The organism is Gilliamella sp. W8123 (assembly GCF_016101085.1).
GTDB lineage: Bacteria > Pseudomonadota > Gammaproteobacteria > Enterobacterales > Orbaceae > Gilliamella > Gilliamella apis.
Genome location: NZ_JACFRE010000002.1, coordinates 1 through 57,671, shown reverse-complemented (window position 1 = coordinate 57,671; position 57,671 = coordinate 1). Strand labels below are relative to the sequence as shown.

The 57,671-nt window shown below is 35.4% G+C and carries 49 protein-coding genes and 1 other annotated feature (1 of these 50 running past the window's edge); of the genes, 20 read left to right on the top strand and 29 right to left on the bottom strand.

The genetic code is table 11. The features are described 5' to 3' along the window. The 5 genes from mfd to mmuM form a co-directional block, all read left to right on the top strand. Nucleotides 1-2,670, top strand: partial view of a transcription-repair coupling factor gene (mfd, locus tag H3T56_RS03125; protein ID WP_198191998.1) — the 3' portion only. It extends 792 nt beyond the left edge of the window; the window shows 2,670 of its 3,462 coding nt (coding positions 793-3,462); its start codon lies off the left edge, out of view; its stop codon occupies nt 2,668-2,670. A gap of 31 nt (nt 2,671-2,701) precedes the next feature. Then, nucleotides 2,702-4,219 (top strand): DUF945 family protein, encoded by a 1,518-nt coding sequence (locus H3T56_RS03120; protein WP_198191996.1) that lies wholly within the window; start codon nt 2,702-2,704, stop codon nt 4,217-4,219. Between the two features lie 97 nt (nt 4,220-4,316). Continuing rightward, nucleotides 4,317-5,702, top strand: a complete 1,386-nt coding sequence (locus tag H3T56_RS03115) for a YdgA family protein (protein ID WP_198191994.1) — start codon at nt 4,317-4,319, stop codon at nt 5,700-5,702. 67 nt (nt 5,703-5,769) lie between these two features. Then, on the top strand, nt 5,770-7,161 hold the full coding sequence (mmuP, locus tag H3T56_RS03110; protein WP_198191993.1) for an S-methylmethionine permease: 1,392 nt from the start codon (nt 5,770-5,772) through the stop codon (nt 7,159-7,161). Beyond that, on the top strand, nt 7,161-8,105 hold the full coding sequence (gene mmuM / locus H3T56_RS03105; protein WP_198191992.1) for a homocysteine S-methyltransferase: 945 nt from the start codon (nt 7,161-7,163) through the stop codon (nt 8,103-8,105). The genes mmuP and mmuM overlap by 1 nt, the downstream gene beginning before the upstream one ends. 270 nt (nt 8,106-8,375) lie before the next feature. Here mmuM and hxlB read toward each other — a convergent pair whose 3' ends face one another. The 9 genes from hxlB to H3T56_RS03060 form a co-directional block, all read right to left on the bottom strand. Further along, complete coding sequence (hxlB, locus tag H3T56_RS03100) at nt 8,376-8,912, bottom strand: 6-phospho-3-hexuloisomerase (RefSeq protein ID WP_198191991.1); 537 nt, start codon at nt 8,910-8,912, stop codon at nt 8,376-8,378. A 10-nt stretch (nt 8,913-8,922) separates the two neighbouring features. Further along, nucleotides 8,923-9,573: a ribulose-phosphate 3-epimerase gene (locus tag H3T56_RS03095; protein ID WP_198191990.1), complete on the bottom strand. Its 651-nt coding sequence runs from the start codon at nt 9,571-9,573 to the stop codon at nt 8,923-8,925. A gap of 15 nt (nt 9,574-9,588) precedes the next feature. Beyond that, nucleotides 9,589-10,104, bottom strand: a complete 516-nt coding sequence (locus tag H3T56_RS03090; RefSeq protein ID WP_034901959.1) for a YjbQ family protein — start codon at nt 10,102-10,104, stop codon at nt 9,589-9,591. A gap of 91 nt (nt 10,105-10,195) precedes the next feature. After that, on the bottom strand, nt 10,196-10,480 hold the full coding sequence (locus H3T56_RS03085) for a PTS sugar transporter subunit IIB (RefSeq protein ID WP_034901958.1): 285 nt from the start codon (nt 10,478-10,480) through the stop codon (nt 10,196-10,198). A gap of 14 nt (nt 10,481-10,494) precedes the next feature. Further along, a complete protein-coding gene (locus H3T56_RS03080; protein ID WP_198191989.1) occupies nt 10,495-11,832 on the bottom strand; it encodes a PTS galactitol transporter subunit IIC in 1,338 nt (445 codons plus the stop codon). 29 nt (nt 11,833-11,861) lie between these two features. Next, nucleotides 11,862-12,317 (bottom strand): PTS sugar transporter subunit IIA, encoded by a 456-nt coding sequence (locus H3T56_RS03075; RefSeq protein ID WP_034901957.1) that lies wholly within the window; start codon nt 12,315-12,317, stop codon nt 11,862-11,864. Beyond that, nucleotides 12,307-14,283, bottom strand: coding sequence for a transcription antiterminator (locus tag H3T56_RS03070; protein ID WP_198191988.1), 1,977 nt, complete (start codon nt 14,281-14,283; stop codon nt 12,307-12,309). Before H3T56_RS03070 ends, H3T56_RS03075 begins: the two co-directional genes overlap by 11 nt. Before the next feature lie 331 nt (nt 14,284-14,614). Beyond that, nucleotides 14,615-14,812, bottom strand: coding sequence for a hypothetical protein (locus tag H3T56_RS03065; RefSeq protein ID WP_198191987.1), 198 nt, complete (start codon nt 14,810-14,812; stop codon nt 14,615-14,617). Nucleotides 14,813-14,964: 152 nt separating this feature from the next. Further along, a complete protein-coding gene (locus H3T56_RS03060; protein ID WP_198191986.1) occupies nt 14,965-15,573 on the bottom strand; it encodes a riboflavin synthase subunit alpha in 609 nt (202 codons plus the stop codon). A 194-nt stretch (nt 15,574-15,767) separates the two neighbouring features. On the opposite strand from H3T56_RS03060, the gene crcB reads away from it, so the two are divergent. Continuing rightward, nucleotides 15,768-16,145 (top strand): fluoride efflux transporter CrcB, encoded by a 378-nt coding sequence (gene crcB, locus H3T56_RS03055; RefSeq protein ID WP_198191985.1) that lies wholly within the window; start codon nt 15,768-15,770, stop codon nt 16,143-16,145. 106 nt (nt 16,146-16,251) lie between these two features. Beyond that, nucleotides 16,252-16,650, top strand: a complete 399-nt coding sequence (locus H3T56_RS03050; RefSeq protein ID WP_198191984.1) for a cell division inhibitor SulA — start codon at nt 16,252-16,254, stop codon at nt 16,648-16,650. Between the two features lie 275 nt (nt 16,651-16,925). Here the strand turns inward: H3T56_RS03050 and H3T56_RS03045 are convergent, their stop codons facing one another. Then, nucleotides 16,926-17,552 (bottom strand): TetR/AcrR family transcriptional regulator, encoded by a 627-nt coding sequence (locus H3T56_RS03045; RefSeq protein ID WP_198191983.1) that lies wholly within the window; start codon nt 17,550-17,552, stop codon nt 16,926-16,928. A 219-nt stretch (nt 17,553-17,771) separates the two neighbouring features. On the opposite strand from H3T56_RS03045, the gene H3T56_RS03040 reads away from it, so the two are divergent. The 3 genes from H3T56_RS03040 (at nt 17,772) to H3T56_RS03030 (ending at nt 20,504) form a co-directional block, all read left to right on the top strand. After that, nucleotides 17,772-18,983: a Tm-1-like ATP-binding domain-containing protein gene (locus H3T56_RS03040; RefSeq protein WP_110453368.1), complete on the top strand. Its 1,212-nt coding sequence runs from the start codon at nt 17,772-17,774 to the stop codon at nt 18,981-18,983. A 16-nt stretch (nt 18,984-18,999) separates the two neighbouring features. After that, the gene (locus H3T56_RS03035; protein WP_086364579.1) at nt 19,000-19,833 is read left to right on the top strand and encodes a phosphoenolpyruvate hydrolase family protein; all 834 of its coding nucleotides are present in this window, start codon (nt 19,000-19,002) and stop codon (nt 19,831-19,833) included. Between the two features lie 254 nt (nt 19,834-20,087). After that, nucleotides 20,088-20,504 (top strand): DoxX family protein, encoded by a 417-nt coding sequence (locus H3T56_RS03030; RefSeq protein ID WP_065613030.1) that lies wholly within the window; start codon nt 20,088-20,090, stop codon nt 20,502-20,504. Between the two features lie 68 nt (nt 20,505-20,572). Here H3T56_RS03030 and H3T56_RS03025 read toward each other — a convergent pair whose 3' ends face one another. After that, complete coding sequence (locus tag H3T56_RS03025; protein WP_086360718.1) at nt 20,573-21,448, bottom strand: DUF4261 domain-containing protein; 876 nt, start codon at nt 21,446-21,448, stop codon at nt 20,573-20,575. Nucleotides 21,449-21,831: 383 nt separating this feature from the next. Next, nucleotides 21,832-22,989 carry a hypothetical protein gene (locus tag H3T56_RS03020; protein WP_198191982.1) on the bottom strand — a complete coding sequence of 386 codons (1,158 nt, stop codon included), beginning with the start codon at nt 22,987-22,989 and terminating at the stop codon, nt 21,832-21,834. A 420-nt stretch (nt 22,990-23,409) separates the two neighbouring features. Then, nucleotides 23,410-23,535: a sequence feature (His leader region), on the top strand. A 39-nt stretch (nt 23,536-23,574) separates the two neighbouring features. Here H3T56_RS03020 and hisG point away from each other — a divergent pair. The 8 genes from hisG to hisIE are packed head-to-tail and all read left to right on the top strand — an operon-like array spanning nt 23,575 to nt 30,645. Beyond that, nucleotides 23,575-24,474: an ATP phosphoribosyltransferase gene (gene hisG / locus H3T56_RS03015; protein ID WP_086357262.1), complete on the top strand. Its 900-nt coding sequence runs from the start codon at nt 23,575-23,577 to the stop codon at nt 24,472-24,474. Nucleotides 24,475-24,478: 4 nt separating this feature from the next. Then, the gene (hisD, locus tag H3T56_RS03010) at nt 24,479-25,780 is read left to right on the top strand and encodes a histidinol dehydrogenase (RefSeq protein ID WP_198191981.1); all 1,302 of its coding nucleotides are present in this window, start codon (nt 24,479-24,481) and stop codon (nt 25,778-25,780) included. A 9-nt stretch (nt 25,781-25,789) separates the two neighbouring features. Beyond that, a complete protein-coding gene (gene hisC / locus H3T56_RS03005) occupies nt 25,790-26,848 on the top strand; it encodes a histidinol-phosphate transaminase (RefSeq protein ID WP_199283277.1) in 1,059 nt (352 codons plus the stop codon). Nucleotides 26,849-26,856: 8 nt separating this feature from the next. Next, complete coding sequence (gene hisB, locus H3T56_RS03000; protein WP_198191979.1) at nt 26,857-27,924, top strand: bifunctional histidinol-phosphatase/imidazoleglycerol-phosphate dehydratase HisB; 1,068 nt, start codon at nt 26,857-26,859, stop codon at nt 27,922-27,924. Beyond that, entirely contained in the window at nt 27,925-28,512 is a 588-nt protein-coding gene (hisH, locus tag H3T56_RS02995) for an imidazole glycerol phosphate synthase subunit HisH (RefSeq protein WP_065651052.1), read from the top strand. It abuts the gene before it with no gap. 17 nt (nt 28,513-28,529) lie between these two features. Then, nucleotides 28,530-29,267, top strand: a complete 738-nt coding sequence (gene hisA, locus H3T56_RS02990) for a 1-(5-phosphoribosyl)-5-[(5-phosphoribosylamino)methylideneamino]imidazole-4-carboxamide isomerase (RefSeq protein ID WP_198192114.1) — start codon at nt 28,530-28,532, stop codon at nt 29,265-29,267. Beyond that, nucleotides 29,249-30,025, top strand: a complete 777-nt coding sequence (gene hisF, locus H3T56_RS02985) for an imidazole glycerol phosphate synthase subunit HisF (protein WP_198191978.1) — start codon at nt 29,249-29,251, stop codon at nt 30,023-30,025. Before hisA ends, hisF begins: the two co-directional genes overlap by 19 nt. After that, nucleotides 30,019-30,645, top strand: coding sequence for a bifunctional phosphoribosyl-AMP cyclohydrolase/phosphoribosyl-ATP diphosphatase HisIE (hisIE, locus tag H3T56_RS02980; RefSeq protein WP_198191977.1), 627 nt, complete (start codon nt 30,019-30,021; stop codon nt 30,643-30,645). The genes hisF and hisIE overlap by 7 nt, the downstream gene beginning before the upstream one ends. A 65-nt stretch (nt 30,646-30,710) precedes the next feature. Here hisIE and cysB read toward each other — a convergent pair whose 3' ends face one another. From cysB to matP, 3 genes are all read right to left on the bottom strand, one after another. After that, the gene (gene cysB, locus H3T56_RS02975; protein WP_110453359.1) at nt 30,711-31,682 is read right to left on the bottom strand and encodes an HTH-type transcriptional regulator CysB; all 972 of its coding nucleotides are present in this window, start codon (nt 31,680-31,682) and stop codon (nt 30,711-30,713) included. Between the two features lie 178 nt (nt 31,683-31,860). Then, nucleotides 31,861-34,461: a type I DNA topoisomerase gene (gene topA, locus H3T56_RS02970; RefSeq protein ID WP_198191976.1), complete on the bottom strand. Its 2,601-nt coding sequence runs from the start codon at nt 34,459-34,461 to the stop codon at nt 31,861-31,863. A gap of 29 nt (nt 34,462-34,490) precedes the next feature. After that, nucleotides 34,491-34,955, bottom strand: coding sequence for a macrodomain Ter protein MatP (gene matP, locus H3T56_RS02965; RefSeq protein WP_198192113.1), 465 nt, complete (start codon nt 34,953-34,955; stop codon nt 34,491-34,493). A 148-nt stretch (nt 34,956-35,103) separates the two neighbouring features. Here matP and H3T56_RS02960 point away from each other — a divergent pair, with 148 nt between their 5' ends. Further along, nucleotides 35,104-36,786 (top strand): amidohydrolase, encoded by a 1,683-nt coding sequence (locus tag H3T56_RS02960; RefSeq protein ID WP_198191975.1) that lies wholly within the window; start codon nt 35,104-35,106, stop codon nt 36,784-36,786. Between the two features lie 54 nt (nt 36,787-36,840). On the opposite strand, the gene H3T56_RS02955 is transcribed toward H3T56_RS02960, so the two are convergent. Both H3T56_RS02955 and H3T56_RS02950 read right to left on the bottom strand, forming a co-directional pair. Beyond that, a complete protein-coding gene (locus tag H3T56_RS02955) occupies nt 36,841-38,247 on the bottom strand; it encodes a PTS fructose transporter subunit IIC (protein WP_086357270.1) in 1,407 nt (468 codons plus the stop codon). Next, nucleotides 38,240-38,674, bottom strand: a complete 435-nt coding sequence (locus H3T56_RS02950; protein WP_086362084.1) for a PTS sugar transporter subunit IIA — start codon at nt 38,672-38,674, stop codon at nt 38,240-38,242. Before H3T56_RS02950 ends, H3T56_RS02955 begins: the two co-directional genes overlap by 8 nt. A gap of 331 nt (nt 38,675-39,005) precedes the next feature. Between H3T56_RS02950 and H3T56_RS02945 the strand changes: the two genes are divergently transcribed. After that, the gene (locus H3T56_RS02945) at nt 39,006-40,385 is read left to right on the top strand and encodes an APC family permease (protein ID WP_198191974.1); all 1,380 of its coding nucleotides are present in this window, start codon (nt 39,006-39,008) and stop codon (nt 40,383-40,385) included. A gap of 123 nt (nt 40,386-40,508) precedes the next feature. Here the strand turns inward: H3T56_RS02945 and H3T56_RS02940 are convergent, their stop codons facing one another. The 12 genes from H3T56_RS02940 to H3T56_RS02885 form a co-directional block, all read right to left on the bottom strand. Continuing rightward, nucleotides 40,509-40,772, bottom strand: a complete 264-nt coding sequence (locus tag H3T56_RS02940; protein ID WP_065578657.1) for an HPr family phosphocarrier protein — start codon at nt 40,770-40,772, stop codon at nt 40,509-40,511. A gap of 144 nt (nt 40,773-40,916) precedes the next feature. After that, nucleotides 40,917-41,858, bottom strand: a complete 942-nt coding sequence (locus H3T56_RS02935; protein ID WP_198191973.1) for a phosphatidate cytidylyltransferase — start codon at nt 41,856-41,858, stop codon at nt 40,917-40,919. Between the two features lie 35 nt (nt 41,859-41,893). Further along, nucleotides 41,894-42,358, bottom strand: coding sequence for a hypothetical protein (locus H3T56_RS02930; RefSeq protein ID WP_198191972.1), 465 nt, complete (start codon nt 42,356-42,358; stop codon nt 41,894-41,896). Then, entirely contained in the window at nt 42,352-43,674 is a 1,323-nt protein-coding gene (locus H3T56_RS02925; protein WP_198191971.1) for a phosphatase PAP2/dual specificity phosphatase family protein, read from the bottom strand. The genes H3T56_RS02930 and H3T56_RS02925 overlap by 7 nt, the downstream gene beginning before the upstream one ends. A 2-nt stretch (nt 43,675-43,676) precedes the next feature. Further along, nucleotides 43,677-45,434: a bifunctional alpha/beta hydrolase/class I SAM-dependent methyltransferase gene (locus H3T56_RS02920; protein ID WP_198191970.1), complete on the bottom strand. Its 1,758-nt coding sequence runs from the start codon at nt 45,432-45,434 to the stop codon at nt 43,677-43,679. Between the two features lie 3 nt (nt 45,435-45,437). Continuing rightward, entirely contained in the window at nt 45,438-46,055 is a 618-nt protein-coding gene (locus H3T56_RS02915; protein WP_065578652.1) for a CDP-alcohol phosphatidyltransferase family protein, read from the bottom strand. Between the two features lie 21 nt (nt 46,056-46,076). Next, nucleotides 46,077-50,351, bottom strand: coding sequence for an acyl-CoA dehydratase activase-related protein (locus tag H3T56_RS02910; protein WP_198191969.1), 4,275 nt, complete (start codon nt 50,349-50,351; stop codon nt 46,077-46,079). Between the two features lie 196 nt (nt 50,352-50,547). After that, nucleotides 50,548-51,264, bottom strand: a complete 717-nt coding sequence (locus H3T56_RS02905; protein WP_065651038.1) for an epoxyqueuosine reductase QueH — start codon at nt 51,262-51,264, stop codon at nt 50,548-50,550. A gap of 468 nt (nt 51,265-51,732) precedes the next feature. Further along, nucleotides 51,733-52,278 (bottom strand): hypothetical protein, encoded by a 546-nt coding sequence (locus tag H3T56_RS02900; RefSeq protein ID WP_198191968.1) that lies wholly within the window; start codon nt 52,276-52,278, stop codon nt 51,733-51,735. 71 nt (nt 52,279-52,349) lie between these two features. Continuing rightward, entirely contained in the window at nt 52,350-52,625 is a 276-nt protein-coding gene (locus H3T56_RS02895; RefSeq protein ID WP_198191967.1) for a hypothetical protein, read from the bottom strand. Between the two features lie 878 nt (nt 52,626-53,503). After that, nucleotides 53,504-54,793: a hypothetical protein gene (locus tag H3T56_RS02890; RefSeq protein WP_198191966.1), complete on the bottom strand. Its 1,290-nt coding sequence runs from the start codon at nt 54,791-54,793 to the stop codon at nt 53,504-53,506. 753 nt (nt 54,794-55,546) lie between these two features. Next, entirely contained in the window at nt 55,547-57,037 is a 1,491-nt protein-coding gene (locus H3T56_RS02885) for a hypothetical protein (RefSeq protein ID WP_198191965.1), read from the bottom strand. Nucleotides 57,038-57,671: the final 634 nt, after the last annotated feature.

The window sequence follows — 57,671 nt, the reverse complement described above, 5'->3', positions numbered from 1 at the left end:
CTATTTTTTAACGAACCACTCACGCCACTATTTTCTTACTTTTTACCGAATACGTTGATCATTAACACAGCCAATATTGAACAATTTGCTAATAAATATTGGCAAGATATCACGCAACGTTATGAAAGTCGCAAAGTCGATCCGATGCGACCATTGTTAACACCAGCGGTAATTTGGACAAAAACCGATGAGATCTTTGCCCATTTTAAACAATACCCTCGAATCACAATATCACATACTGAAATTAGTGATTCGAACAAAAGTGTTAATTTACCATTTAGTTTATTACCAGAGATTGCGATACAAATTCAGCAAAAACAACCTTATTTACATTTTCAGCAATTTACTCAAGATTTCCATGGTAAAATCATTTTTTCAGTTGAATCGGAAGGCCGTAAAGATGCCTTACAAGAAATCTTAGGCAGAATACGAATACACCCGACAACTATCTCTCAACTTGATGAATTAGCCAATACCGAAAATCGCTATTTTTTAATGATCGGTGCCAGTGAACAAGGTTTTATCAATCAACAACAAAATTTGGCTTTTATTACTGAAAATGAATTATTAGGTCGTCGAGTTATTCGGCGAAAAAAAGAGAGCAAACAGGCGATCAATACCGATAGTTTAATTCGTAGCTTAGCCGAATTAACCCCTGGTAAACCAGTGGTACATTTAGAACATGGTGTAGGTCGTTATGCTGGTTTAACAACATTAGAGACCGGTGGTATAACAGCCGAGTATCTTATCTTGCTCTATGCGAATGAAACTAAACTCTATGTACCGGTTTCATCACTAAATTTAATTAGCCGTTATTCAGGTGGCGATGAAGATAATGCCCCACTAAATAAATTAGGAACGGATACATGGAGTAAGGCAAGACAAAAGGCAGCCGAAAAAGTACGAGATGTTGCCGCTGAATTACTTGATATTTATGCTGAACGAGAAAGCAAACCTGGCTTTGAATTTAAACAAGATCGTGAACAATATGAGCTGTTTTGCCAAGCTTTTCCATATCAAGAAACTGACGACCAACAAAATGCCATTGGTGCAGTTATTGGTGATATGTGTTCACCTTACGCAATGGATCGATTAGTCTGTGGTGATGTTGGTTTTGGTAAAACCGAAGTGGCTATTCGTGCCGCATTTTTAGCAGTGATAAACCATAAACAGACCGCCGTATTAGTTCCGACCACATTACTGGCCCAGCAACATTATGAGAGTTTTTGTGATAGATTTGCCAATTGGCCAATCCGTATCGAAAGTTTGTCTCGCTTTAAAACCGCTAAACAGCAGCAAGCCATTATTCAAGAACTTGCTGAAGGTAAAATCGATATTGTCATCGGTACCCATAAATTATTACAAGAAGATGTAAAATGGCAAGATTTAGGCTTATTGATTGTTGATGAAGAACATCGCTTTGGTGTTCGTCAAAAAGAACGAATCAAAGCAATGCGCGCCAATATCGATATACTCACTTTGACCGCCACCCCTATTCCACGTACCCTAAATATGGCAATGAGTGGTATGCGTGATCTATCAATTATTGCCACACCACCTGCGCGTCGATTAGCTGTAAAAACCTTTGTTCGAGAATCTGATGATTTAGTCATTCGTGAAGCCATTCTACGGGAAATTCTCCGTGGTGGTCAGATTTATTATCTACACAATGATGTCTCGGATATTGAAAAAGTGGCAGAAAAACTAACGGAATTGGTACCTGAAGCTCGTGTTGCTATAGGCCATGGTCAGATGCATGAACGTGATCTTGAGCGAGTTATGAATGATTTTCATCACCAACGATTCAATTTATTAGTATGTACAACTATTGTCGAAACAGGAATCGATATTCCTAATGCCAATACGATTATTATCGATCGTGCTGATAAATTTGGTCTTGCACAATTACATCAATTGCGAGGTCGAGTTGGGCGTTCGTATCATCAAGCCTATGCTTATTTATTGACACCACATCCAAAATTATTAACTAAAGATGCTAAAAAACGCCTTGACGCTATTGCTACTTTAGAAGATTTAGGTGCTGGATTTGCCTTAGCCACCCATGATCTTGAAATACGAGGTGCCGGTGAATTACTTGGTAGTGATCAAAGTGGTCAAATTGAAACAATAGGTTTTAATTTATACATTGAATTACTTGATGATGCGGTTAAATCACTTAAAGAAGGCAAAGAGCCTACCCTCGAATCACTACTTAATAATCAACAAACTGAAGTTGAATTACGGTTACCAACGCTGATTCCAGATGATTTTATTCCTGATGTTAATACCCGATTATCACTTTATAAACGAATTGCGAGTATTGAAAGTCTAGATGAACTCACCGATATACAAGTTGAAATGCGTGATCGTTTTGGTCAATTACCCGATCCAGTGCTATTTTTATTAGAAACGACTAAAATCCGCTATCAAGCAAGTAAATTGGGCATTACAAAAATCGAATATGGTGAAAAAGGCGGCTTTATAGAATTTGGCTCTAACAACAAAATTGCGATAGATTATTTAATCGAAACGATTCAAAAATCGCCAAAAAATTATCGCCTAGAAGGAACAAATCGATTAAAATTGCTTAAATCTGATTTACAGCGAGTTGATCGCATTGATTATATTAAAAATTTATTAGCTGATTTTGCCGAGCATCAAGAAAAATAGCTAAAAATATAACAGAATATAAAGAGTAAAAATGAAAAAGACGACACTGGCTGTTGGCGTTATCGCTATATTAGGTTTAAGTTATGTCGGTATTGCCTGGCATACAGGAAACCTAATTGAAAGCAATATTGATAAATCATTAATGCAAGTTGCTGAGCAATTTAACAATAGTCAAAATGTGTTTAAAATCAACATCAGCCATTCTAATGATGAAAAACATCTATTTTCAACCAAAACTCATATTAATATGACCCTATCTTCCAAAGATGGCAGTTTTGCTGATGTTTTAACGCTAGCTGATAAAGATTTCACAATCCATCATGGTCCATTACCAATCGCAGCCTTAAAACAAGGCATATTTTCACCGCAAATGGCTTGGGTGGAATATGAAACTAGCGAAGAATCTAATCCATTATTATGGAAGACTAATGGTAATCGCCCCTTTATTACTGGTTATATTAGTTTAGATTATAGTAATAATATAATTATAAAACTTTTCAGCAGGAAAATAATTCATCATAGAGAAACAGATAATCATATTAAATTCGAATCCGAATTAGGCAATGGTAATTTCACATTTATTAGTAATATTGATTCGGCTATCCCTTCGATAACACTAAATTTAGATAGATTTCACACTAAAAAATCAGTTCAATATATTACATTAGATAAGCTTCACATTGATCTTGATGGCGAAAAACAGTCAAATATGATTGGTTATAATTTGCATTTAGATTCTTTAAAGACTAATTTAAAAGATATTTACTTCAATTATGAATATGACTATGACAAACCTGATAACAATACCTTTTTAATTGAAAATTTAAAAGCAAATGGGATTATTGATTACGTTAATCAAAATATAACTTTAAATACTAATCTTGATAAATTCAGCTTAATGGCTGAATCAGATGAACAACTACCCTCTACTAAATTAGACAAACTATCTATCAAGCAAAAAATCGATTTAAGTGATACTCGCGTTCTTAATGGCTCGTTCACTTGCAGTGTTGACTCAATCTTATATGGACAACAGAACTTAGGTAATGCAAATATAGATATAGATTATCAAGGTATAGATAAAGCACTGTTTGGTGATGGATTCATAAATGGAGATGCTACAGATAATCAACCTATTCACAGTAAAATTGAACTTAAACAACTAAATTGGCACAATCTTGATGGTGATATCAATATTAGTGGCATAACGACTATCAACAATTTTGATAATACCATGTTAGACGATGACAATTTAAATAGAATCAATAGTTTTAAATTAAATATTGATGCACCACTTAAAGTCTTAGCTCGTAGCTATGCTCAATTTCATCATCCTGAAAATAATGAACTAACTGAACAACAACTTAACGAATCGAAACAAATCGTTAAAAATCTATACCAACAGATATTAAATAATTCACCACTATTCAAATATAATAAAGGTGACGAGCAAGGAATATTTACTAATATTGATATCCCTAACAACAGTGGCCAAGCTAACGTTAATGGTGATATTTTTAACAAAGATGATATGCTTAGTCTATTTTAAACTAGCTTAGTCATAATTTAACTAAATAACTAAATCATATTTTAATGAAATATATTTTATAAATAATTTAAAGAAAATAGAAGGTAAGAGAGTAAACATGAAGAAAAGTACACTGGCAATTGGCGTTATTGCAATATTAGGCCTTGGTTATGTTGGTATAGCTTGGCATACAGGCAATGTAATTGAAGCTGAGTTAGATAACACATTAAAAAACATAACAAAACAAGTTAATAATTTACAGAATGATGTTGAAGTACAAATCACCCATTCTAATGATGAAAAAGGTATTTTTTCAACTAAAACACATATAAAAATTATAGCTCAGCCAGATGATGCATTCGATCCTATTACACTATACGACGATGATATCATTATTCATCATGGCCCATTCCCACTAGCAGCCTTAAAACAAGGTACTTTTTCGCCACAAATGGCGTGGCTTGAATATCAAGGTACAGAAAAATCTAACCCAATTTTATGGAAACTTGCTGGTAACCAACCATTTGCAAAAGGGCATATCAATTTGTCTTATTCTAATAATCTAACCTTTAATATGACCACCCAACCGCTTGTTTTGAGTGATGAAGATCTTATTTTCCAATTTCTTGAAGGTAAGCTTGAACTAGGCCAAATAAATTATGAGGTGTCTAGCAACCTAGACAATGAAAAACCTTCTTTTTCAATATTTATTGATAATTTAAATTATAAAAGACACGATGGTGATGAAATTAAACTAAAAAATTTAAAAGTTATTAATAAAATTGATTATCAAAATTATTTCTTCGAAGCACAAAATAGAGTTGATGATTTATTTATTAATTTAAAGACTAATACCAACAAACCAACAATTGTGCTTAAAAATTTTGTAATGGACTATAAACTTGCCAATAAAACAACTGGCCTTGAAGGTAATATGGATATTGCAATTGATGCCTTTAATTACGGCAAGCAACAAATGGGAAATGGTACTCTTGAACTTAATGTTCAAGGGTTAGATAAATCATTTTTAGACGATTATACGCAAATATCTTGGTTATTAGATTCAGCTAATAACTCAAACATCACCAATACTAAAATAGACATTAAAAAATTTCATTGGCACAATGCTTCTGGTGATTTCAATTTTAGTGCATTAATTGATATTGCTAACCTTAACCAAATGACAATTTATGATAGAGACATTGACAAAATTAACCAACTTTCAATAAATCTTGAAGCACCATTTGCTGTAATAGCGAGATTTATGTCACAAATAGAAGCCCCTGAGTCAGAACAAATAACCGATAATCAGCTACAAAGAGCAAGCAATAATTTACAATTAATGACACAAATGGCACTGAGCAGATCGCCATTAGTCACCTTTAAAAAAGGTGATACATCTGGTATATTTAGCGAACTTGATTACTTAAAATCAAACGATCAAGTGACTATCAATGGCAATAAAATTAGCAAACAAGAATTTCTAAACAATTTAAACTTCTAATCTAAAAAATTCCGCCTATCATCAGGCGGAATTTCATTTAAAAACAATTTAATGAGTCAATATTTATATGAACACTAACTCTCCTGCTGTGCCTGAAAATCAATTTAAACGATCAATGAAGACTCGCCACTTAATCATGTTATCACTAGGTGGAGTTATTGGAACTGGACTATTTTTTAATACTGGTTATATCATCGCTACTGCTGGTGCTATCGGTGCTATTATTGCTTATTTAATTGGTGCAATTGTTGTCTATTTAGTTATGCTTTGCTTGGGTGAGCTGGCTGTTGCGATGCCTGAAACGGGCGCATTTCATACTTATGCATCAAAATTTATTAGTCCTGCAACGGGCTATACGGTTGCTTGGCTCTATTGGTTAACCTGGACTGTAGCATTAGGATCAAGTTTTACTGCTGCCGGTTTATGTATGCAATATTGGTTCCCACAAATATCAGTTTGGATTTGGTGCTTAGTTTTTTGTGTAGTCATTTTCTTATTAAATATTATTACCGCACAATTTTTTGCCGAAAGTGAATTTTGGTTTTCCATTATTAAAGTGATTACCATTATTGTATTTATCATCGCTGGTAGTGCGGCTATCTTTGGGTTTATTCCAATGAAAAATAACCTACCTGCGCCATTTTTGCATAATATTACTGAACATGGCTGGTTTCCTAACGGTATTATTCCGATTGTTATGACCATGGTATCAGTGAATTTTGCATTTTCAGGGACAGAACTTATCGGTATAGCCGCTGGCGAAACCCATCAACCAGAAAAAACCATTCCCTTAGCGATTAAAACCACTATTCTACGATTGATAATCTTTTTTGTTGGTACCATTTTTGTGTTAGCTGCCCTGCTACCAATGGAACAAGCAGGAGTTATTAAAAGTCCATTTGTCGAAGTATTCGAAAGTATCGGTATACCTTATGCTGCTGACATTATGAATTTTGTTATCTTAACTGCCATTTTATCCGCAGCTAACTCTGGATTATATGCATCTGGTCGCATGTTATGGTCGCTATCTAATCAAGGTACATTGCCAAAATGCTTTGGTAAATTAAATCCAAAAGGTATTCCAACTACCGCTATTGCGGTTAGTATGATTGGTGGTTTATTAGCACTGTTTTCCAGTGTTATTGCACCAGATACTGTGTTTGTAGGCTTAACGGCAATTTCAGGATTTGCCGTTGTTGCTGTTTGGTTAAGTATTTGTGCTTCACATTACTTTTTTAGAAAACAACTCTCAACCTCTGAAATACAATCTCTAAAATATAAAGCACCTCTTTATCCATTAGTGCCAATTTTAGGGTTTATATTATGTTTAATTGCTTGTATTGGACTGGCTTTCGATCCTGAACAACGGATTGCCCTTTATTGTGGTATTCCATTTGTAGTGGTTTGCTATATCGCCTATCATATTACCCGAGCTTATCAACAACGAGTAAATCGATAATGTCAAAAGAAAATCCTATATCGCAGTTATTAAAGCAAAATAACTACGTAATTATTGACGGTGCTTTAGCAAGTGAGCTACAGCGCCGTGGTTGTGATCTTAATGATAGCTTATGGTCAGCTAAAGTATTAATTGAACAACCCGATCTAATTAGACAGGTTCATTTTGATTATTTTAATGCCGGCGCTGATTGTGCTATTACCGCTAGTTATCAAGCGACACCATTAGGTTTTGCCCAAAAAGGGATATCACTTGCCGAATCAATAAATTTGATTAAACAAAGTGTAACATTAGCTCAACAAGCCAAACAACAATATCTAGATCAAATTAAGTCAGATAAGTTATTAGTTATCGCTGGTTCGGTGGGGCCTTATGGAGCCTATTTGGCAGACGGTTCAGAGTATACAGGCAATTATCAACTCAGTGAAAATGAATTTATCGATTTTCATCAGGCCAGAATGCAAGCACTCATTGAGGCAAAAGTTGATATTTTAGCTTGTGAAACCCTACCCAACTTTGTTGAAATAACAGCGTTAGCTAAATTGCTACAACATTATCCCACAATGACAGCATGGTTTTCGTTAACGTTAAAAGATGCCAATCACCTTAGTGATGGAACCCCTCTTGTCGAAGTGATTGATTATCTAAATCAGATTGATCAGGTAGTTAGTATCGGTATTAATTGCATTGCTTTAGAAAAGGTCTCTCTGGCATTAACCAAATTACAAGCACTAACAGCGAAACCCTTAATTGTTTATCCTAATTCGGGCGAGCAATATGATCCAACCACTAAACAATGGCACCAAGATCATCAACATAATTGTACCTTTGATAACCAATTGCCAGTTTGGATCAAGTTAGGAGCAAAATTGATTGGTGGCTGCTGTCAAACAACTCCAAATGATATTGCAAAAATTGCTCACTATTTAAAAGCAGCTAATTAAGTATAATCGATAGTTTACATTTATAGCTATAAACCAATAAATCAGCACAGTTAATAAAATTGATAAGATAAATTAACGGTGTTTTTTATACAATTAGGAATTTTATAACCTAAAAAACCCCTCTCCTCAAATTTTTTGCTTCAAAAAAAGTGCTTTCCTCAAAATTTTTTCAGCCACATTTAATAACATAATATTCGTCAGTCCCATCGAGCATCGGAATTATTGTAATAAGTAGAATTTTATCTGAAGGTTGTTAGTTTAGTTTGTATATTATTCAATATTAGCATGACGGTTTTTCATTAATTCTGGCGTCTGTTGCAATTCTGTCATTAGACTGTAAACAATGCTGTCATAAGTGAGTAATGATAGTTGTTCAAATGTGCTACCCATGGGTTGATTTAGTTCAAGCACTTTTATAGGAATTACCACAATATTATCCGCTAACTTAGCTAAGCTAGAGTTACCATTGGTAGTAAATAATATTATTTTAACGCCAAGTGCTTTTGCTTGATTAGCATAAGCAATTAAGCTTTTGGTTTCACCGGAACTCGATCCTAAAATTAATAAATCACCGACATTTGCTTTTGGTTTACTAATTTCAGTTATCAAACTAACGTTCAAGCCCAAATGCATTAATCGATTAGCAAATGCCCCAATCATTAATCCAGAGCGGCCTGTCCCAGCAAGAAAGATGTGTTTTGCTGCAATAATGGCATTTTTAAATTGGCTAAGTTGTTCCTCATTGATGGAGCTTACTTGTGCTGATATTTCAGTTAATATTTTTGATAATACATCTTTAGTATCCATTATTATTTCCCTATTTGATTGCCGCTTTTAATCTTTCTATATTGCTTTCGAGCGGATTATTGTTAAAGATAAATCCACCTGATACGATACTGTTTGCGCCAGCTGTAACACATAAAGATATGTTTTGATCGTTAATATTGCCATCAACCTGAATATCGTAATGGTAATTACCGATTTGCTTTAAACTTTTTAATTGTTCTATTTTTTGTAGCGTAAAAGGTAAAAAACTTTCATTTTTTTGGCCAGGATTGACCGTCATGACTAAAACCTGATCAACCTGAGGTAATAAGAGCTTCAGATTTTCAACTGGTGTACAAGGGTTTATAGCTATACCGACTTTAATATTACTATTTTTAATTTTATTAATAATATATGAATGATGCGCCGTTGCTTCATAATGAAAGGTAATAATATCAGCTTTAGCATCAATAAAATCAACTATGGCTAATTCAGGTTTTTCAACCATTAGATGGCAATCTAAAATAAAATCAGTATGCGCTTTTAGATTTTTAACAAAACTAGCATTAAAGCCTAGATTGGGTACATAATGATTATCCATTACATCAATATGTAGTTGGCGAATACCTAAAGTTTGTAGATTTTCTAGAGTTTCTTTGATCTGATAAAGATCAGAATTAAATAGTGATGGAGACAGTATCATAATTATCTCCTTTTATTAACAACCCATCAGCATAAAATTAACATTACGTTTCCTTTCACGTAGTGCATCCCAATCGACAAAATAAATTCGTCCTAACTGCCCTAATAACGGTTGACCATCTTTAATAATTAATACAATTGAAAAATGACCAAACAGTGATGATTTGATATGAGCATCTGTATTTAACATAACCCATTTTTCAGCTGGATAATTAGGATCACTAAGACTTAAACCAAATTCAACATGCTTTGGACCTGGTGAGTTATATTGATTTTCGCTGGTCATCCGTGGAGCAATTTTTTCTAATGTATTGTTGATATCCACTTGCAGAAATTCATCACCAAAAAAATTAGTATCGTGCATACATTCTTCAAAAAAAAGTGAACATGTTGTATGGCTAGTAGCTATCGTTAATTGACCATTTTGGATATTGGATTGCTTTACAAACTGTTTTAATTGCTCAGTAATATCGTGGTATGAATGCCTACCTGCAACCGTGTTGATTTCAATGGCGTGATGAATAATATTCATAATAGTTTATTCCTTGTTATAGCCCCATCTACTTTGTAGTTAAACTTCACAAAATAAATGAGGCAATCATTATCAAAACTTAAAGTTGAATTTAAATAGCTAAACGCTTTTTCAATTCAGCAAAAAATTCATTTAATCCAACACCAGTAAGTAGTGGTAATCCATTAATCACTTTCGCTTTAATTGAATCAGGTACAATCGTTGTACTTACAACTACATCATAAGAGTCAATCTTATTAAGTTCATCAGCAATCTTAGATTGATAGATTTTTACCTGATCTGTTAATTTTTCATCACTAAGCCATTTATTCACTTTGCTTACTGCGATAGTTGAAGTTGCATGCCCTGCACCACACATGATAAGTAAATTCTTCATATGATTATTTCCTTTTAATACATTTTAATTTTTTTGATTTTGTTGATATAGATAAGTAAGCAAAGAATAACTAGCGCTAAACCAATTAAACCAATAAAACCAAGATGAGTTAACAATAGTACGAATAAGGTTACTGGCCATAATCCACATAAAATGACAGTAACAATACCAGCAGTACCTACATCGTAATTAGCCAAATGGAATACATCAGTAATAACTGGAGCAAGCCATGTTGCCATATATAAGCAGACGACCAAATAGATGGTGCCACCTAAAATTGAACGAATAATATTACCTTTGAAAAACGGTACCATTAAACAGATGCCAAAGGCATAGAAAGCTAAATCACCAAAAGGTAGCACTTTATTACCCGGTAAAATTAAGGCTAATAATAATGAAACTGGCACCATAATTAACGCAGTTGCCATTACCGCAGGATGACCAACAGTTAACGCAGCATCCATACCGATGTTAACTTGTTTGCCATTGAGTTTTTTACTGGTAAATTCACGAGCAGCATCAGCAACAGGAAGTAAGCCTTCCATAAACATAGCGACCATTTTCGGCATAATTTTCATGATTGCCGCAGTTGAAATCGCTAATTTACCAATTTGTGGAACATCGTAATTAGCTAAGATACCAACAACAATACCGATGATTAAACCAATTACCACTGTATCACCGAAAATCCCAAATCGTTTGGTTAATGTTTCTGAATCAGCATTTAATTTGTTTAGTCCTGGAATACGGTCAAATATCCAATTTAATGGGATTGCAACAATTGCCCCTGATAACGCCATAAGGTGAGTAACGGCAATACCCGGATATCCAAAGAATGAACTAATTGGTTTTTGTAAAAGATCAGCCAAAAACCATTGCAACATTACAGCAGTGATACAACCAATAATACCAACCCAATATTCACCGGTTACTGAATAAGCCACCAAGCCGAGGAAAATTGCAAACCAGAAGTTCCAAATATCGACATTTAAAGTTCTAGTCCAACCTAGTGAAATAAATAAAAAGTTGATAATTAATGAAGCAGGAATGAGTAATAATCCCAATGTAGTTGAGAATGCTAACGGACCACCTACTCCACAACCAATATCCATGATGCTTAATGACGTTCCATATTGCTCACCCATTTTTTGAATCGCAACACCTAATGTATCTGATAATAAACCAATAACTAAACCAAGACCGACAATACCAATACCGACGGTAATACCAGACATCATCGCTTTGGAAAAGCTAACTCTGAAAAACAAGGCGATAATAAAAATGATGATAGGTAAAAAAACGACCCCACCTAAATTTATTAGCCATTGAAAAATATTAATGACACTATCCATTTGTTACTCCTTAATAAAAATAATCCATCCTATTTAACACCAGCGCTATTTAAAATAGAGATAAATTCGTTAGTTGATTGACATTGTTCTAATAATTTTATTTGTTCCTCATTTTGAAATAAGCCGATTAAATTTTGTAAATTCTCAACCTGTTCATGTGCTTGCTTCATTGCTAACATGAAAATAAATTTGACCGGTATTTGCTCTTTATCATCGGTCATACCAGAAAAAATCACCGGATGTTTTAGCGATGCAAAACAAATTTGTGATTGATTCACTTTTGAGGAATCGGTGTGGGGAATTGCAAAACCAATCGAATTAACTAATAAACCAGTCGGGTATTGCTGTTCTCTTTCTAGAATACCTGTTAAATAATCTTGTTTAACAATGCCATGTGACAATAACATTTGTGCCATTGTGGTTAAGATCTCTTCTTTGGTTTTTGCCTCAATGTTAAATAGGCATAAATGTTGATCAAAGTACATTCTTGATTCCTCTTTGATTATCCAAAAATAGTTTAAGTTGTTTAAAATTTGTGAGGTTTTTTAAGGATGAAATTACTTGTTTATTTGAAACAATTTCATAAATTTCGGTAAAAACGTCATTAATGCTATTGATATTGTCTTCGGAAAGACTAACCATAATAATAATACTGACATCAATCATGCCCCATTTTATTGGTCGTTTGAGGGTCATAATTGAGATACTCGATTTAATGACAAACATTGGCGAACCATGCGGTAAAGCAATGCCGTTTTCAATTGAAGTGTCGCCGATTTCTTCTCGATATAAAACTGAATCACGATAGTTTTTAGTCACTAAGCCTTTATCTTCTAACTTACTTATCAGCAAATTAAGGCAGTCACTTTTATGTTGAATATCAACATTTAATTCAATTAAATCCGCATTGACAAATTTGGCGGTAGAAGGGTAATAATTACCTTTGTCTGAAAAATCGGATTGCTTATTCAAGACATAGTTAGCGTAAGCTTGAATAATATTTTGATAGTCTTGTTTGTTCAACAAAGATGATATTTTGACCATCGGTTTATTAATATTTTTGATATCGAGAGTGGTGATGATCAAGTCGACATTACTAAGCTTAGTCGAATTCAGTTTAGCCACAGAATACACTTCAATATTGTCTTTAGATGGCAAAAATTTGCGGACTTTATTTAAGATTAAATTTGATGATGAACATCCATATTGACATATAATAACGATGTTATTGGCATCAGCGGCTTTATCTAAGGCTATCTGGAAATGAATCAATAAAAAAGATATTTCATGATCATTTAAATGAATATCAAATTTACGTTCTAAGTCTGAAAGTGCATACCATAACACACTAAATAATTTCGAATATTCCTGTTTTATTTCATCTAATAATGGATTAATAATACGAATTTGCTTTTGCAACCGAGTAATCATCGGTGGGAAATGCGACAATAATGAGTGAAATAATTTTCCATCACCCGAGAGATCGACACTTTCAATATCGCCTATTTTTTTGATGATCCTACGAATAATTTGCTCATAAAAACTATCATCAACAATGACATTTTCATCAATAATACGATGAGCAAAAAACAATTTACTTAGGTATTTAATATCATTGGTAGAAAACGTCACATTAAAAGTTAACTCTAACGTTTTAGCCAATTCCGAGGCAATCAAATAAGATTGCATATATCGGATATGATTAAATAAGAAATCACTCTCTTCAGGAATTGAATAACCTAAACACAATCTTTTTAGCTGAATGGTGATAGATATCAGTAATGAAGATAAATAATGTTCCGAAGATTGTACGACTACTGATTCAAAACGTTCAAATAATAACTGAGTTATCTGTTCAAAAGAGTTATCGCCAATAAATGATTTCATCAATTGATTGAGATAATAATCATCTTGTTTATGAATATACAAAGATAAGAAATGTTTAATCGCTCGTTGAATTTGATTTTCATTACCGTCAACATAAATTCCTTTATGAGTGACATTTAATAGAATATTTTCTTGTTCAAGAGCCCGATTAATAAATTCAATATCTTTGTGTAACGATGTTTTACTGACTAAATAATCATCCGATAATTGTTCCAGTGATACTGATTCACTTTTAAGTAAACAGCGTTTGACGATATCTAATCGACGGTATTCAGGACTTAAGCGTCGTGATTTTTGATTGAAATAGCTATGACTATTTTTTTGTTCTAAATAGCTAATAATCGGCTCAATATCGGTTTTTTCACCTACTAGCATTAGCCCTTTACGGGGAGACTTTTCGATTCGAATATCCGTATTCGGTACCGTTATTAACTGTTCATTTAGTTTTTCAATATCGTAATATACCGTTTTAGTTGAAATAGATAATTTTGAACTAAAAAAAGCAGCCGGTTTAAATTCCGATTGGCTAAAAAGTAGTTTAAGTAATTTGATTTGTCTTTCCATTACTCAACTCCTTTTTCTAATTGTTGTTGCAATACATTCATAACTTGATGATTTAAAGTATAGTTAGTTAAATAAATAAGACGATTACATTTTTTTCCAGATTAATCTGGAATAGAATGTGATCTTAATCAATGTAAAATGATGGGATTGACTGAATATCAAGCTTAAAATAGGGTATTTGTTTTAATATAGATAACAAATAATTGGTAGATATTAAAATAGAAACTTATGCAGAACGTAACATCTTAGGCGAAATACCAAAACGTTTTTTGAAATAATGGGTATAACCAAACTGATTGGGCGATATGTTGGCTTTGCACAGGAATATTTATCACCTGCCAATGCCACCAACCGGATCACGTCGATCATCAGGATCATACATGGTCAATACTAAACTTTTAGCATTAGTTGGAACATTCAGCCATTCAATTTGCGGTGAGATGTTATCGCCAATACAACCAAATTGATTGGCAATAAATTTACTAGTAAATCTATCTTTAGCTAATTTTGGAATGATTAATTTAAACAATTAAAAGGTACAAACATCACCAAGCTTAATAATAATGGTTTAAAGTTTTTTGCTATAAACATATTGTTTCCTTTTTTATTAACATATGAATGTTTAACAATAAACCATTATTAACTAACAATCAGCCAATTTAGGTACAAATTAGCTTAACTTTATTTTTTCGTTGCTAATACCCTTTCAACTGTATCAACAATAGCTTGAGTTTGTGAGTCAATTTCAATATTTACTTCATCACCAATCTTTTTACTATCTAGAGTGGTAATCGCTAATGTTTCAGGAATTAGATGGATATTAAATTGATTATCTTTTACTTCTCCTACCGTTAAACTTGCACCATCTATACCAATAAAACCTTTGAATAAAACATACTTCATAAATTTTTCTGACATGGCTAACGTCATTTGACAATTAGTTGCTGTTTTTTGGATGTCAATAATGGTGGCTCGACAAGATATATGCCCTGACATTACATGGCCACCAATTTCATCACCGTATTTTGCACTACGCTCAATATTAACCAAATCATTTAACTTTTTACTGCCGAGAGTTGTTAAGGCTAACGTTTCTTGCATAATATCAAAAGTAACCCAATCATCTTGAAAATCGGTCACGGTTAAACAACATCCATCGTTAGCAATGGATGCACCAATTTCGATATGCTGTGTTAATTTAGCTGGTAATTTTACCTTATAAGTACGTAATTTATCTTGATCGATGATATCAATAATTTGACCAACACCTTGAACGATTCCTGTAAACATCATTATAACCTTTATAATTCATCATTATTATCAGCTATTTTAGCGCAAACCAATAAAAAATAATAATGATTACAATCAAATGATTTTGGTTAACTTGCCTGATAAATGAAATAATTTACTCTGTAAAAAGATACCCATTTTATTAGTCTACTGATATGATCATGGTTAATTAATGATTTAAAGGTTTTCCATTTATGTTAAAACTAATTTTTGCTATTTCGGTCGGTTCAGTTGCTGGAGGCTTATTGCGCTGGTTTTTATCGTTAAAGTTAAATGTGATTGCTTTTACTATTCCGTTAGGAACCTTAGTTGCTAATTTAATTGCTGGTTATATTATCGGTTTAGCCATTGCCTTTTTTAATCACACCCCCCTATCCCCTGAATGGCGATTGTTAATAATTACTGGTTTTTGTGGTGGATTATCGACTTTTTCCACCTTTTCAGCTGAGATTGTTAACTTTCTACAAGAAGGACGTTTTGGTTGGGGATTAACTACCATCGCGATTCATGTCGCAGGTTCAGTATTGATGACCTTTTTAGGGATTTTGACCTATCAATATTTTCGCTCATGAAGATATATTACGCCATAATAATCTAAAAAATGAGCATAAATAGTATTTACAACCGTAAAATACTGTATTAATATACACTGTATAAGTAAACAGTATAGAGGTTATTATGCTTATTGAACATTCATCACCACAACTTATGGCTATAAATTTTGAAACACCTTTTCAACAAGTGTTGCAACAGCAGAGACCTTTATTACGTTCATTCAATAAAGAAAAAAAATGGCAATTATGGCTATCAGATCGTCCAATGTTAAAACGTTCATGGGTAAATATTGCCGGGCTTGATAAACAAAAAGTCGTACATTTGGCTAACTTAACTAATAATAATTTAGTCTCGACTATAGAAAAGGCATTACAAAGTAAAACCTGTAGTTATGTGGTTGCTTGTATTAACGATCTTAATGAGCATGACAAACAACGTTTACAACAGGCCGTATTAACTAGCGATACATGTTTATTCTTAGTTCACGATGAACAAAGTCAGCCAGCTATTCAATACCATTAATTTGAAAATTAACCGTTCAAATAAAAATAGTATTTGGCATACCATTTAATTATTTTTTATTAACAGCCGTTGTTATAAAAAGACACTATCTAATGTGGTAGTGTCTTTTTTTATTTATACCACTATCATTAATGTTAAATCACCGAATAAGCTAAATTGTTTACTCTTGAAAAAATATAAGCAAACTTTTATAAAATTTGTTAAATCAAGTTAAACTGCTAGTTGGAATTGTAAGTTAAATGAGTGAAAAAAATTGTTAACCGAACTCAGAGCAATCAAGATTCGGTCATCGATTCATCTAGCGCTTCTTGTTTAGCTTGATTGATGATAGCTTTAACAATCCATTGTGAAAGATCTATCACTTGCTCACTCTCAAAGTTCCAAATATCTTTTAACACCATGAATATTTCAGAACCATATATGATTGAAATTGAGTAGATAACTTTATCAAAAAGCTCATCAGAGAATTGAGCTCTAAGTGGCTGCAATAAATTGGTAAGAATTTCCTTACGATTACCTCGCACAAGTTTTTTAGTCTTTTCCGTTATTTGTGACCGTTCATCTGCCCATTGTTTTAAAGAAAGGCTTAAAGCTGCACGTAATGTTCCTTCATGTTTTAACATTTGCGGCAAAGCAAAAGCTAAAAAATCATTTATCTGATCTTCGACATTTTCTCTATCTGATTGCCATAAGAATATTGGACTAAGTGATTGTTCAACAGCCGCTGATATTAAATCGGTTTTAGTCGGGAAATAGCGATAAGCAGTAGCTCTAGAAATACCTGTTCTATCTGATAATTCAGTAATGGATATATCTTTACCCTGCTCTAAAGCCTCAATCGCAGTTTCGATAAGACGATCGTAAGTTCTTTTTTTGGCCCCAGAATATTTCTTAGAATTCATTAAGCTATTTATATTCATATTTTTATTTATCGCCAGCTAATAAACTTTTGTAAATTATACAACTTTTTTTAACATAACTATAATATTTAAAAAATTTTCAAAAAAATTTAAAAAAAATGAGACTAATGTCTCATTTTTAGCTTATAATTATCAAAGTAGTAATCGCTGATAGTTGAGTAAGAAGTATCGAGTTCTATTTTATCTGTTAAGGAGAAATAAATGGCATCGCATAACATGGTTTACTTGGTCGCGACACTAGACACAAAAGGAGAAGAGATTGTTTACGTCAAACATTTACTTAGTAAAAGAAATGTTGCAAGTAAAATAGTTGATATCTCCACTAAGCAACCGCATTCTTTTAATCACATTGCTGATATTAGCGCCAGTACTGTTGCTAAATATCATCCCGAGGGTGAAAAAGCGGTTTTTGTCACCGATAGAGGAAAGGCTATCGTTGCAATGGCTAATGCATTTAAACAATTTTTAATAGCGCAAAATGATGTTGACGCTATCCTCGGTTTAGGTGGCTCGGGTGGTACCGCATTAATCACTCCAGCTATGCAAGCACTGCCTATTGGCGTACCAAAGTTGATGGTTTCAACCATGGCCTCAGGTGATATATCTGGGTATATCGGTGCAAGTGATATTGCGATGCTCTATTCCGTTACAGATATTGCTGGCGTAAATGTTATATCAAGAAAAGTACTCGCCAATGCAGCTAATGCTATTGCAGGTTCAGTGTTATTTAAAACGCAAGAACAAGTCGAAGATAAACCAGCAATTGGATTAACCATGTTCGGTGTTACTACTCCGTGTGTTCAATCGCTTTCAGCAAAATTAAATGATAAATATGATTGTTTAGTTTTTCATGCAACAGGTAGTGGCGGTAAAGCAATGGAAAAATTAGCTGATAGCCATTTATTAAAAGGTGTACTTGATATTACAACCACTGAAGTTTGTGATCATCTGTTTGATGGAGTACTTGCTTGTGATGATGACCGATTTGAAGCCATCGCAAGAAGCGAAGTCCCATATATTGGATCATGCGGCGCCCTTGATATGGTTAATTTCGGTAGTCCAGATACTATTCCAGAAAAATATCGAGATCGTCTGTTTTATCCCCATAATCCACAAGTTACTTTAATGCGAACCACCCCTGAAGAGAATAAAATCATGGCAAATTGGATCGCTACAAAACTAAATAAATGTCAAGGCGAAGTAGTTTTTATTATTCCTGAAAGTGGTTTTTCTGCCCTTGATATTGAAAATGGGGATTTTTGGTCACCGCAAGCGGATCAAGCTTTCATCGATGAGTTTGAAAAAGTCTTTATTCAAACTGAAAAACGACGGTTAATAAAAACCTCGCATCATATTAATTCACCAGAATTTTGTAATTTAGTTATTAACGAATTTAAAAATATAATTAAATAAAGTAATGGAGAAAATTATGAGTAGTAAACGTGCTCAATTATTAAAAAAATTCCATGATATGATTGCTAAAGGTCAACCAATCATCGGTGGAGGAGCTGGTACAGGATTATCTGCAAAATGTGAGGAAGCTGGTGGTATTGATCTGATTGTAATTTACAATTCTGGTCGTTATCGTATGGCAGGTCGTGGATCACTAGCTGGCTTATTAGCTTATGGTAATGCCAATGAAATTGTTATGGATATGGCAAAAGAAGTATTACCGGTTGTAAAACATACCCCTGTGTTAGCTGGTGTTAATGGCACCGACCCCTTCTGCCAATTCGATCAGTTTTTAGATCAAATTAAAGCTACCGGATTTGCTGGCGTACAAAACTTCCCTACTGTTGGTTTAATTGATGGTAATTTTAGAGCTAATCTTGAAGAAACGGGTATGGGCTATGCATTAGAAGTTGAGATGATTCGCAAAGCACATGAAAAAGATCTGCTAACTACACCATATGTATTTAGTGAGCAAGATGCTATTGACATGACCAAAGCTGGGGCGGATATTTTAGTTCCACATATGGGCTTAACCACCGGTGGTAGTATTGGTGCCCAAACTGCATTAAAACTTGCGGATTGTGTTCCTTTAATCAATCAATGGGCCAAAGCAGCTAAAGCAATTCGTCCAGATATTATCATACTTTGCCATGGTGGACCTATTTCATCCCCTGAAGATGCAGAATATATTTTACAAAATTGTCCTGATTGTAATGGTTTTTATGGCGCAAGTTCAATGGAACGTTTGCCAACAGAAACAGCATTAACTCAGACGACAGAAAGATTTAAGTCTATTCGACACCAACAATAAGTAAGCAATAACGGTGCGACTATTCGTCGCACTGCTATTTTTTCTATTCTCCAACCTAAGCAAATTCTACTTATACCATCTTAATTTTCAGTGATAAAAATTGATGATAATTGTCTACTACTTTACTATTGATTGTTAACTGTGAGACAATCGTAACTGCAGTATCCTATGTTTTAAAAAAGTAATAACGTTTGTAAGAAATTTTTATGAGTTTCATTATTGTTATTTTGCTAACTTAATATAGGAAACACAAAATGAGAGAATATCAAACTGATGTAGCTGCATTTGTATTACGAATTGCTTTAGGTATGATGTTTTTGGCCCATGGTTTTACCAAACTACTTGTTCTAACCCCAGAAGGTACTGCAGAGTATTTTCATACTCTTGGCTTTCCCGGTTTTTTTTCTTATATCGTTATCATTTTTGAAATTGGTGGCGGTGCACTATTGTTACTCGGTATTTTAACTCGTGCCATAGCGCTAATTGCTTTCTTTCAATTAGCAATAATAACTATTGTGCATTGGAATAATGGTTGGTCATTTACTAATCAAGGAGGTGGTTGGGAGTATCCAGCTTTTATGTCATTAACTGCTTTTAGTTTGGCATTATTAGGGACTGGTCGGTTTAGTGTTTTGGCAGGTAAAAAATATCCACAAATAACTCAACAATAAGATGCTAAATATTTAGGAAAGGTAGCGACAATTATTTATTACCTTTCCTAAAAATTGCATAGTTAAAATTAATTATTAATTTCAATTACTAAAAGATCACCCTGATCTTTTAAGAAATATTCATCATCTTGAGGTGCTCGTAATGACATCATACGATTATCACCCATTTCCATCGTATCACCAGGATTCATTGTCGCTTGACTTTGTCGTAAATAATTTAAAATATTATTAAACATGTCAAAATAATACTCACTTTCCTCATAACTATTGGCTAATGCTGCAAAATTAGGTAAACCAAATTTATTAGCGCCATAAGTGCGCATCCAAATCCCTTTAATATTTTCTATTTCATATTTAACAAAACCACAAAACAATAAAGGTAAACATTCCCCTAAAGTGGCTAAACCATCTTTTTCCGAAGCTAGTGAATTAATAAAGTTAACTGGTAATGAAGTATGAGCATCTTCATTAATTACTGCTAACGCATTAAATTGTTCAAAGCATGCTACTAAACGAGTTAAAGCTAAGTACTGCTCTAATACATCTTGTTCATAGCCAACATAATATAATAATAAATGACTATCACTTTCATAAACTTGTTGTTTTATTTCTTGACTATAACTAGCAGGAGTAACACATGCTTCTAATACAGCTTTAGGATAAGGCGCATTGAGACCAACTATTCTAATAACATGTTTACCCCAACTTACTAAAATACACATACCTTCTTCAAGTTGTCCGAACGGTGTTTCATATCGAATATCTTTTATGATCGGATTAATCGATTTAAGTTTTGCTAATAATTCATCGTTATTAATATTAAGCACACCGCTAAAAACAACACTTAAGCTAACGGCATTCTCAATATCAGGATTTGGGACAATCGAATTATCCATCTGTTTTGATTCTGTTTTTTTACCAAAAAAACGAGAAAATATACCCATTTTATATTCCTTATGACAACTATTTTAAATTAAATCCAATTTAGTGCATTTTATAGTAATTGACGCTATAAAACTTTAGCAATAATATCTACTTGCCTATATTAAGTAAATATTTTATTTATCATTTTTAACCATTGTAAATTTTTTAATTCAATAATTAAAAAATCAATCAAACATAGAGTTCTAAGTGGTAATAATTTGCAACTTAAGTAAATGGCATAAATATTTAAATCCTATTAATTAATAAAATATTATAATATCTATGATTTAATCGAATGTTAATACTTGTTCAGGCCGTCCAAATTTTCTATAAAATAATGCGGCATTCAAGTTTTCTTATTCCTATTTTGATATTTACTATGACTAAAAAGTATAATATTAATTCATTTCACACTTAGACCTTCAATGAAATCTTCAACTATTTGATGAGCTTTTTGCGCACCTTCTAAATTCATATCAATGAAAGTTTGATCATAAACTGGCATATTATTATCGTCATATTCATTTTCGATACTATCTCCAATATTGAATATATAGAAAACTGATACATTCCAATCTTGATTATACTCATAATTATAAGTACACCTTAAAACACTTTTACGATAGCAATTAATTTCTAAAGCTTCTGTTTGCGGTGGCAACCAATCTACTTGAGGAATGATTAGTGTGTTTTCATGTTTATAAAATCTATGTAATTCTATGCCATTGTTGAATTGTTTTGTCTCAAGCCAATCTCCATACCAATCTTCTGAATTTCTATTTCTCTTTATCTCCTTTATATTTTCTAATCTTTTCTGAAATGATTTAAGCCGAATACCACTAACTTCATCTTTATTTTTTTTCACAAATTCGATGTCTAAACTATCCAATTTTAAAAGTTCATTTTTTATATTACTGCAATAAGCGATTATTGCTTTAGATGTTGGATGAATGCATAAATTCCCTGAATTAATTCTAATTTCACTGATTTTGTCAATTTGATAGGCTTGAGTATGGGAAAACTGCTCACAAAAATCTTTTTCAGAATTATTTACAGAAGTAGAATCATGTAATTTTCTAATCCAAAATGGTGAATATTTGGAATTAGGATAAACTCGCAGAATAGTATCTTTAGACAATTCAACTAAACGTCCATTTTCTCTACATTCACTACTGGGTCTACTTTCTACAAATTCTACAACTATAGGAGCTATTAAATAGGCAGGCCAAAAGAAAGTACAAAATAATGGTAATAATACATAACTGAATATTGAAGCAAATTTACGTTTTATACCATAAGATTTTTTTGCTTGTAATTGGCATAGTCGAAGTATTATTGGAAAAACCATACCTGTTAATGTAAATAGAAAAATAATAAGATTGGTATGCATAAAGCAAAATATTAACCAAACAACCATTGAAATTGTAAAAATTGCTTTGATAATCCAATGCATCCGGACAAAAACAAATATTAACGAAAACGTATAAATACCATAAAAAAATGGTAGCATGAAAAACCAAACAAAAATGTAACTATCGATATGATTAGCAGGATGATCCATATAAAATCCAATTTATAAAACTAGCTATAACAAAATTCCTTTCAGTTATGATTATCACGGATAAATATTTATGTCAAAAAATGAGGATTTTTTATTAATCCTCAAAAATTAAGAAAAAGTATTTTAACTTATTAATTTGTTTCAATGAATGATTCAATATCCATTACTGTTGCAAATCGCATCAATGCCGACATAAAGCTATTATGAACATCTGACGATGAAATAATATTACCGTTAAATTCAAGATCACGGAATGAATTAAGACAAAACAAATAATTAAAAAATTTGAATTTTTTATATTTTTTTAATAAATCGACAAAATTAAGTTGCTAGTTAGTCATTTATATTATATTTTGTACAACAGTTAAATTTAAAGGTTTTATTTTTTATGAATTGTTTTTGTGTTTTCGTTACTAAACATCATCATCACCATCATTCCTGAATAGTCTTCGGGCGATTGGTGCTGGAAGACAAAAGGTCTTCCGGTGATATCGCAAAAGCATTTAGAAAACCCTCGGAAGATCAGTCTTCCGAGGGTTTTTTATTTGTGGTTTATAAATTTATTTAAACAAGTTGGAGAAGAATATGTTGGATAATTCACGGTTACGTATAGCAATGCAAAAGTCGGGACGTTTAAGCGATGAGTCGAAAAAATTATTGGCTCAATGTGGCATAAAAATCAATTTGCAAGAACAACGCTTAATTGCTTTTGCCGAAAATATGCCAATTGATATTTTACGCGTTCGCGATGATGATATACCCGGACTAGTCATTGATGGCGTTGTTGATATTGGTATTGTCGGTGAGAATGTGTTAGAAGAAGAAGTTCTTGATAGACAAGCCGAAGGTGAAAACCCACAATATAAAACCTTACGTCGCCTTGATTTTGGTGGCTGTCGCTTATCAATTGCTGCTCCTCGTGATTTTGTTTATAGCGGACCAGAATGTTTAAATAATTTACGCATTGCAACCACTTATCCTCACCTACTCCGCCGTTACCTTTCACAATACAATGTCAATTTTAAAACCTGTCTACTTAATGGTTCTGTAGAAGTTGCACCACGAGCTGGCCTTGCTGATGTAATTTGTGATTTAGTATCCAGTGGAGCCACATTAGAAGCTAATGGTCTACAAGAAATTGAAATTATTTATAAATCGAAAGCTTGCTTAATTCAACGTGAAGGTGAAATGTCTGCCACCAAACAGGCGTTAATCGATAAAGTGATGACGCGTATTCAAGGGGTAATTCAAGCTCGTGAATCCAAATACATTATGCTGCACGCGCCAACAGCCGTTTTAGATCAAGTCGTATCACTATTACCAGGAGCAGAAAATCCAACCATTTTACCATTAACTGGCGAACAAAATCGGGTAGCACTACATATGGTGAGTACTGAATCATTATTCTGGGAAACCATGGAAAAACTAAAAGCATTAGGTGCAAGTTCAATCCTTGTATTACCAATTGAAAAAATGATGGAGTAATCAAATGAAACTATCATATTGGCAACAATGTTCTAAAGAAAAACAAGCAGAATTACTAACTCGTCCTGCTATAGCTGCTTCTGATACTATTAGCCAAGCGGTTAAAGATATTTTGACGCAAGTAAAACAAAATGGCGATGAAGCTCTAAAAGAATTAAGTAATAAATTTGATAAAGTACAAATTAAGCAAATCAAATTAACTAAAGATGAGATAAAAACAGCAACTAGCCGTGTTAAACCAGAATTAAAACAGGCAATGCAATTAGCTGTAAGTAACATCGAAAAATTCCACCAAGCACAAGTTAGACAAACTATAACAGTGGAAACGATGCCTGGCATCAAATGTCAGTCAGTCACTAGACCAATTGATTCGGTAGGTCTGTATATACCTGGTGGTTCGGCTCCGTTGCTATCAACCGTATTAATGTTAGCCATTCCAGCTAAAATTGCCGGTTGTCGTAAAGTGATTTTATGTTCACCTCCACCAATTGCTGACGAGATTTTATATGCGGCTGAGCTTTGTGGTGTAACTGAAATTTATCAATTGGGGGGCGCACAAGCGATTGCGGCAATGGCATTAGGAACTCAATCAGTTCCTAAAGTCGATAAAATATTTGGTCCCGGTAATGCCTATGTTACCGAGGCGAAACGCCAAGTTAGCCAACGATTGGATGGCGCAGCAATAGATATGCCAGCCGGCCCGTCAGAAGTCTTGGTCATTGCCGATAGTTCCGCTAATCCGGCGTTTATTGCCGCTGATTTACTTTCTCAAGCTGAACATGGCCCCGATTCACAGGTTGTACTGCTTACACCTGATGAGAAGATCGCCCAAGCAGTCTCAGTCGAAGTTGATAAACAACTTGCTCAACTTTCACGTCAAGGAATTGCTGAAAAAGCGTTACAAGAGAGCCGACTTATTGTTACTAAAGATTTAGATGAATGTGTAACTATCAGCAATCGTTATGGTCCTGAACACTTAATTATTCAAACCGAAAATGCCGATCAACTGGTTGATAAAATTAATAGCGCTGGCTCGATATTTTTAGGTGATTGGTCACCGGAATCAGCAGGTGACTATGCTTCGGGTACTAATCACGTTTTACCTACTTATGGTTATACCGCTACTTACTCGAGCCTTGGCTTAGCCGATTTCCAAAAACGTATGACAGTACAAAAATTGACTGCTGAAGGTTTGCAAGCAATCGGTAATGCTGTTGAGCTAATGGCTCAAGCTGAACAACTTACCGCCCACAAAAATGCCGTAACAATTCGTTTAGCTAAACTTAACGCTGATACTAAACAATAGGTGAATAAAATGGACATTAATCAATTAGTCAGAAAGAACGTACAAAAATTGACGCCTTATCAATCAGCTAGACGTATAGGCGGTAATGGTGATGTATGGCTAAATGCCAATGAATACCCTGTTGCACCAAACTTTCAGTTAACTGAACAAAACTTAAACCGCTATCCTGAAGCACAACCCGAACAAGTGATTAATCGTTATGCGCAATATGCTGGAGTTACCCCAGAGCAAGTGATTGTTAGTCGGGGGGCCGATGAAGCGATAGAGCTATTAATGCGGGCTTTTTGTGAGCCAGAAACCGATACAGTGCTTTATTGCCCACCAACTTATGGTATGTATCAAGTCAGTGCCGAAACACTAGGTATAAAAACCAAAACCGTACCAACTAAATCTAATTGGCAACTCGATTTAGACGGAATTAAACAAAATCTAGACAATGTTAAATTGATCTATGTATGTTCACCTAATAATCCAACTGGTAATTTAATAGACCAAGATGATATTAAAACTTTACTTAAATTAGCTGAAAATCGCGCTTTAGTAATTATTGATGAAGCTTATATTGAGTTTTCTCCAAATTCAACAGTTGTGAGCTGGCTTGTAAATTATCCTCACCTAGTTATTTTACGAACTTTATCGAAGGCTTTTGCGCTAGCAGGATTACGGTGTGGCTTCACTTTAGCAAATAAACCAGTAATAGATGCTTTACAGAAAGTGATCGCTCCATACCCTCTCGCTACCCCAGTAGCGGACATTGCCACTCAGGCATTGAGTAAAGAAGGTATCGAAACGATGAGATCGCATGTCATCAATCTAAATAATCAAAAAGAGAAGTTTGCTAAACAACTTACTGCTTTACCAATTGTCGAAAAAGTTTATCCTAGTGAATCAAATTATTTATGCGTGAAATTTCAAAGTAATAAAGAGGTATTTAGCAAACTATGGAATAAAGGCATAATTTTGCGAGATCAAAGCAAATCAATTGGCCAAGATGGTTTTGTGCGAATTTCGATTGGTACACAAGCAGAATGTGAAGCAGTAATAACCGCACTCAAAGCGATAAAATAGGAGCAAGTATGTTACAAAAATATTTATTTATCGATCGTGATGGAACATTGATAGTTGAACCGCCTATCGATTTTCAAGTTGATAGTTTTGCAAAACTTGCATTTGAACCTAATGTGATCCCAGCACTACTAAAACTACAAGCAGCTGGTTACAAATTAGTGATGGTGACCAATCAAGATGGATTAGGAACCAGTAGTTATCCGCAAGCTGATTTTGATGGCCCACACAATTTAATGATGCAAATATTTGCCTCACAAGGTGTAATATTTGAAAATGTACTTATTTGCCCACATTTCCCTGAGGACAATTGTGAGTGTCGTAAGCCGAAAATCACTTTAGTTCTACCTTATTTAACCAGTGGTAAGTTAGATAAACAAAATAGTTACGTTATTGGTGACAGGGTCACAGATATGCAACTTGCTGAAAATATGCAAATAAAAGGATTACAATATAATCCAGAATCACTTAATTGGAATGAAATAGCCCAACGTTTAACCACAGCAGATCGTTATGCTAAAGTCGAACGCAATACCAAAGAAACCAAAATTTTAATTGAAGTTTGGTTAGATAGACAAGGTGGCAGTCAAATTAATACCGGCATTGGTTTTTTTGATCATATGCTTGACCAAATCGCCACTCATGGCGGTATCAAATTAAATATTCAAGTAGAAGGCGATTTACATATAGATGATCACCACACTATTGAAGATACAGGTCTTGCCTTAGGCGAAGCACTAAAAAAAGCACTTGGCGATAAACGGGGTATCACTCGTTATGCATCAGTTATTCCAATGGATGAGTGTTTAGCAAAATGTGCAATGGATATTTCAGGTCGACCTTACCTCAAGTTTTCGGCGCAATTTAGTGATCCGAAAGTTGGCGATATGAGTACACAAATGGTTGAACATTTCTTCTATTCTCTAAGTTATACTATGGCAATTACTTTACATATTGCAACAACTGGCGACAATGACCATCACCGAATCGAAAGCTTATTTAAAGCTTTCGCGCGTACGCTTAAACAAGCGATTAAAATTGAAAGTGACAGACTACCTAGCTCGAAAGGAGTGTTATAGATGAAAATTGTCATTCTAGATACTGGCTGTGCTAATCTTTCCTCAGTCAAATATGCAATACAGAGATTAGGCTATAATCCAATCATTAGCCTTGATCCTGATACTGTGCTTGAATCTGACAAACTCTTGTTACCTGGAGTGGGATCAGCGTCAGCTGCAATGCAAAAATTAGAAGAACGTAATTTAATTAAGCTTATCAAAGTCTGTACTCAACCAGTATTAGGTATCTGCCTTGGTATGCAACTTTTAGCTGATTATAGCAATGAAGGTCATGTCGATACCTTAGGTATTATTCACGAAAAAGTAGTGCAAATTCCTGATTGTGGATTACCACTACCACATATGGGCTGGAATCAAGTCACCCCAAAAGCCGGACATCATCTATTTAGAGATATTCCTGATGGTGCTTACTTTTACTTTGTACATGGATACGCCTTACCATTATGCTCATCAACTATCGCAGAAACCAATTACGGCGAAAGCTTTACTGCTGCCGTACAAAAAGACAACTTTTACGGTGTGCAATTTCATCCAGAGCGTTCTGGATTAGCCGGTGCAAAATTGCTCAAGAACTTTTTGGAGATGTAAAAATGGCAGTTTACCCTATTATTATTCCTGCTCTTGATTTAATTGATGGTACCGTGGTTCGATTACATCAAGGCGATTATGAGCAAAAACGCGATTATGGCAAGGATCCTTTAATTCGCCTACAAGATTATCAAAAACAAGGTGCAAAACAACTACATCTGGTTGATTTAACTGGTGCTAAAGATCCGCAAGCTCGACAAATCTCATTAATAAAATCACTGATTAACGGCGTACAAGTTCCGGTACAAATTGGTGGTGGAATTCGTACCGAAGAAGATGTTAAAGCATTATTATCCGCAGGTGCCACCCGAGTAGTTATTGGCTCTACCGCTATTAAACAACCTGATTTGGTAAAAAAATGGTTTGATAATTATGGCCCTGAATCATTGGTATTAGCCTTAGATGTTCGTATTGACCAACAAGGTAACAAAAACGTCGCTATTCATGGTTGGCAAGAGGATTCTAAACAGACATTGGAACAAGTTATTGATGATTATCTACCCTATGGCTTGAAACATGTACTATGTACAGATATTTCCAAAGATGGAACGCTAAGTGGCTCTAATGTAAAACTATATCAAGAGATCAGCCAAAAATATCCACAAATTGCGTTGCAAGCTTCTGGCGGTATTGGCCAAATAGATGATGTGAAAGCATTAAAAGATAGTGGTGTTGCCGGTGTTATTGTTGGTAGAGCATTATTAGAAGGTAAATTTACAGTTCAGGAGGCAATTTCATGTTGGCAAAAAGGATAATACCTTGTTTGGATGTCCGTGATGGACAAGTTGTAAAAGGAGTACAATTTCGTAATCATGAAATCATTGGTGATATTGTACCATTAGCCAAACGCTATGCCGAAGAAGGGGCCGACGAATTAGTGTTCTATGATATCACTGCTTCATCTGACGGTCGGGTAGTAGACAAAAGTTGGGTGGCAAAAGTCGCTGAAGTAATAGATATTCCATTTTGTGTCGCTGGTGGGATAAAAACGGTTGAAGATGCAGCAAGAATTCTCACTTATGGTGCGGATAAAATTTCAATTAACTCTCCGGCCTTAGCTAATCCGAGTTTAATTACTCAGTTAGCTGATTGTTACGGGGTGCAGTGTATCGTGGTGGGGATTGATACTTGGTATGATAAAGATTCAGAAAGTTACCACGTTTATCAATTCACTGGCGATGAAAAACGCACAGTGGCAACCAAATGGAATACGATTGATTGGGTGCAAGAAGTACAAAAACGCGGTGCCGGTGAAATAGTGCTAAATATGATGAACCAAGATGGCGTCCGTAATGGTTACGATCTAAAACAACTTAAAAGGATTCGAGAAGTTTGTCATGTACCACTGATTGCCTCTGGTGGCGCTGGTACTATGGAGCATTTTTTGCAAGCTTTTCAAGAGGCTAATGTTGATGGTGCATTAGCCGCTTCCGTCTTTCACAAACAAATAATTAATATTGGTGAACTTAAACAATATTTAGCTCAACATGGAGTAGAAATCCGATTATGTTAACTCAACATTCCCAAATGCAAATAGACCTTAAACAGCTTGATTGGCAAAAAGTTGATAATTTAATGCCGGTTATCATACAACACTATGTTTCTGGTGAAGTGCTTATGCTTGGCTATATGAATCAAGAGGCATTAACTCAGACACAAACGAGTGGCAAAGTAACCTTCTATTCGCGTACCAAACAACGCTTATGGACCAAAGGTGAAACATCAGGTAACTTTTTAAATGTGGTAAGTATCTCGACCGATTGTGATAACGATACGCTGTTAATCTTAGTCAATCCAATCGGACCAACTTGTCATACTGGAGCAAATAGCTGCTTCACCAATAGCAAAACTGAGTGGGGCTTTCTATATGATTTAGAGCAGTTGTTGGGGGCTCGTAAACAAGCCGATCCGCAATCCTCTTATACGGCAAAACTCTACCATGATGGTACCAAGCGTATTGCCCAAAAAGTGGGAGAAGAAGGTGTTGAAACTGCACTTGCAGCTACAGTACACGACAAAGAAGAGTTAAAAAATGAATCAGCCGATTTAATTTATCACTTATTGGTCTTACTACAAGATCAAAATCTATCAATGCAAGATGTCATTGCTATTTTAAAAGCTAGACATAAATAACATTGGTCACCAAGCACAATCTATTGTGCTTGGTGTTTAAAATTGATAAGCAAAAGATTTTCCTACTACCTAACTGGTAACTTGATCCCATTAAACATAGCCTGTACTGCCACATTATTTTCACATAAGATAAGTCTATCAACTGTTTGCCTATTTAAATGTGCCGAAAACTGATTAATAAAATCATACATATAATTGCGTAGAAATAGCGAACGAGCAAAGGCAATATAAGTGGTACTATATGGAAATATATGCCCAGCATTAAGTACCACAAAATCACTATCAGATCTTTCGTTAACCGCCATTTTTGCGACAATGCCAACACCTACCCCTAACTTAACATAAGTCTTAATCAATTCCGCATCAGTGGTACTAAAAACAATATTAGGAATTTGATTGGCTTTAATAAAAGCTTGATTCAAATCAGACCCATCATTAGAAAAGTCATAACTGACTAAAGGATATTTAGACAATTCGTCGATAGTAATTAAACTGCTTTTAGCTAATGGATGATCTTTCATTACAATCACCGCTTGGTTCCAATGATAGCAAGGTATAGCAATCATATCATCGCTGAGTTCAGATAAATCAGTAACGATAGCAAAATCAGCTTGGCCTGTTTGCGCTTGTAAGAGACATTGCGGTGATGATCCTTGCTCCATATGAAGTGTTATACTAGGATACTGCTGCATAAATTGCTGAATAACAATTGGTAAAGTATAACGAGCTTGAGTATAGGTTGTTGTAATGGTTAATGAACCTTGATTAGGCTGGCTAAATTCTTTAGCAATAATTTTAATATCTTGCGATTTAGTTAAAATCTCTCTAGCTAAAGCAATAATCTTCTCACCAACTGGCGTAACTTCGGAAAGATGTTTACCGACCCGAGTAAAAATTTGCACATTGAGTTCATCTTCCAACAACTTGATCTGTTTACTGATCCCTGGCTGCGAGGTATAGAGTTTTTCAGAGGTAAGAGAGACATTGAGATCGTTATTGACGACTTCAACAATATAACGCAGTTGTTGCAACTTCATGACAAAGGCTCCTTTAACTGTATACCTTTCCCTCTTTTTAAAACTATATAAAAAGTCAAAAAGAGGGAAATCGTAAGGTAATTCCTTTCACACTTTAGCACAAACAAAAAACAGCTTTTTATACTAAAACGATTCCTTACCCTAAGCGATTTTAAATAAAATCATCAGATGTTCTTACCTACTTTTTACTATTAACCCACTTACCATCAACGTATTGCATTACCCAGCCAGTCGATTTGCCATTGACTTCCGAAGTAACATACTGCTGTTTACTTTTACGGCTAAATCGCACAATAGCTGGATTACCTTCTGGATCTTGACTCGGCGCTTGCGTTAAATAAATAAATTTTTCCGGTAAACGATCTTTAAAACGTTGCAGTTCTTCAATTAGTGGTGCACGAGTTTCTCTTGATTTTGGAAAATTATGTGCCGCTAAAAAGATGCCTGAAGCACCATCTCGTAATACAAAATGAGCATCTGACTTAGTACATTTTAACTCAGGTAAATCAACTGGATCTTCTTTAGGTGGCGCTACATCACCATTTTTTAAGATCTTACGAGTGTTTTTACAATCTTGATTGGTACATCCCATATAAAGTCCAAAACGGCCTGATTTAAGATGCATTTCTGATCCACATTTTTCACATTCAATGATTGGACCTTCATAGCTTTTTACCTTAAATGTGCCTTTTTCAACCAACGAACCATCACAGATTGGATTATTACCACAAATATGTAATTTACGCTCATTATCCAGCAAATAACTATCCATAGCCGTATGACATTTAGGACAACGTTTAAGTGCTCTTAGCGCGTCAGTTTCGGCTGTCTCTGCCTCTTCCAAAATATTTAATGTTTCATATTCTGGAATTAAGTTAATTGTCTGCTTACAACGCTCTTTAGGAGGTAATGCATAACCAGAACAGGCTAAAAATACCCCGGTTCCTGCTGTTTTAATGCCCATTTCACGGCCACAGTTAGGGCATTTAATTTCCGGTGTTAAAACGAGTGGATTTAATTGCATTCCTCCGTGATCAGGATCTTGTTCTGCAATGGTCAAATGTTGGCTGAAATCATCAAAAAATTGATCTAAAACTTCGCGCCATTCTTGTTTTTTATTGGCAATCTCATCAAGTGCATGTTCCATGCGAGCAGTAAAATCGTAACTCATTAAGTCATTGAAATTTTCACTTAAGCGATCTGTGACAATTTCGCCAATTTTTTCCGCATAAAAACGACGATTATCTAATCGTACATAACCACGATCTTGAATAGTTGAGATAATCGTTGCATAAGTCGAAGGACGACCAATTTCCCGTTTTTCAAGTTCCTTAACCAATGACGCTTCGTTATAACGAGCAGGAGGCTTGGTAAAGTGTTGATTAGGATCTAAGCCAATTAATTCCAACATATCTTGCATAGATACTGCTGGCAACAGCTTATCTTCATTATTTTTAGTTAATTGTGGTTGCACTTTTGTCCAACCATCGAAACGTAAGGTTCGACCTTTAGCTTTTAAGGTAAAATCACCCGCTTTAACTGTAATAGTTGTTGAGTTGTATTCGGCTGATGTCATTTGGCAAGCCACAAATTGACGCCAAATTAACTGATATAATTTAGCCGCATCAGCCTCAACATCGCCAAGACTATCCGCTAGAATGTTCACGTCCGATGGACGAATTGCCTCATGCGCCTCTTGCGAATTTTTCTTACTGCTATAAACGTTAGCGGATTTAGGCAAATACTTCTCGCCGAAGTTTTGTCCAATGTAGTCCCGAACCATCGTTAACGCATCCTGACTCAAATTAGTCGAGTCGGTACGCATATAAGTAATATAACCAGCTTCATATAGGCGTTGTGCTAACATCATCGTCTTTTTAACACCAAAACCTAAACGAGTACTTGCTGCTTGTTGCAAAGTTGAAGTAATAAACGGCGCAGTTGGATTACTTTTAGTCGGTTTTTCTTCAATATTAGTAACTTGATATTGGCTTTTATCCAATTCATCCAAAGCAATATCAATAGCAACACGATCCTTAGGTTCAAACGCATCATTTTTATAATGCGTTACTTGCATAGTTAATTGCTCTTGATCAGCAGTTTTTAAATCAGCATAAAGATCCCAGTACTCTTCAGGAATAAATGCATGAATTTCTCGCTCACGTTCAACCACTAGGCGCACCGCAACTGATTGAACACGACCAGCTGATAAGCCACGCGCGACTTTTTTCCAAAGTAGTGGTGATAGCATAAAGCCAACCACACGATCCATAAATCGTCTTGCTTGTTGAGCATTAACCCGATCCATATCCAACATAGCTGGATGATTAAAAGCATTTTTAATCGCCGTTTTGGTGATCTCGTTAAATACAACTCGACGATACTTATTATCATCACCGCCAATAACATCTTTTAGATGCCAAGCAATAGCTTCCCCTTCTCTATCCAAGTCGGTTGCGAGATAAATCATATCGGCATCTTTGGCTAACTTTTTAAGTTCGGCAACCACTCGTTCTTTGCCCGGTAAAATTTCATAATGCGCTTGCCAGCCATTGTAAGGATCAACGCTCATACGATCGACTAACACTTGTTTTTCCGATCGTTTAACTTTTTTCTCGGCTTTATCTTTACTTATTTTTTCAGTGCGTTGACTACTACCACTCACTGGCAGATCGCGAATATGTCCGACACTTGATTTAACTACGAAATCTTTGCCAAGATATTTATTAATCGTTTTTGCTTTGGCTGGTGATTCCACAATAACAAGGGATTTTCCCATAATTAAACCTATTTATCCTGTAGTTTAAGTTATTTACCGTCTATATTGACATCAAGTAATGACAGTAAATCATCTTTAATTGTCGATACTTTACTAGCATATTGCTCTTTTTGCTCAGCATCTTCAATTAGTTGCGTAATTGTTTGTGACAACGTACATCCTCGGCGCTTAGCTAAATTAGCCAATCGTTGCCAGACAAGAAATTCCAAATCAATAGACTTTTTACGTGTATTTTGCTGTTCGGCATTAAAATGTCGTTTTCGTCGTGCTCGAATGGTTTGCTTCATGCGATTATCTAAATCTGGATTTAAATGCAGCTTAATCCAATCAATAACCGCAGTTGGTTTGTGTTCCAATAACAATAATTCATTTACGGCTTGCTCTGCTGCACTCTTCTCAATATAACGAGTGATAAGCTCCCCTTCCAAATGTCTTTTTACTAAATAGTGCCACTTCCAACCGCATTCAAGGTTTTCTAACTGCTGGTATTTCATCGGTTCACCTTGTGACGCTGTAACTAAATATGTTAGTTGTAACATAATCTTGACACACAATAAAGAAAATTATTGCATTTGACAAATTTTTTATAAATCTGCTATCGTTCACCCTTAACTTTAGATCTTTTTTAAGGAATCAAAAATAATGGCAAAAGCCGATGTTATTTATATTAATGGTTACATCTACACTGCTGACCAACACGATACGGTTTGTGAAGCGATTGCAATTCAAAATGGCTATATTATTGCAACCGGCAGCACGCAAGAGATAAATAACAGTCAATATGTTGATAATTATACGGTAATCTATGATCTACAAGGTAAAACCATGATGCCAGGGATTATTGATGCCCACTTACATACATTTTGGGGCGGCATGCAATTATCCTCATGTAATCTAAATTACCAGAGTTTAACTGTAGATGATACATTAGCCATCATTCAACAATATTTAGACAATGATTCCGTTCACAATAGTAGTAGTTGGTTACAAGTTCGAGGCTGGTTACGCCAAGAAGTTTTACCAATTGGTACAGATATTACTCGATTCGATCTAGATAAACTTAATACTCAACGTCCTATCATTCTATTTTCAAATGATTGTCATACCCTAGTTGCCAACAGCATTGCTTTAGAAAAATTTGGCCTTGATCGAAATACACCTGAACCATCTGATGGTAAAATTGGGCGTACTGAAGATGGTGATTTAAACGGTATATTAGAAGATGCCCCTGCAATGCGTGCATTTGACAGTATTTCCAAACTTACTGACGAACAAGCAGTAAACATTGCTAAATTATCACAAGAAGAATTAAATAAGCAAGGTGTAACAGCGGTAATGGATGCGCGGATAACAGAAACCCAAGCCGATGCATTTCTAAAATTACAACAACAAGATCAACTGTCAATCCGATTATTTGGTGCTCGAGAATTACCGCCTGATGATGTTGGTAGCATTGAAGATATCCCTGCTGTTATTGATCGTGTTAAACAATTTGCTGAGCGTTATAATGACAAAAACTGGCAACCCAAACCAGGTATTAAAGTATCGCATACCAAATTATTTGTCGATGGTGTAATGCAAGCGCCACTAATGACCGCTCGTTTATTACAACCTTATCAATTAGAAAATGAAAAAGATCGCTATGGTGACCTCTATTATTCGATAGAAATGCTTGAGGCATTAATTTTAGAATCATCACGGGCAGGCTTTCATCCGCACATGCACACCGTTGGCGAAGGCGCCATTGAAGTGGTGCTTAATGCGATTGAAAAAATGCGTAAAGCACTACCCAATGCGGATATTCGACCAAGCACGGCTCATAATGAACTTAGTGCGATGCATCAATTTGACCGTTATAAACAATTAAAAGCCAGTGTGGTATTCTCATTCCAATGGGCTGGCTGTAGCTCGGCAATGGTTGAACAATACCAAACTCTGTTTGGTGCTGAACGTTATAATGGTTTAGAAGCACATGGTCAATATATTGATGCGGGAGTAACTTGTGCTTTTGGTAGTGATTGGCCAATTGATCCGCTTAATGAATGGTATGATTTCCAAATAGCTATGACTAGACAGATTGATCCAGAACATCCACGTTTAAACAGTGATCGTAATTTAACGGCACTTGAAGTACTACGCTGTGCGACCATCGGCGCTGCTTATGTTTTAAAACAAGATGACTATATCGGCTCAATTGAAAAAGGCAAATTTGCTGATGTAATTATTTTAGATCGCAATCCTTTTACCATTCCGGCAACAGATATACAAAACATCAAAGTACTAACCACAATTGTTGGTGGCAAAACGGTTTATCAACAAGCCTAATAAACCTTAAACAAATTCACTACCCCGCCAATGGATCGGGGTAGTTTTTTATTACTAGTCAGCATCAACAACAACATCATCTTCAACTGCTGGTTTTCGAGTAAAGTGTAAAATCGCAGCAATAATAAACGCTCCGATAAACATATCAATCACATACCACATTGCACCTTTGGTTACACCACCAAGTGCAACTAAACCACCAAATGCAACTAAAGAATCAATACCATTAATCATACCTAGCATACCCGCAACGGCTGTACCTACAACGATAGCAAGAATAACTCGTTTAGGATCTTTAGCTGCGAATGGTATCGCGCCTTCGGTAATACCAGCTAACGATAAAAAGAACGCAGTAATACCAAACTCTTTTTCTTCTTTGGTGTATTTAGAACGTGATACCAGTAAAGAGGATATTGCTAATCCTAAAGGAGGAATAGCACAGCACATACGGAACACACCATTAGGGCCATAAACACCTTCCGCCATAGCGGCTAACGTAAAGGCCGTGGCTGCTTTACTACAAGGTCCACCCATATCAAGCGCTGCAAGCACACCGATTCCTATGCCTAAAAATGCTGCGTTAACTTCTGACATACCCTTTAAGGTTTCCACCATTGCTTTTACAAACCAATCGAGCGGATATGACAAACCATAAATATAGATAGGGGCCATGATCAATAATGTCACAGTTGGAATGATCATCACAGGCATAACCGAAGCAATAACCGGATGGACCTTAACAGTTTTAAACCATTTAACAAAATAACCAATAAGGACACCAAAAATCATTGCACCAATAAAACCGGTAGATACATGATTACTGCCAATTGGATTATTTACTACATAGCCCATAATAAACGCTGGTGCCAAGGCTGCATTACCACCAATAGAGTAAGCCATATACGCCGCTAGCACTGGTACCATCATTGCAAAGCCGTAAAAAGCCACTTGTTGCAAATCGGCAAAGAATTGATTACTTGGTAGAATGGTGTCACCACTCACATGCCCAGTCATTAACACAATTGAAAAAAGAATACCGGAAGCAATGATGACAGGTAAAAATTTACTAATACCAGTATTTAACGATCTAAATATCTCTTTACCAATACTCTCCTTCACTTCTTTTTTGGATGATAAGGCTTCGGCATTATTAAAAATACTAGCTGTATTTTTAACCGCTTCACCAGTGCTAACCTTAATCACATTTTTAAAAGGCTCGAGCCTTTCAGCATTATCGATTGAAATATCTGTCGCTAATAAAATTACATCAGCACTTTTCAGATCTTGCTCAGTCAATATATTATCTATTCCAGCTGCACCTTGGGTTTCAACTTTACAATCCCAGCCACGCTTTTTAGCTTCATTTTCAATTTTTTGTTTAGCAATATAGGTGTGCGCCATACCAGCAGTACAAGCACATATAGCAACAATCTTTTTATTTTTTATCGATTCTTTACTCATATAAACCTCGGATTTTTTCTGCTACTATTTGAATATCACTATTTAATAGAAGTTCAATAAAATCGTCATCAGCCAAGTTAGCCGCCAATTTGGCAATAATAGTCAAATGCTCTTTATTAGCATTTTTTGGTGCGCCGATCAGCACCACTAACTTAACTTTATTGGCATTATTCCAGACTATACCTTGATTATATTTCGCCACGACAATAAAAGGTGTTTTCACTGCATCACTTTTAGAATGCGGTAATGCAATATTGGGCAAAACATCAGTTTCCATCTCTTGCTCATGTTGCATAACATCAGCAGAAAATTTATTTACATCCGTTAAATAAACTTCACTTTTTTCAGCCATCAATTTAATCACCGATGACTTATGCGTAATAACATCACTTGTTAATTCAACAGGTAAAACAGGAATTGGTTCCATAATATATCCTCCTAATTAATCACTTTACTCCGTACAATCTTTATACATGATTTTTAGGTAAAAATATAATTTTTTTATATAAAATCGGATAATTAACTAATCAACTAATAAATTTGCCAATCCAACCTAGTAATACACTATTGAACCTATTGTTTTGAATTTTTATTTAGGAAAAGCTCACAAATTATGCGGACTTATGATCTTTACTAAAAATTAGCTTGCATAATTATAATAATGTGGGAGAATTCCCTGCCGCTTTAAGCGGGTAAAAAGGCAAAACTATACTTAGTAGTTTTTTATTGTTTTTTGGGACAGAGGAGCAAATTAAATCATGTCCGCAATAAAAATGAAACGAGTTTTAACCACACCTGCATTGATTGCATTTGGTTTAGCTTATATGGTTCCTTTAGGGATCTTTACCACTTATGGGGAAGTTACCGTTGTCAGTAATGGACACTTACCTGTAGCCTATATCATCACCCTTGCCATGATCTTTTTCACAGCATTAAGTTATTGCCGAATGGCAAATAAACTACCTATTGCTGGTTCGGCTTATACCTATGTACAACGAACTTTTGGTGGAAAAGCTGGTTTCCTAGTTGGTTGGGCACAAATTCTTGATTACCTATTTTTACCAATATTAAATTACTTGGTTTTAGGGATCTATCTACATGAACTCTATGATAGTATTCCGGCTTATGTATATGTATTGGCATCGATTATAGGTGTAAGTGTATTAAATTACCTTGGAATCAAGTTAATTAATTGGGCCAATATTACTTTGAATTTCTTTCAAGCATTATTCATCGTATTGTTTATTATTTTAACATTGACAAATGTTCATTTAACACCAGAAACAATGTTAAAACCAATATCAGTCACAACCGATGATTTTAGTGGTTTATTTTCTGGAGCTGCCATATTATGTCTTGCCTTCTTAGGTTTTGATGCCATAGCAACATTAGCAGAAGAATCCAATGATGCGAAAAAAACCTTACCAAGAGCAATTATCGGCACCGTATTGATTGCTGGTTGTATATTTTTAATTGTCTCATATTGTGCGCATTTAGCTTACCCACAATGGACAGATTTTATTGATAATAAAGATACCGCCAGTTTAGATGTAATGCGTAGAGTTGATAGCATAAGTCATCTAACCAATATACTTGGCAAATACGGAAATGATTTTATGTATAATTTCTTCCAAACCGCTTATTTGACAGGTGTATTTGCCTCTACAATGACCGCACAAACTAGTGTGTCACGAATCTTTTATGCGATGGGACGTGAAGGTGTGTTACCAAAACAGATCTTCTATAAAATTCATCCACGTTTTCGAACACCTTATTTAGCAATTATTTTTGTTTCCTGTTTTTCCCTACTCTCTTTGGTACTTGATTTAAGCTTAGTCGTTTCGATGATCAGTTTTGGCGCCTTAGTAGCCTTTACCTTCGTTAACCTATGTGTAATCAAAAGCTACCTAAGTGGTATGGAAAAAACAGTACCAATGCTTTTAAAATATGGATTAATGCCAGCAATTGGCGTATCACTTTCGTTATGGCTATGGACCAGTCTTGAAGGGACAGCGATGACGGTAGGTTTAATTTGGTTAGTAATTGGATTCTGTTATTTACTTTATCTAACTCGATGTTTTACCAAATCACTGCCTTCTATTGATCATACAGAATTGGATTCAATCATCAAAGATTAGTAATCTATTAGGTCTACTTAAAAGTATTTAGTTGATGCCCTTTTAAAACAATTCCGTCGACCAAGGTCGACGGAATTTTCATTTCTCAGAAAATAAAATAAGCTAAATTAAAATCGCTTAAAATTATTCACCAAAGCCTGTAGCAAATAATTCACGGATTTCATCCATTGCTGCTTGTTCATCTTCACCATCACAGATGATTTCAACAGTTGAACCACCTTTAACGCCAGCACCAAGTAAACCCATCATGCTTTTTAATTTAATGGTTTTATCGTTATAAACAAGTTCAATTGATGATTTATAACGGCCAGCTAATTTAACCAGAGTTGTTACTGGTCGTGCATGTAAACCAGTTGCATTTTTTACTACCATTTGCTCTTTTAACATATTATAGTCCTTACATATATATAACGTTAATACAATGCATGTATTTATATCATAAATTAACTTTTTTTGCTCTTTTTTAGCATCAATTTTTGAAATTATTTGATTATATTTCAGTTTTAATAAAATTTTTCATCACATAAAAAACTATACTAACCAAAAATACCTTACGATATGAAAAAATATCGGCGCGGCAAAGCAAATAGAATCAAAACGATCAAGTATTCCACCGTGACCACCTATTAGTTTGCCCCAATCTTTTACCCCGCGATCACGTTTAATAGCCGACATAACTAGACCACCCATAAATCCTAACAAAGTGATCATTAAAGAAATAAGACCTGATTGCAGAAAAGTAAACGGAGTGATCCAACACATACAGGCACCAATAAAACTAGCAGATAAAACGCCACCAATAAAGCCTTCAATCGTCTTTGATGGTGAAACATTTGGGCTAATTTTATGTTTACCAAACAATTTACCAAATACGTACTGCAACACGTCAGATAACTGAACGATTAACACTAAATAAGCAATGAGTAATAGATTACGCCCTTGGTAATTTTCGATATCTAATACTAATAATGCCGGCACACACGAGATACTATATACCGTAATCATCAATCCCCACTGCACATCGGCTATTCTCGCCAAAAAATTAGTGGTTGAACCAGTTATTGTGGCAAATATCGCCAGAAACAAAAAAGCATAAACCGGAATAAAGATACTAAATAGACCATACCATGCTAAGGCAACCAAAATATATTGCACAGGTAAAGCAACTGCAAAAGCAAAGATTAGGGCAAAAAAGTCAGAGCGATTGATAGGAGTTAAAATAAGAAACTCTCGCAATGCTAAAGCGGAAATAACAAAAAACAAAAAAATTACTGCCAGTTGTCCAAACCAAAACGCGACACCAATAATGGCAACCATTACCCACCACGCATTGATGCGAGTATTTAAATTATCAATAACACTATTAGGTGATGTAAGACGATATTTTAACAATTGACCAATAATTGTTGCCACTAACAAAAACAAGCCGATGCCCAAAAATAATAATAACGTATCATATTGGAAATGGGACATCTCAGCGCTCCTTATATTGCTGTAGTTCTAATCTATTAACTTGTGATAATAGCATTAATCACCATAAAAACGATTAAACAATTTTGTAATAAAAATAGAATTATCTGCTTTTTAAACAAGGATAAAATCCCTTTTTGCCGTTCAGCGACCGTTCTTGATGATTGATGAGATTTGATTAATTGCAAATTGACTAATGCTTTATCCATAGCTAACAGCTCTTCTGGCAAATGATCAACATGCTCAGATAAATATACAAACAATTTTCTATCAAAATCTATCCTTATTGCATAATACTTACTTATTAAACCGAGAATAAAGATCATCAAACAAATAATGGTTAATGGTATTGCCCAAGAACTTAGCAAGGCAACAAAAACAACTAATAGCGATAATAGCATCGAAAAAATATCAATATGTTTACTTAACGATAAAAAACAACAAAACGTTACTAAATCTAGTTTAGTTACACTATCTTGCCAACTATTATTACTACTCAACATATCGCTGTCTCATCTTTAAAGTTAGCCAACCAATTGGATAAAATCAGTTGTTGCTGGCTAGAAATCACAATTGAATGCCGTTGTTCTTTTACTATAGCTATCGCCTGTTGCAAAGTGTTAGCTCTTTTAGTCCACAATAACCATGCAATAACTGCAGTTGCACTCCTCGAATAACCTAAACCACAACAGACTAATAGTTTACCCTGCTGCCGATAATATTCGATAGCTTGTGCAGCCTGCTGACACTCTGGTTGTGATAAGGGCGTCATATCTAAAACCGGAATAAGCTTATAATTACCGTCAAAACATCCAATTGGCAACTCGGCACAAAGATCGACAACCGATATAAAATGATTTTGATTTAGCGTTTTTGTGGACGGAATGCGACCTAAATAAACTTCATCAATAATCAAATCATCAGTTGGATGTTTAATTGTCCATAACCTTGAATTGAGCCACATAATAGTAAAAAATGGCAAATAGAGCAGATAAACGGCTAACTTAAAATGACCATTTTGCTGTTTTTGCAAACCGCAGGCGCCAAACAACCAATAATTAGCTGCAATCAATAACCAGGCACCAGCCAACCATAACAACCAAAGTGCCCAGCCAGAAACATAAATAGCTATAGTGAGTGACAGTAGGCATAAACCAAAATAGATCATCGCCCAAGTATAATTTTTAGTTAATGGTCGATGTTTTAATGGCGTCGTCATATTATCTGGCCATAACCAAATACAAAAACAGCCTACCCATAATCCAGTTGGAATATCAAAAAAATGATGCTGCCAAGTGGTTAAAACCGAAAGTGCAATTAACAAACACCAAAAATGTAATATATAACGCCCTAATCCTCGAAAATATTGCGCATAAAATTGCCATAAAATAACTAATAACGTGATATGTAATGAAGGAGCTTGATTAAACGGCTTATCAAATCCCATTAAAATATCAAACATCAAGCCAAAAAATCCATCCAAAGCAGGCCGGTCAAAATAGAACTTAAGCGGAAAAAATAAGAAGCAAATAATACAAATTACTTGCGCGGTTAACAGCCGTAAACCAAGAGTTTTCAGGGATTGCCAAGAAGTTGGCAATAAAATAGCAAGACCATACATCAGATCGATAGACCAATAAGGAATTATCGTCCATGACCAAAGTGGAATAGAATATTCCCAACTAAAAAATAGACTTGCAACATCCTCACGCTGAGCTGATAGCCAGTTGGCAAAATTATAGCTAGCAAAAAAGAACACTGATAAACCGGCTAACCATACACATTTATAGACATTAAGTCGGTCAAAGAGTTTTAACATAATCAATGCCAAGTTCGTTGTGCCAGTGATACGGTAAAAATGCCCCACTGGTCTACTAACATGGTCACTTTACTAAAACCTGCTTCAGCAACTAACTGATCCATCTCAAGTTGTGTTCGTCGTCGCATAATCCACGGTTGTCCTTGTCGATGTGAAGTTAACGCTCTGGCAATAAATTCTAATTGCGGATGCCAAGGTTGATTGGTATAAATTAGATACCCGCCATGTGGAATCACATCGGCCAATCCTAATAAAGACTGGCGCAACAATTGATTATCACCAAATAATTCATATAATCCTGATACTACCGCTAAATTAGGTTGAGGTGATAATTGTGCAAGTTGCTCACGGTTAAATGCATCACCTTTTTCAAAACGGACAATATCACTTAACCCTTGTTGCGCAATTAATGCTTGGCCATCACGGATATTAATATCACTATAATCACGCAACAACACCGAATTAGGTTTATTAGCGATTTGATTAATGGTTTCTAAAATATATCGACCATGCCCTGCAGCTATATCAACAATATTTACTTCAGTAAATTGTTGTTGTAACTGTTCAATAGCTTGCTTTAAGAGCTGTTCAAGATGAATTTTTCGTTGCCGAATTCCTCGCCAACCAATTGATTGTAAATAGAGATAATCAAAAAAACGCCCAAGTTTAGAGGTTCCAGACGGTTCATTTCGATAGACATAATCAAGCGTACTGCCAGAATCGAAACCGGTTTCAAACCCTAGTTTTATTCCATCCGACAGATTACTCGCATATTTCAAGGTCGCTTTAACTAACTTCCAATACCATGGTTTAAGCCAACCAGAAGGCGGTAAAGCTAACTTATCGGATTCAGATCGAGTATAACCAACCCGATCGGCATTGGTTAACGTTGGAACATCGGGTTGATTCGCAAAACAGCCTTGAATAAATCGCCTTGCTCTATCAATTGCCATATAACGATCTTTCTCGCCAAAGGTATCATGATAAAATTTTGGGAGGATATGAAACTCTTTTTGATTGGTTCCTAAATTATCATAAAACGCCTGTTGAGGTTTGCGGCGCACTACAAAATCACAACCAGAAACTAATAACTGCGTAGGAACAGTGATAGCATTGGCATCCTTAACAATTCGATCCGCTACCGCATACAAATCAAGCAGTAATCTCACCGAAATAGGTTTAGTAATTAAAGGATCTTTATTAAAAGAATCTGCTCGACTGCCATCATGGGTTAGTAAATTTGGTTTAACATAACTATTTACAAAGAAATTGCCTTTCAAGTTATATAATAACTTAAGTCCAGGCACCGCTAATGGCACATATAATTTAACGCTAAAAGCTGGAGCAGCTAAAACTAAAGCGCGAATATTCGGTACATAATCATGCACCCAACCAGCAGCAATTACCGCGCCAACACTTTGAGCGATAATAGCAATATCTTGCATATCAATCGCATATTCTTTAATGATATGCTCTATAAAACAGTTAGCATCTTTGATTAACGTAGCAAAATTAGGGGCATCACCACGTTGACCATCAGATTGGCCATTTCCTCGCGCATCCCAAGCAAAAATATGGAAATCAGGTAATTCCAGCTCTTCGGCTAAATGGGCAATGCGTCCAGAATGTTCATGGCCACGATGAAAAAGTACAATTGCTTTTGAAGCTGTTTTCGTATCACTATCGACTACTGGCCAATAACGATAAAATAATTGACAGCCATCATGACTAATAAATGTGTTTTGCTGCTGTTCGCGCATTAATTATTCCTTATTATTTTTTGCTTCTTGCAATCCTTTTCTCACTCTATTAATCACAGTAATTAGTAACAAAAAGGTGATAAGCCACAATAGAACATTTAGCCATTCAAGCGGCAATAGATAGGTTGCAATGCCTAAACTAATTAGGCTAAAAGCTAAAGCTCGATCGCTTTTCCCCATAGGTCCATCATAACGTCGCGAGCTACCAATCATCACACCGAGTACACCCGCGTATTCGGTTAGAAATGATAATAAGATCACTAATATCATTAAATTGGTATTAACTTGATTTATTTGAGTAAAGATTAACAGCAGAGCACAATCGGAAATCACATCACAAATCTCATTTAAATAGGCACCTAAATTGGATTTCTGACGATATTCTCTGGCTAACATACCATCAATAGCATTAAGAGCCATCCGGATAAACATCCAAACGGGTATTAACAAAAATAGCCATTGATGATCGGCAAAAAAGCCAACTACTAAAGCAACCAATATCGATCCAGCACAAGCAGCTAACGTGACTTGATTGGCGGTTATTCGTGAATAATAAAGCGAATTCACATAAGGGCGAAGCAGTGCTTGAAAGCGAGATTTTAATTGATAAATAGAAAACACAGATCGTCCCTTAATAGGTAATTATACAATTCGTTGTAGTTGAGCATACTTTAATGAACTTACCATAAAATGCAAACGGTTAAGTACATTGACCTCACCTGCACCATCATCAAAATCCAAATAGAGCAGATTCAGTTTTGGATTAAGATCGCGCATCCGCTTCTCAACCCCTTTAGAAACAACATGATTAGCAATACAGCCAAACGGTTGCAAACTAATAACATTATTGATGCCATGCTCAGCAAAGGTCATAATTCCTGCAGGAATTAACCAACCCTCGCCATATTGATTGGCCAAATTCAAAATTTCCTCTGCTTTTTTCGCCATATCACGAATATTATGAAATGGTTGATAATGTTTAAAGCCAGATAAAATCTGATTAGTTTTATCAATATACTTTTGTGCCACCTTTTCAAAAAAGTGCACAAAATAAGCGACAAAACTTTTGTTAACAATATAATTATCGACATTACTATCATAGTTAACAAAACATTGCGCAAAAAACTCAATCATTGGCGGAATAACAGGTTCAATACCCTGATCGACTAGCCAATCAACACTATGTTGATTACCAAAACTGTTATATTTAACATAAATTTCACCAACAATACCAATTTGTGGGCAATCTTTATTCAATGTCTCGATTTGATTAAAATGATCGACCGCCTCTTTCAACAGCGCAAAGATCGCCTTTTTGCCTTTATGTTGATTGATAAGTTGTTGTAATTTTCTAATATAAAGATCTTTCGCTTGGTTAGCTTGTTGTTTAAATTTGGCTCTAGGCGCAATCGAGTAAAACATCTTCGCAATCGAATCAGTAAATAACATCGCAAAAAACGTCGTTGGTAAAGTTTTTAGCCAATTAATTCTAAAACCTGGTTGCTCAATTTCATTAATATTACCGGTACTGAGCGACACGATAGGAATATCTTCGAAACCATTACTAATCATTGCCTTCTTAATCAAAGAAAGATAACTACTCGCTCGACACTGGCCACCCGTTTGAGTAATGCCGATAGCCACTTCATCACGTTGATATTTACCGGAATTTAGCGCTTTAATAATGTCACCCACAATAATCGTTGCTGGATAGCATATCTCGTTATTACAGTATTTAAGTCCCCACTCAACCGAACTTTTATCTGGTTTTGGCAAGGTTTCAAGTTTATAACCTGACAACTCAAAAATCGGCGGTAATAATGGTGAATAAAAATCGGAGATATAAGGTGCTAAAATAGTCCTTCTCTGTTTATCTTGTTTAGCAAAAATAGCCGTCTTTTTACGCTCAACAACTTTTAACGGTTGTTGGTGATTCATACGGATTGACTCAATAATCGAACGTAAACGCAATCGCACCGAACCTGTTGCGGTGATCTCATCGACTCGAATTATTGTACATGTCTTACCTTTCGACTCTAAAATAGCCTTACACTCATCGGTGACAATCGCATCAGGACCACAACCAAACGAATTAAGTTGTACAAACTGAATATTTTTTGGTTGTTCAGCAACAAAACTCGCTGCTGCATATAAGCGATTTGGATAACTCCATTGTGAGCAAATTTGTAGTTCGGGCGATAATTGACTGATCGCACCTAACACTGAATCTTCGGTTATTACATCGCAACCAAGCGCATTTAAAATCTCTGGTGTTTTATGATTAATTAAACTATCACTATGATAAGGACGACCTGCCAAAATAAATACATAACGCCCCGTTTGTTTAGCATTATTTAGTACTTCAACCGCTTTGTTATACAGCGATTTCTTATATTCAGCTTGAGCCGCTAATGCATCAGAAAATGCTTGATTAGCTATCTTTTCTGCAATACCAAGCGAAGTTAAATAATTAATACAGCCCTTTTTCAACAATTTTTGATTACTAAAATTGATTACTGGATAATCCAGTGGCACGTCATATTTTTGACTAGGATTGATAGCACTATTCACCACCTCAGCATAGCTACTGACAATTGGACAATTATAGCTATTAACTGCATTAGTAAACTGATCAGATTCAAACACCACCATCGGCATAAAAATACGATCAACCTTTTGCTCAATCAGCTCCATAATATGCCCATGCACCAATTTGGCAGGAAAACAGATACTATCCGACATTACTGTACCGGCGCCCTTTTCATAAATCTCATGCGTCGAGTATGGCGATAACGTTACATTAATACCACTATTGGTTAACAAGGTGTGCCAGAATGGGAAGTTTTCGTATTGTCCTAAAACCCGAGGAATACCGACATTAAGCTTAGATTCAGCATTATGGATATTGGTTCGATCAAATAACAACGCATTTTTATAATCAAACATATTAAATGCATTTTTATCTTGATATTGATTATTACTCAAAAAGCGTTCACATTTATTACCCGAATAATAACGCTGCCCATTAGCAAAACGATAAATCATAATATCGCATTTATTTTCACACCCCTTACAGCGTGATGGTTTCGCTTTATTATCTTCAGCTTTATGTAGATTATCTAATCCAATAAATTGCGAAGGTGTTTGTTGTTGTGCATAATTGTTTTTGGCCACTAATGCTGCGCCATAAGCCCCCATCAGTTCAGGAATATTGGAGCTAGCAATCTGTGCGCCGGTTAACTGCTCTAGGGCACGAAACACCGCCGGATTTTTAAACGTCCCGCCTTGCACCACAATATGATCACCTAATTTGCGCATATCATGTAATTTAAGTACCTTATGAATAGCATTTTTAATCACCGAAAAAGCCAGCCCGGCAGAAATATCGCCCATAGTTGCGTTTTCACGCAGTGCTTGTTTAACTTTAGAGTTCATAAAAACCGTACAACGGGTACCCAAATCACAAGGATTATTGGACTTACATGCTGCGTCAGCAAAATCAATCGTATTTGAGTTGAGTGATTTGGCGAAAGTTTCAATAAATGAACCACAGCCAGAAGAACATGCTTCGTTTAACTCAATATGATTTACCACGCCATTAGCAATAAAGATGGCTTTCATATCTTGGCCACCAATATCCATGATAAAACTGACCTTAGGTTCAATATGTTTAGCGGCGGCAAAGTGCGCCATCGTCTCAACTAAACCATCATCGATGGCAAAAGCGGCTTTTAGCAGTTCCTCACCATAACCAGTAACGCCAGTGCGAGCAATAATAATCTCTTTACCTGATGCCGCAATCTCATCTTTTAATACCGTTAAACCTTTAATTAATGCGGTAATTGAGTGGCCATTATTCGGCGCATAATAAGTAAAAAGTAGCTCGTCATCCTCACTAATTAAGGTAATTTTAGTGGTAGTTGAACCACTATCAATTCCCAAATACGCTTTCTGCTTTTGATAAGCAGTTAAAGCTAGACGAGGGATTTGAATATATTTGCGTTTTTGTTGCCAATCATCAAAAGACAAAGCTTGATTAAAGAGCGGTTTTAACCTAAAAGACTGATTGACTTGAATCTTGGTTGAGGCATTTAATCTATCAATAAATTCAGTGAGTGTAAGTTGACTACGTTCAATAGCATGAATCGCTGCGCCCCAAGCGGACAACAAAGTAGGATGTTCGGTGGTAACTATCTGATCTTCATTTAACTTTAGTGTCTCTAACGCGGCCTTGCCTAACATTGGAATAAACGAAAACGGTCCACCAATTAACATTACTTTCGGTACAATATCATAACCACGCGCTAACGTATTGACCAATTGAATACAAACGGCATGTAAAACTGAATAGGCAATATTCGCTTTTGATACATTACGGCTAATTAAATTTTGCACATCAGTCTTAGCAAATACACCACAACGTGAAGCAATCGGATAGACTTTATCATGTTGAGTTGCCAGCAGATCAAACTCCTGCACTGGGGTATTAAGCAAGGTCGCCATCTGATCGATAAATGCCCCTGTGCCTCCAGCACAACTACCATTCATTCGAATATCAGGCGGACGATCAGGGAAAAAGAAGATCATCTTACTATCTTCCCCGCCAATATCGATTAACGTTCTAACCTCTGGATATTTGCGCTGCACCACTTCCGATGCGGCAACTACCTCTTGAATAAAGGCGATATCGGCTTTTTCCGAAATACCCATCCCAGCAGAACCAGTCACCTTGACCGATAATACAATCTCTTCACCCAATTGCTGTTTAATTTCATCTAATAGTGATAAAACTGTAGGAACAATATGGGTATTATGGCGAACATAATTGGTATAAACAAAATTATCTTGCTCATCAAGCACGACACATTTTGCAGTAGTAGAACCGACATCCAATCCAAGTCTATACATTTTTGGCATAAACAAACTCACATTTGCAAAATTAGACTTACCTATAAAAGGGTCACAAATATTATTAAATAACTATATTTTTATTGTGGGATTATTATAGCGAAATCTTTCAAATTTTTAATCTATTTGTTTGAAAAATGACATTTTTGGATATTTTTTAACTAACAGAAACTAAAGAAAATAAAGAAAATAAATCTTCTTGGCGCTAATCCTGCGCCAAACCTTGCTTAGCCGTAGCAATGACATTCTTTAAATCGATCCCTTGGGCTTTTGCAGCAAAAATACAACCGCAATAACATTGACGATAAACATCGTACTCCTTACAAAGTTCGATAGAACGCTTATAACCATTATTCTTCTTAAAATCAGAAGGCAGATAATTTACCGAAAAAAGCTCTTGAATTTCAAAACCAAGTTGGTTAATTTTTTGACTATTCTTTTTCGGACTTAGCGTTAAAGCACTAGCGAAATAATCAAAACCTAACTCCTGTGCCTTAATTGCAGCCAAATCTAAGCGCATCTTATAACAAAGATGACAACGTTCACCGCCTTCTGGAGCATCACGTAGATGCTCGACCTTTTTAATAAATTCTGCTGGTTGATACGGGGCTTCTAAAAATTGAACATTGTTGCCGGTTTTTTGATTAAAGTCGGCAATAAACTTCTGCTGAACCTTACTGCGATATTCATATTCCACGCGCGGGTGAATATTGGAATTAGCAAAATAAATCGTAATATCGGCATACTGCGCCAAATACTCCAGTACATAAGTACTACACGGGGCACAGCAACTATGAATCAACAATTTTGGCCGAGCCGACGCCAACTGCCAATCAGCAATCACCTCTTGCAAAACTGAATCATAATTTACTTTATTATGTGGATTTAATTTTTCGAGAATATCTTTGGCATTAATTAACATTGGGATTCTTTCAGTATCAGGCTGATTGATGAATTTTAACGCGCGTATAATATAGCGATCTGCTTAAGCGTTCAAGTTTAAGTTACAATTTTGTTTTTCCGGATTAACATTTAATTTTTTCGCTAAATTTGCGGTGATTAAAAACCCCGTTCCTCAAAATTTTAAATGCCAATTTCACCATTTTGCAGCAGTCAAAAAGTGACAAATGCCTAAATCATGAGTTAGACATTTTTAATAAAGCGTTTCAACAGAATTTTTTGACTAACTATGCGGCGGTGAACTAGTCACAGACGATATCATTATCACCGCTAACTTTCTAAACTAACACTTAGGCAGTTTGTAATATTTTTTTATTTTTATCCCTTATGTATAGGGAACTCGGATTGGATTTATTTCTCAATAATATCGGATCCGGTTTATCACTATGCATATAGGGAACATGTTATAAAACCCTTTTAGAGGGTTTGATTATAAGTGTGTAGCTATTTCTCTAGCCACGTCTAAAGCTATCTGATCCCACGCATACTCAATAACCGAAGTAACTTTTGCATCTTTTACTCCGCTATCATTCTGTTTAGTAGAAAATTCTTTAGTCCATCTATTGCCTGATAATTCAAATGTTACATTTAAAATTACGCTCGCACTATCAATATTCGTTACTCCATAAGTGAATTTTGTTTTAGCATTATTAACTATTAATGTTAACTTTCTACCGCCAGAATTTAAATCTGCGTACGTGCTAATTGCTTCTTCAATTCTTGATGAAAGACCTATTCCAATCGGAATTCTAGTACGAGTCCCACCACCAACCAATCCTGAGGCCCCTTGTATATCAATTCGTGACGTAAAATCACTAGGGATCCATGTAATATCTAAGCTTTGTTTTTTAGTAATATGTATCTCTGATTTTATTTGCTTTAATGATTGATAAGACAACCTATCATTAAATTGATGATGAACACTACAACCAGAGAAAACAAAACCTAAACACGTTAATAATAATAATTTTTTCACCCCATTCTCCTATAAATAATTTTGATAGATAGTATAAAATTTGTTAGCCAAGTGCAATAAAAGTTATTAATTCAATCATTCTCATAATAGAGGAAATTATTTTTATCAATCTGGTACGATATTTTATCGACAATACTTATTTTTCCAATATCAAATAAAGAAGAATGAAAATGTTCTATTGATGTCATTAAATCAATATAACTATATATTTTATTTGAGATCGCCATTTTATCAAAATCTGGGAACATAAAATAATCATTTCTTATTAAAATAGAATAAAAATAACATATTGAAGTGTTTTTTAAATCAACACCAAAATCATTTTTAGCTTCATAATCAACAAACAAGGTCACTCAATATTGAGACAAATTTCCATTCTCATAATCATCTTTAAAATAATCCTTACCTACAATTTTTACGTAGCTTATCGTTGCTTTTTTGTACATCAATGATAATTTTAGCTCTTTGTAAGAGTTTGGTTACTTCATCTGCTGAGTGGTCGAATGACAGGCATAAAAAAACCGCCTACACGGCAGTGAACCGTGTTCTGCAATTTGAGGAGTTGTAACTCGATTTCTAAACTACCTACACGGTAGTGAACAAAACGACGAATCACTATTAGATAACGCATCATTTCTAAGCTACCTACACGGTAGTGAACATGATTCGGCATCATCTTATCGAGAATAAATTTAAAAAAACCGCCTACACGGTAGTGAACTAGAATCCAATATACTATAAATGCAGTTGGTAAAAAGGCAAAGCGCAATTTTACTATTAAAAACCCTTTTTTTAAGCGGTTTTTCAACATATTGATTTTTAAAAATTTTATTTTAAGCCCAAAAAAAGGGGTAGCAATAAGTAGGAATTTAATTTTCAAAAACCCCGTTCCTCAAAATTTTTTAGTTCTTTATTTTTTAATTCTTTGAGTTTCGGACGTTTGTTGTTTTGCGGTTATTTTTATACGGTGATTACGTCCGAGTTAAGAGGGTTGGCGCCAACCCTCTTTACAATCTCCCGCGGCGACCACACAAGTGGTCACGATGTGACTGCCTTCCGCCTTCGTTCGCTTTTAACGCTCCTTGGCAAACATCCCTGTTTGCCATGCTAACCTCACTCAGTTGTCAGCACATTGCGAATGTCGCACCACAAAATCGTTTTTTTATCGCCCTAACGTTATTTTTCTTATCCTCAGCTTCAATACCTAAAAACTAAGAAATAATAGTTAAGGATAGACACAAAGTGGGGGGTAGACGTAATTCTCATTAATGCCTACAAGACGACCACTGTTCCCGAAAACTAGCAAGAACACACTACGATTATTCACCCTAGCATTCGTCCAATAGCCTCCGCTTCTGAACTTGGAACCAGTGTAATAGTTCATTCCCCCCCATTCCGCAAAAAATCCTCCACCAATGTAATGCTTGGAAGAAGTATTAGCTCGCGCACTAGTTGCATCCTGGATACCTACGAGACGGTATCCAAAACTATGACACCAAGATGATGCTCTAGAAGGGGTACCTTCAAAACCACCACCATCAACAAACCACTGCTTTAACACAAATCTATATTTGACCACCGCATTACCACTGCTATCCCGACCGACTAACTCAAATGTCTGCGGTAAAGATGGTCTGGCGATTTGACCTGGATTATCTGAACGCCATTGCGATGGTGTAGCAACAGGACCAGTTAGGGTGACTCGAACGCTGGTACTTGTTGAATCAGTCATCGTCGCCGTAATACCACCATGAGAAACCGGAGCCCAAGATAAGGCTTGATTACTACCAACAATATCTAAATCAAAAAACAAATTATCACCACCAGTAGTCGGGAAGTTTTCACCATAATAACTCTGTGTTAGAAAACCTTTATCAATGTTCCATGCAGGACCAGAACTATTACGGGGTTCCAAGTTAGGTCTTGCAAAACAAATCATTGGCGTTTCCTTAGGATTAATATAATAAGTAGCATTACCTGCCGTAAAACGACTTTCATTAGGTACCCCATAACGTGTTGTTAATCTACCTTCACCATTAGATAAGGTTAATTTATATGGCGCTTTACACATAGTCAGCACTTTATTACGGGCAACAGGATTATTGTCTTTATCAACAATAGATAAATTTAAACTACCGGTAGCGGTGACACCATTAACTCCCTGACCATCGCCATCATCATCACCCCAATAATTATAAGGTGTGCCAATAAGTGAACTTAATGCAATAGAATTAGTATTCGTTGGTACTAACATACCAATATCGGCAAAACTCTGACCAGCAACAGGTAACTCGATAGGATTAGTTGAACTCGAATTATTAGTTGTCGGAGTAAATCTTCTTCCATCTGAAAGGGATATCCCGAGTAGCGCTTCAGTATTGGTTACCCGAGTTCGACCACCATCAAAGGTTAAATAAGGTGCTGAGCCATAAATAACATTGGTCGTTTTAGTGGTTAATGCATAATTAGAAAAAGAGATAGATTGTAAAATAACTACGGTTAAAACCAAAACCATCGGCCGAGATAAACAGGCTAAACCAAGAAATTTTGAAAAATTTTGCTGAAATTTCGGAAATTGCTGAAATAATAAACCGCGGTTAAATAATGAACGATTTGAGCTTAACTTTAGAGAAGTGAAATTATAGGTTGGGCAGGTTGTGTGTTGTGTGTTGTGTGTTGAAAATTATAATCCATATCAGATATCCTTGTCAATCCAATTTTATGATTTATTTAAAATTTTAAGCCTAATGGCATAAAATTTATCCATTCGTATAAATATGTTATAAAAGTATAGTGATTGCAAAAAACCATGCAACTTTTTTTGATGGTTTTATTGTTAACTTTTGTAAAGGTGAATGTAATATTATGTCTTAATTACTTCTTTAAAACCAATTTCGGAGAAACTTTAGGGGATTTTTAGGCTTTAAAACCCCCGTTCCTCAAAATTTTTAGTTCTTTATTTTTTAGTTCTTTGAGTTTCGGACGTTTGTTGTTTTGTGGTTGTTTCTATACGGTGATTACGTCCGAGTTAAGAGGGTTGGCGCGAACCCTCTTTACAATCTCCCGCGGCGACCACGCAAGTGGTCACGATGTGACTACCTTCCGCCTGCGTTCGCTTTTATCGCTCCTTGCCAAACATCCCTGTTTGCCATGCTAACCTTACTCAGTTGTCAGCACATTGCCAATGTCGCGCCACAAAATCGTTTTTATCGCCCTAACGTTATTTTTTTATCCTCAGCTTCAATACCTAAGAACTAAGAAATAATAGCTAAGGATAGACACAGACTCCGGGTGCTTGAAGATAAGACGTCACAATACTACCATCGTAACCGCTAACATAAAATCGATAATAGTGCTGATTATCATTCAACTTGATCCCCGCCTTATCACTCGTTTCATAGCATTCATCATAGTAGCGTTGATGGTAGCCCACGAAGTTGGCACCCGTATAATCGAACATCAACCCCCATTCCGAGAACAATCCTCCACCAATGTGACGCATGAAATAATTCTGAGGTGACGAAGGCGTTGCACCTACTGGTCGTATATGTCCCCCCCTACACTCGCGTGTATTCCCTCCCCCACAAACCGCATTAGTTAATTCCTTGACCTTTGGAACACGGTATCCTCCAATCCAACTACACCAAGATGTTAATGAAATTTTGCGGGAAGTATTATTAAAGTCGTCGTCGGGATTAGCTTCGGCATTAGAACCACGATTAACAAACCACTGCTTTAATACAAATCCATATTTGACCACCGCATTACCACTGCTATCTCGACCGACTAACTCAAATGTCTGCGGTAAAGATGGTCTACCGATGCTATCTGGACGAGTTGATTTCCATTGATTAGGGTCTGTAACAACAGGACCCGTTAGGGTGACTTTGACGCTGGTACTTGTTGAATCGGTCATCGTCGCCGTAATACCACCATGAGAAACCGGAGCCCAAGATAAGGCCTGAGTACTACCACTAATATCTAAATCAAAATACAAATTATTAGCACCAGTAGTCGGGAAGTTTAAATCATAAGACGACGGCGTAGCTGACTGGGTTAGAAAACCCTTATCAGGGTTCCATATGTCAGCAGGACCAGCAAAATTAAACCACCCCGAACGATCATAATCAACTCTTACTTGTTCCCTGTTACCAAATCTTAAATTAGGTCTTGCATAACAAATCGCTGGCGATGCCTTAGGATTAATATAATAAGTGGCATTACCGGCCGTAAAACGACTTTCATTAGGTACCCCATAACGTGTTGTTAATCTACCTTCACCATTAGATAAGGTTAATCTATATGGCGCTTTACAAATAGTCAGTACTTCATTACGGGTAACAGCTTGATTATTTTTATCGACAATGGATAGATTTAAACTACCGGTAGCGGTGATACCATCAATCCCCTGACCATCGCCATCATCATCTCCCCAATAATTATACGGTGTGCCAATAAGTGAACTTAATGCAATAGAATCAGTATCCCTTGGTACTAACATACCAATATCATTAAAACTCTGACCAATAACAGGTAACACGATAGGATTGTCACTTGAATTATTGGTTGTCGGAGTAAATCTTCTTCCATCTGAAAGGGATATCCCAAGTAGCGATTCGGTATTGGTTACCCGGGTACGACCACCATCAAAGGTTAAATAAGGAGCTGAACCATAAATGATATTGGTCGTTTTAGTGGTTAATGCATAATTAGAAAAAGAGATAGAAAGTAAAATAACCACGGTTAATACCAAAACCATCTGCCGGGATAAACAGACTAAACCAAGAAATTTTGAAAAATTTTGCTGAAATTGCTGAAATAATAAACAACAGTGAAATAATAAACGGTGTGAGCTTAACTTTAGAAAGGAGAAATTATAGGTTGGGCAGGTTGTGTGTTGTGTGTTGTGTGTTGAAAATTATAATCCATATCAGATGTCCTTGTCAATCCAATTTTATGATTTATTTAAAATTTTAAGCCTAATGGCATAAAATTTATCCATTCGTACAAATATGCTATAAAAGTATAGTGATTGGAAAAAACCATGCAACTTTTTTTGATGGTTTAATTGTTAACTTTTGTAAAGATTAATGTAATATTATGTTTTAATTACTTGCTTAAAACTAATTTCGGGGAAACTTGGGCGGGATTTTAGGCTTTAAAAACCCCGTTCCTCAAGTTTTTTGGTTACTAGTTGATTTTATAACTAACGTTAACGATTTATTGGTTGGATTTTAGGCTTCAAAAACCCCTTTCCTCAAAATTTTTAGTTCTTTATTTTTTAGTTCTTTGAGTTTCGGACGTTTGTTGTTTTGTGGTTGTTTCTATACGGTGATTACGTCCGAGTTAAGAGGGTTGGCGCCAACCCTCTTTACCATCTCCCGCGGCGACCA

Excerpts from the sequence above, each read along its gene's own strand:
- mmuP (WP_198191993.1), top strand. The coding sequence starts at position 5,770 with ATGAACACTAACTCTCCTGCTGTGCCTGAAAATCAATTTAAACGATCA.
- H3T56_RS03020 (WP_198191982.1), bottom strand. The coding sequence starts at position 22,989 with ATGGATCATCCTGCTAATCATATCGATAGTTACATTTTTGTTTGGTTT.
- H3T56_RS03035 (WP_086364579.1), top strand. The coding sequence starts at position 19,000 with ATGAGTAGTAAACGTGCTCAATTATTAAAAAAATTCCATGATATGATT.
- H3T56_RS03115 (WP_198191994.1), top strand. The coding sequence starts at position 4,317 with ATGAAGAAAAGTACACTGGCAATTGGCGTTATTGCAATATTAGGCCTT.
- H3T56_RS02935 (WP_198191973.1), bottom strand. The coding sequence starts at position 41,858 with ATGTCCCATTTCCAATATGATACGTTATTATTATTTTTGGGCATCGGC.
- crcB (WP_198191985.1), top strand. The coding sequence starts at position 15,768 with ATGTTAAAACTAATTTTTGCTATTTCGGTCGGTTCAGTTGCTGGAGGC.
- H3T56_RS03090 (WP_034901959.1), bottom strand. The coding sequence starts at position 10,104 with ATGAATATTATTCATCACGCCATTGAAATCAACACGGTTGCAGGTAGG.
- H3T56_RS03075 (WP_034901957.1), bottom strand. The coding sequence starts at position 12,317 with ATGTACTTTGATCAACATTTATGCCTATTTAACATTGAGGCAAAAACC.
- H3T56_RS03040 (WP_110453368.1), top strand. The coding sequence starts at position 17,772 with ATGGCATCGCATAACATGGTTTACTTGGTCGCGACACTAGACACAAAA.
- H3T56_RS02905 (WP_065651038.1), bottom strand. The coding sequence starts at position 51,264 with ATGTTAATTAATGCCAAAGATATTCTCGAAAAATTAAATCCACATAAT.
- H3T56_RS03080 (WP_198191989.1), bottom strand. The coding sequence starts at position 11,832 with ATGGATAGTGTCATTAATATTTTTCAATGGCTAATAAATTTAGGTGGG.
- H3T56_RS03045 (WP_198191983.1), bottom strand. The coding sequence starts at position 17,552 with ATGAATTCTAAGAAATATTCTGGGGCCAAAAAAAGAACTTACGATCGT.
- H3T56_RS02930 (WP_198191972.1), bottom strand. The coding sequence starts at position 42,358 with ATGTTGAGTAGTAATAATAGTTGGCAAGATAGTGTAACTAAACTAGAT.
- hisH (WP_065651052.1), top strand. The coding sequence starts at position 27,925 with ATGAAAATTGTCATTCTAGATACTGGCTGTGCTAATCTTTCCTCAGTC.
- H3T56_RS02890 (WP_198191966.1), bottom strand. The coding sequence starts at position 54,793 with ATGGTTTTGGTTTTAACCGTAGTTATTTTACAATCTATCTCTTTTTCT.
- hisF (WP_198191978.1), top strand. The coding sequence starts at position 29,249 with ATGTTGGCAAAAAGGATAATACCTTGTTTGGATGTCCGTGATGGACAA.
- matP (WP_198192113.1), bottom strand. The coding sequence starts at position 34,955 with ATGAAATACCAGCAGTTAGAAAACCTTGAATGCGGTTGGAAGTGGCAC.
- H3T56_RS02940 (WP_065578657.1), bottom strand. The coding sequence starts at position 40,772 with ATGTTAAAAGAGCAAATGGTAGTAAAAAATGCAACTGGTTTACATGCA.
- topA (WP_198191976.1), bottom strand. The coding sequence starts at position 34,461 with ATGGGAAAATCCCTTGTTATTGTGGAATCACCAGCCAAAGCAAAAACG.
- mmuM (WP_198191992.1), top strand. The coding sequence starts at position 7,161 with ATGTCAAAAGAAAATCCTATATCGCAGTTATTAAAGCAAAATAACTAC.
- H3T56_RS03030 (WP_065613030.1), top strand. The coding sequence starts at position 20,088 with ATGAGAGAATATCAAACTGATGTAGCTGCATTTGTATTACGAATTGCT.
- hisB (WP_198191979.1), top strand. The coding sequence starts at position 26,857 with ATGTTACAAAAATATTTATTTATCGATCGTGATGGAACATTGATAGTT.
- H3T56_RS03060 (WP_198191986.1), bottom strand. The coding sequence starts at position 15,573 with ATGTTTACAGGAATCGTTCAAGGTGTTGGTCAAATTATTGATATCATC.
- hisIE (WP_198191977.1), top strand. The coding sequence starts at position 30,019 with ATGTTAACTCAACATTCCCAAATGCAAATAGACCTTAAACAGCTTGAT.
- hisD (WP_198191981.1), top strand. The coding sequence starts at position 24,479 with ATGAAACTATCATATTGGCAACAATGTTCTAAAGAAAAACAAGCAGAA.
- H3T56_RS03085 (WP_034901958.1), bottom strand. The coding sequence starts at position 10,480 with ATGAAGAATTTACTTATCATGTGTGGTGCAGGGCATGCAACTTCAACT.
- cysB (WP_110453359.1), bottom strand. The coding sequence starts at position 31,682 with ATGAAGTTGCAACAACTGCGTTATATTGTTGAAGTCGTCAATAACGAT.
- H3T56_RS02945 (WP_198191974.1), top strand. The coding sequence starts at position 39,006 with ATGTCCGCAATAAAAATGAAACGAGTTTTAACCACACCTGCATTGATT.
- H3T56_RS02910 (WP_198191969.1), bottom strand. The coding sequence starts at position 50,351 with ATGCCAAAAATGTATAGACTTGGATTGGATGTCGGTTCTACTACTGCA.
- hxlB (WP_198191991.1), bottom strand. The coding sequence starts at position 8,912 with ATGGATACTAAAGATGTATTATCAAAAATATTAACTGAAATATCAGCA.
- H3T56_RS02925 (WP_198191971.1), bottom strand. The coding sequence starts at position 43,674 with ATGTTAAAACTCTTTGACCGACTTAATGTCTATAAATGTGTATGGTTA.
- H3T56_RS02950 (WP_086362084.1), bottom strand. The coding sequence starts at position 38,674 with ATGGAACCAATTCCTGTTTTACCTGTTGAATTAACAAGTGATGTTATT.
- H3T56_RS02960 (WP_198191975.1), top strand. The coding sequence starts at position 35,104 with ATGGCAAAAGCCGATGTTATTTATATTAATGGTTACATCTACACTGCT.
- H3T56_RS03050 (WP_198191984.1), top strand. The coding sequence starts at position 16,252 with ATGCTTATTGAACATTCATCACCACAACTTATGGCTATAAATTTTGAA.
- hisG (WP_086357262.1), top strand. The coding sequence starts at position 23,575 with ATGTTGGATAATTCACGGTTACGTATAGCAATGCAAAAGTCGGGACGT.
- H3T56_RS03025 (WP_086360718.1), bottom strand. The coding sequence starts at position 21,448 with ATGGGTATATTTTCTCGTTTTTTTGGTAAAAAAACAGAATCAAAACAG.
- H3T56_RS02955 (WP_086357270.1), bottom strand. The coding sequence starts at position 38,247 with ATGAGTAAAGAATCGATAAAAAATAAAAAGATTGTTGCTATATGTGCT.
- H3T56_RS03070 (WP_198191988.1), bottom strand. The coding sequence starts at position 14,283 with ATGGAAAGACAAATCAAATTACTTAAACTACTTTTTAGCCAATCGGAA.
- H3T56_RS03095 (WP_198191990.1), bottom strand. The coding sequence starts at position 9,573 with ATGATACTGTCTCCATCACTATTTAATTCTGATCTTTATCAGATCAAA.
- H3T56_RS02920 (WP_198191970.1), bottom strand. The coding sequence starts at position 45,434 with ATGCGCGAACAGCAGCAAAACACATTTATTAGTCATGATGGCTGTCAA.
- H3T56_RS02885 (WP_198191965.1), bottom strand. The coding sequence starts at position 57,037 with ATGGTTTTGGTATTAACCGTGGTTATTTTACTTTCTATCTCTTTTTCT.
- H3T56_RS03120 (WP_198191996.1), top strand. The coding sequence starts at position 2,702 with ATGAAAAAGACGACACTGGCTGTTGGCGTTATCGCTATATTAGGTTTA.
- hisC (WP_199283277.1), top strand. The coding sequence starts at position 25,790 with ATGGACATTAATCAATTAGTCAGAAAGAACGTACAAAAATTGACGCCT.